At 67.5% G+C, this 53555-nt stretch carries 59 protein-coding genes and 1 tRNA gene (1 of these 60 running past the window's edge); 26 read left to right on the top strand and 34 right to left on the bottom strand.

What is annotated here, in order from left to right; genetic code table 11:
• The 3 genes in view from M9978_RS14350 to M9978_RS14340 are tightly spaced (at most 24 nt apart) and all read left to right on the top strand, a layout consistent with a single transcriptional unit that may run on beyond the window.
• Nucleotides 1-202, top strand: partial view of a uroporphyrinogen-III synthase gene (locus M9978_RS14350; protein WP_254294334.1) — the 3' end only. Its footprint begins 473 nt before the window's first position; only the last 202 of its 675 coding nucleotides appear in the window; the start codon falls outside the window, past its left edge; the stop codon is at nucleotides 200-202.
• Between the two features lie 24 nt (nucleotides 203-226).
• Entirely contained in the window at nucleotides 227-1078 is an 852-nt protein-coding gene (locus M9978_RS14345) for a hypothetical protein (RefSeq protein WP_254294333.1), read from the top strand.
• Between the two features lie 14 nt (nucleotides 1079-1092).
• Nucleotides 1093-2277, top strand: a complete 1185-nt coding sequence (locus tag M9978_RS14340) for an acyl-CoA dehydrogenase (RefSeq protein WP_254294332.1) — start codon at nucleotides 1093-1095, stop codon at nucleotides 2275-2277.
• Here M9978_RS14340 and M9978_RS14335 read toward each other — a convergent pair.
• The 5 genes from M9978_RS14335 to M9978_RS14315 form a co-directional block, all read right to left on the bottom strand.
• On the bottom strand, nucleotides 2274-3407 hold the full coding sequence (locus tag M9978_RS14335; protein WP_254294331.1) for an acyltransferase family protein: 1134 nt from the start codon (nucleotides 3405-3407) through the stop codon (nucleotides 2274-2276). The genes M9978_RS14340 and M9978_RS14335 overlap by 4 nt on opposite strands.
• 2 nt (nucleotides 3408-3409) lie before the next feature.
• A complete protein-coding gene (locus M9978_RS14330) occupies nucleotides 3410-4210 on the bottom strand; it encodes a DUF72 domain-containing protein (RefSeq protein WP_254294330.1) in 801 nt (266 codons plus the stop codon).
• A 34-nt stretch (nucleotides 4211-4244) separates the two neighbouring features.
• The gene (locus tag M9978_RS14325) at nucleotides 4245-4697 is read right to left on the bottom strand and encodes a DUF2147 domain-containing protein (protein WP_254294329.1); all 453 of its coding nucleotides are present in this window, start codon (nucleotides 4695-4697) and stop codon (nucleotides 4245-4247) included.
• A 188-nt stretch (nucleotides 4698-4885) separates the two neighbouring features.
• Nucleotides 4886-5125 carry a hypothetical protein gene (locus M9978_RS14320; protein WP_254294328.1) on the bottom strand — a complete coding sequence of 80 codons (240 nt, stop codon included), beginning with the start codon at nucleotides 5123-5125 and terminating at the stop codon, nucleotides 4886-4888.
• Nucleotides 5126-5314: 189 nt separating this feature from the next.
• Nucleotides 5315-5389, bottom strand: a tRNA-Gly gene (locus M9978_RS14315).
• Nucleotides 5390-5574: 185 nt separating this feature from the next.
• Between M9978_RS14315 and M9978_RS14310 the strand changes: the two genes are divergently transcribed.
• Both M9978_RS14310 and M9978_RS14305 read left to right on the top strand, forming a co-directional pair.
• Entirely contained in the window at nucleotides 5575-6462 is an 888-nt protein-coding gene (locus tag M9978_RS14310) for a tetratricopeptide repeat protein (protein WP_254294467.1), read from the top strand.
• Nucleotides 6459-7079, top strand: coding sequence for an LON peptidase substrate-binding domain-containing protein (locus M9978_RS14305; protein ID WP_254294327.1), 621 nt, complete (start codon nucleotides 6459-6461; stop codon nucleotides 7077-7079). The genes M9978_RS14310 and M9978_RS14305 overlap by 4 nt, the downstream gene beginning before the upstream one ends.
• 3 nt (nucleotides 7080-7082) lie before the next feature.
• On the opposite strand, the gene M9978_RS14300 is transcribed toward M9978_RS14305, so the two are convergent.
• Nucleotides 7083-8300 (bottom strand): FAD-dependent monooxygenase, encoded by a 1218-nt coding sequence (locus M9978_RS14300; RefSeq protein WP_254294326.1) that lies wholly within the window; start codon nucleotides 8298-8300, stop codon nucleotides 7083-7085.
• A gap of 90 nt (nucleotides 8301-8390) precedes the next feature.
• Between M9978_RS14300 and M9978_RS14295 the strand changes: the two genes are divergently transcribed.
• Complete coding sequence (locus M9978_RS14295; protein ID WP_254294325.1) at nucleotides 8391-10691, top strand: FtsK/SpoIIIE family DNA translocase; 2301 nt, start codon at nucleotides 8391-8393, stop codon at nucleotides 10689-10691.
• A gap of 4 nt (nucleotides 10692-10695) precedes the next feature.
• Here the strand turns inward: M9978_RS14295 and M9978_RS14290 are convergent, their stop codons facing one another.
• Entirely contained in the window at nucleotides 10696-11583 is an 888-nt protein-coding gene (locus M9978_RS14290) for a LysR substrate-binding domain-containing protein (RefSeq protein WP_254294324.1), read from the bottom strand.
• A gap of 324 nt (nucleotides 11584-11907) precedes the next feature.
• Between M9978_RS14290 and M9978_RS14285 the strand changes: the two genes are divergently transcribed.
• Nucleotides 11908-14205, top strand: a complete 2298-nt coding sequence (locus M9978_RS14285; protein ID WP_254294323.1) for a CDC48 family AAA ATPase — start codon at nucleotides 11908-11910, stop codon at nucleotides 14203-14205.
• Here M9978_RS14285 and M9978_RS14280 read toward each other — a convergent pair.
• Both M9978_RS14280 and M9978_RS14275 read right to left on the bottom strand, forming a co-directional pair.
• Nucleotides 14156-15472, bottom strand: a complete 1317-nt coding sequence (locus M9978_RS14280; protein WP_254294322.1) for an MFS transporter — start codon at nucleotides 15470-15472, stop codon at nucleotides 14156-14158. The two genes, M9978_RS14285 and M9978_RS14280, sit on opposite strands and share 50 nt — an antisense overlap.
• Nucleotides 15469-15795, bottom strand: coding sequence for an antibiotic biosynthesis monooxygenase family protein (locus tag M9978_RS14275; RefSeq protein ID WP_254294321.1), 327 nt, complete (start codon nucleotides 15793-15795; stop codon nucleotides 15469-15471). The genes M9978_RS14280 and M9978_RS14275 overlap by 4 nt, the downstream gene beginning before the upstream one ends.
• A 130-nt stretch (nucleotides 15796-15925) precedes the next feature.
• Here M9978_RS14275 and M9978_RS14270 point away from each other — a divergent pair, with 130 nt between their 5' ends.
• The 3 genes from M9978_RS14270 to M9978_RS14260 all read left to right on the top strand — a co-directional run bounded on the left by M9978_RS14270 (nucleotide 15926) and on the right by M9978_RS14260 (nucleotide 19176).
• Entirely contained in the window at nucleotides 15926-16549 is a 624-nt protein-coding gene (locus M9978_RS14270) for a class I SAM-dependent methyltransferase (protein ID WP_254294320.1), read from the top strand.
• Between the two features lie 31 nt (nucleotides 16550-16580).
• Nucleotides 16581-16982, top strand: coding sequence for a peptide-methionine (R)-S-oxide reductase MsrB (gene msrB, locus M9978_RS14265; protein ID WP_254294319.1), 402 nt, complete (start codon nucleotides 16581-16583; stop codon nucleotides 16980-16982).
• 61 nt (nucleotides 16983-17043) lie between these two features.
• Entirely contained in the window at nucleotides 17044-19176 is a 2133-nt protein-coding gene (locus M9978_RS14260) for a transglycosylase domain-containing protein (RefSeq protein ID WP_254294318.1), read from the top strand.
• On the opposite strand, the gene M9978_RS14255 is transcribed toward M9978_RS14260, so the two are convergent.
• Genes M9978_RS14255 through M9978_RS14245 form a run of 3 tightly spaced genes read right to left on the bottom strand, consistent with a single transcriptional unit; the run spans nucleotide 19152 to nucleotide 20832 of the window.
• On the bottom strand, nucleotides 19152-19781 hold the full coding sequence (locus M9978_RS14255; protein WP_254294317.1) for a M48 family metallopeptidase: 630 nt from the start codon (nucleotides 19779-19781) through the stop codon (nucleotides 19152-19154). The two genes, M9978_RS14260 and M9978_RS14255, sit on opposite strands and share 25 nt — an antisense overlap.
• A gap of 38 nt (nucleotides 19782-19819) precedes the next feature.
• Nucleotides 19820-20248, bottom strand: coding sequence for a YcgN family cysteine cluster protein (locus tag M9978_RS14250; RefSeq protein ID WP_254294315.1), 429 nt, complete (start codon nucleotides 20246-20248; stop codon nucleotides 19820-19822).
• Complete coding sequence (locus tag M9978_RS14245; RefSeq protein ID WP_254294313.1) at nucleotides 20245-20832, bottom strand: SCO family protein; 588 nt, start codon at nucleotides 20830-20832, stop codon at nucleotides 20245-20247. Before M9978_RS14245 ends, M9978_RS14250 begins: the two co-directional genes overlap by 4 nt.
• A gap of 72 nt (nucleotides 20833-20904) precedes the next feature.
• On the opposite strand from M9978_RS14245, the gene M9978_RS14240 reads away from it, so the two are divergent.
• Nucleotides 20905-21519 carry an ankyrin repeat domain-containing protein gene (locus tag M9978_RS14240; protein WP_254294311.1) on the top strand — a complete coding sequence of 205 codons (615 nt, stop codon included), beginning with the start codon at nucleotides 20905-20907 and terminating at the stop codon, nucleotides 21517-21519.
• Between the two features lie 104 nt (nucleotides 21520-21623).
• Here M9978_RS14240 and M9978_RS14235 read toward each other — a convergent pair whose 3' ends face one another.
• The 11 genes from M9978_RS14235 to M9978_RS14185 form a co-directional block, all read right to left on the bottom strand.
• The gene (locus M9978_RS14235; protein ID WP_254294310.1) at nucleotides 21624-22124 is read right to left on the bottom strand and encodes an MmcB family DNA repair protein; all 501 of its coding nucleotides are present in this window, start codon (nucleotides 22122-22124) and stop codon (nucleotides 21624-21626) included.
• Nucleotides 22125-22173: 49 nt separating this feature from the next.
• Entirely contained in the window at nucleotides 22174-22725 is a 552-nt protein-coding gene (locus M9978_RS14230) for a cell wall hydrolase (protein WP_254294308.1), read from the bottom strand.
• Between the two features lie 244 nt (nucleotides 22726-22969).
• Nucleotides 22970-23308, bottom strand: a complete 339-nt coding sequence (locus M9978_RS14225) for a DUF1491 family protein (RefSeq protein WP_254294306.1) — start codon at nucleotides 23306-23308, stop codon at nucleotides 22970-22972.
• A complete protein-coding gene (locus M9978_RS14220; RefSeq protein WP_254294304.1) occupies nucleotides 23305-23778 on the bottom strand; it encodes a PaaI family thioesterase in 474 nt (157 codons plus the stop codon). Before M9978_RS14220 ends, M9978_RS14225 begins: the two co-directional genes overlap by 4 nt.
• Nucleotides 23765-24232, bottom strand: a complete 468-nt coding sequence (locus M9978_RS14215) for a PTS sugar transporter subunit IIA (RefSeq protein WP_254294303.1) — start codon at nucleotides 24230-24232, stop codon at nucleotides 23765-23767. Before M9978_RS14215 ends, M9978_RS14220 begins: the two co-directional genes overlap by 14 nt.
• Before the next feature lie 11 nt (nucleotides 24233-24243).
• A complete protein-coding gene (hpf, locus tag M9978_RS14210; RefSeq protein WP_254294302.1) occupies nucleotides 24244-24825 on the bottom strand; it encodes a ribosome hibernation-promoting factor, HPF/YfiA family in 582 nt (193 codons plus the stop codon).
• Between the two features lie 49 nt (nucleotides 24826-24874).
• On the bottom strand, nucleotides 24875-25567 hold the full coding sequence (dnaQ, locus tag M9978_RS14205; protein ID WP_254294301.1) for a DNA polymerase III subunit epsilon: 693 nt from the start codon (nucleotides 25565-25567) through the stop codon (nucleotides 24875-24877).
• A 7-nt stretch (nucleotides 25568-25574) separates the two neighbouring features.
• Nucleotides 25575-26168: a dephospho-CoA kinase gene (gene coaE / locus M9978_RS14200; protein WP_254294300.1), complete on the bottom strand. Its 594-nt coding sequence runs from the start codon at nucleotides 26166-26168 to the stop codon at nucleotides 25575-25577.
• A 13-nt stretch (nucleotides 26169-26181) separates the two neighbouring features.
• Entirely contained in the window at nucleotides 26182-26991 is an 810-nt protein-coding gene (locus M9978_RS14195; protein WP_254294299.1) for a shikimate dehydrogenase family protein, read from the bottom strand.
• Entirely contained in the window at nucleotides 26988-27575 is a 588-nt protein-coding gene (locus M9978_RS14190) for a Maf family protein (RefSeq protein ID WP_254294297.1), read from the bottom strand. The genes M9978_RS14195 and M9978_RS14190 overlap by 4 nt, the downstream gene beginning before the upstream one ends.
• Entirely contained in the window at nucleotides 27572-28393 is an 822-nt protein-coding gene (locus M9978_RS14185) for a pyruvate, water dikinase regulatory protein (RefSeq protein ID WP_254294295.1), read from the bottom strand. Before M9978_RS14185 ends, M9978_RS14190 begins: the two co-directional genes overlap by 4 nt.
• A 333-nt stretch (nucleotides 28394-28726) precedes the next feature.
• On the opposite strand from M9978_RS14185, the gene hemE reads away from it, so the two are divergent.
• The 4 genes from hemE (at nucleotide 28727) to M9978_RS14165 (ending at nucleotide 32638) form a co-directional block, all read left to right on the top strand.
• A complete protein-coding gene (gene hemE, locus M9978_RS14180) occupies nucleotides 28727-29779 on the top strand; it encodes a uroporphyrinogen decarboxylase (protein WP_254294293.1) in 1053 nt (350 codons plus the stop codon).
• A 13-nt stretch (nucleotides 29780-29792) separates the two neighbouring features.
• Nucleotides 29793-30248 carry a CopD family protein gene (locus tag M9978_RS14175; protein ID WP_254294291.1) on the top strand — a complete coding sequence of 152 codons (456 nt, stop codon included), beginning with the start codon at nucleotides 29793-29795 and terminating at the stop codon, nucleotides 30246-30248.
• Nucleotides 30249-30677: 429 nt separating this feature from the next.
• On the top strand, nucleotides 30678-31934 hold the full coding sequence (rho, locus tag M9978_RS14170) for a transcription termination factor Rho (RefSeq protein ID WP_254294289.1): 1257 nt from the start codon (nucleotides 30678-30680) through the stop codon (nucleotides 31932-31934).
• A 23-nt stretch (nucleotides 31935-31957) separates the two neighbouring features.
• Nucleotides 31958-32638 (top strand): TerC family protein, encoded by a 681-nt coding sequence (locus M9978_RS14165; protein ID WP_254294287.1) that lies wholly within the window; start codon nucleotides 31958-31960, stop codon nucleotides 32636-32638.
• A 56-nt stretch (nucleotides 32639-32694) separates the two neighbouring features.
• On the opposite strand, the gene M9978_RS14160 is transcribed toward M9978_RS14165, so the two are convergent.
• Together M9978_RS14160 and M9978_RS14155 are read right to left on the bottom strand one after the other, a co-directional pair.
• Entirely contained in the window at nucleotides 32695-33390 is a 696-nt protein-coding gene (locus tag M9978_RS14160; protein ID WP_254294284.1) for a dienelactone hydrolase family protein, read from the bottom strand.
• Nucleotides 33387-33860, bottom strand: a complete 474-nt coding sequence (locus tag M9978_RS14155; protein ID WP_254294282.1) for a methylated-DNA--[protein]-cysteine S-methyltransferase — start codon at nucleotides 33858-33860, stop codon at nucleotides 33387-33389. The genes M9978_RS14160 and M9978_RS14155 overlap by 4 nt, the downstream gene beginning before the upstream one ends.
• Nucleotides 33861-33923: 63 nt before the next feature.
• Between M9978_RS14155 and M9978_RS14150 the strand changes: the two genes are divergently transcribed.
• Genes M9978_RS14150 through M9978_RS14125 form a run of 6 tightly spaced genes read left to right on the top strand, consistent with a single transcriptional unit; the run spans nucleotide 33924 to nucleotide 39652 of the window.
• Nucleotides 33924-34163: a DUF6489 family protein gene (locus M9978_RS14150; RefSeq protein WP_254294281.1), complete on the top strand. Its 240-nt coding sequence runs from the start codon at nucleotides 33924-33926 to the stop codon at nucleotides 34161-34163.
• Nucleotides 34160-35455, top strand: a complete 1296-nt coding sequence (mnmE, locus tag M9978_RS14145) for a tRNA uridine-5-carboxymethylaminomethyl(34) synthesis GTPase MnmE (RefSeq protein WP_254294279.1) — start codon at nucleotides 34160-34162, stop codon at nucleotides 35453-35455. Before M9978_RS14150 ends, mnmE begins: the two co-directional genes overlap by 4 nt.
• 57 nt (nucleotides 35456-35512) lie before the next feature.
• On the top strand, nucleotides 35513-37348 hold the full coding sequence (gene mnmG, locus M9978_RS14140; RefSeq protein ID WP_254294278.1) for a tRNA uridine-5-carboxymethylaminomethyl(34) synthesis enzyme MnmG: 1836 nt from the start codon (nucleotides 35513-35515) through the stop codon (nucleotides 37346-37348).
• On the top strand, nucleotides 37345-37953 hold the full coding sequence (rsmG, locus tag M9978_RS14135; RefSeq protein ID WP_254294277.1) for a 16S rRNA (guanine(527)-N(7))-methyltransferase RsmG: 609 nt from the start codon (nucleotides 37345-37347) through the stop codon (nucleotides 37951-37953). The genes mnmG and rsmG overlap by 4 nt, the downstream gene beginning before the upstream one ends.
• The gene (locus M9978_RS14130) at nucleotides 37950-38729 is read left to right on the top strand and encodes a ParA family protein (protein WP_254294276.1); all 780 of its coding nucleotides are present in this window, start codon (nucleotides 37950-37952) and stop codon (nucleotides 38727-38729) included. Before rsmG ends, M9978_RS14130 begins: the two co-directional genes overlap by 4 nt.
• Nucleotides 38726-39652 carry a ParB/RepB/Spo0J family partition protein gene (locus tag M9978_RS14125; RefSeq protein WP_254294275.1) on the top strand — a complete coding sequence of 309 codons (927 nt, stop codon included), beginning with the start codon at nucleotides 38726-38728 and terminating at the stop codon, nucleotides 39650-39652. The genes M9978_RS14130 and M9978_RS14125 overlap by 4 nt, the downstream gene beginning before the upstream one ends.
• Before the next feature lie 13 nt (nucleotides 39653-39665).
• Here M9978_RS14125 and holA read toward each other — a convergent pair whose 3' ends face one another.
• The 4 genes from holA to M9978_RS14105 are packed head-to-tail and all read right to left on the bottom strand — an operon-like array spanning nucleotide 39666 to nucleotide 44187.
• Nucleotides 39666-40688, bottom strand: a complete 1023-nt coding sequence (gene holA, locus M9978_RS14120; protein WP_254294274.1) for a DNA polymerase III subunit delta — start codon at nucleotides 40686-40688, stop codon at nucleotides 39666-39668.
• Nucleotides 40685-41191, bottom strand: coding sequence for an LPS assembly lipoprotein LptE (gene lptE, locus M9978_RS14115; RefSeq protein WP_254294273.1), 507 nt, complete (start codon nucleotides 41189-41191; stop codon nucleotides 40685-40687). Before lptE ends, holA begins: the two co-directional genes overlap by 4 nt.
• Nucleotides 41188-43695: a leucine--tRNA ligase gene (leuS, locus tag M9978_RS14110; RefSeq protein WP_254294271.1), complete on the bottom strand. Its 2508-nt coding sequence runs from the start codon at nucleotides 43693-43695 to the stop codon at nucleotides 41188-41190. Before leuS ends, lptE begins: the two co-directional genes overlap by 4 nt.
• 42 nt (nucleotides 43696-43737) lie before the next feature.
• On the bottom strand, nucleotides 43738-44187 hold the full coding sequence (locus M9978_RS14105) for a DUF3576 domain-containing protein (protein ID WP_254294269.1): 450 nt from the start codon (nucleotides 44185-44187) through the stop codon (nucleotides 43738-43740).
• A gap of 215 nt (nucleotides 44188-44402) precedes the next feature.
• Between M9978_RS14105 and M9978_RS14100 the strand changes: the two genes are divergently transcribed.
• On the top strand, nucleotides 44403-45125 hold the full coding sequence (locus M9978_RS14100; RefSeq protein ID WP_254294267.1) for a hypothetical protein: 723 nt from the start codon (nucleotides 44403-44405) through the stop codon (nucleotides 45123-45125).
• Nucleotides 45126-45244: 119 nt separating this feature from the next.
• Here M9978_RS14100 and M9978_RS14095 read toward each other — a convergent pair whose 3' ends face one another.
• Nucleotides 45245-45790: a thiamine phosphate synthase gene (locus M9978_RS14095; RefSeq protein ID WP_254294265.1), complete on the bottom strand. Its 546-nt coding sequence runs from the start codon at nucleotides 45788-45790 to the stop codon at nucleotides 45245-45247.
• Nucleotides 45791-45812: 22 nt separating this feature from the next.
• On the opposite strand from M9978_RS14095, the gene M9978_RS14090 reads away from it, so the two are divergent.
• Nucleotides 45813-46481, top strand: a complete 669-nt coding sequence (locus M9978_RS14090) for a YggS family pyridoxal phosphate-dependent enzyme (protein ID WP_254294263.1) — start codon at nucleotides 45813-45815, stop codon at nucleotides 46479-46481.
• Entirely contained in the window at nucleotides 46478-47149 is a 672-nt protein-coding gene (locus M9978_RS14085) for an HAD family hydrolase (RefSeq protein WP_254294261.1), read from the top strand. Before M9978_RS14090 ends, M9978_RS14085 begins: the two co-directional genes overlap by 4 nt.
• 27 nt (nucleotides 47150-47176) lie before the next feature.
• Here the strand turns inward: M9978_RS14085 and pdeM are convergent, their stop codons facing one another.
• Genes pdeM through M9978_RS14070 form a run of 3 tightly spaced genes read right to left on the bottom strand, consistent with a single transcriptional unit; the run spans nucleotide 47177 to nucleotide 51292 of the window.
• The gene (gene pdeM / locus M9978_RS14080) at nucleotides 47177-47839 is read right to left on the bottom strand and encodes a ligase-associated DNA damage response endonuclease PdeM (protein WP_254294259.1); all 663 of its coding nucleotides are present in this window, start codon (nucleotides 47837-47839) and stop codon (nucleotides 47177-47179) included.
• 31 nt (nucleotides 47840-47870) lie between these two features.
• Nucleotides 47871-48842 (bottom strand): retroviral-like aspartic protease family protein, encoded by a 972-nt coding sequence (locus M9978_RS14075; RefSeq protein WP_254294258.1) that lies wholly within the window; start codon nucleotides 48840-48842, stop codon nucleotides 47871-47873.
• A 41-nt stretch (nucleotides 48843-48883) separates the two neighbouring features.
• A complete protein-coding gene (locus tag M9978_RS14070) occupies nucleotides 48884-51292 on the bottom strand; it encodes a ligase-associated DNA damage response DEXH box helicase (protein ID WP_254294257.1) in 2409 nt (802 codons plus the stop codon).
• A gap of 41 nt (nucleotides 51293-51333) precedes the next feature.
• On the opposite strand from M9978_RS14070, the gene M9978_RS14065 reads away from it, so the two are divergent.
• Both M9978_RS14065 and M9978_RS14060 read left to right on the top strand, forming a co-directional pair.
• A complete protein-coding gene (locus tag M9978_RS14065; protein ID WP_254294256.1) occupies nucleotides 51334-52332 on the top strand; it encodes a ligase-associated DNA damage response exonuclease in 999 nt (332 codons plus the stop codon).
• Nucleotides 52333-52391: 59 nt separating this feature from the next.
• Nucleotides 52392-53090 carry an NAD-dependent deacylase gene (locus M9978_RS14060; protein WP_254294255.1) on the top strand — a complete coding sequence of 233 codons (699 nt, stop codon included), beginning with the start codon at nucleotides 52392-52394 and terminating at the stop codon, nucleotides 53088-53090.
• Here the strand turns inward: M9978_RS14060 and M9978_RS14055 are convergent.
• Nucleotides 53087-53353, bottom strand: a complete 267-nt coding sequence (locus M9978_RS14055) for a hypothetical protein (RefSeq protein WP_254294254.1) — start codon at nucleotides 53351-53353, stop codon at nucleotides 53087-53089. The genes M9978_RS14060 and M9978_RS14055 overlap by 4 nt on opposite strands.
• Nucleotides 53354-53555: the final 202 nt, after the last annotated feature.

Raw genomic sequence — 53555 nt, 5'->3', positions numbered from 1 at the left:
GCTCCATTCCGCGCGCGCCGCCAGCCGCCTCGCCGATGAGCTTGACCGCCGCGGCATCCCGCGCATGCAGGTTCGCGTCGCCGCGCTGAGCGCGAAGGTGGCGCAGGCCGCCGGTCCCGGCTGGGCGGCCCTCGCCGTCGCGGCCGCACCCCACGACGACGCACTGATCGCCGCGGCCCGACCGCTCGCGATTGACCCCTGACCGCATCGGGAGAATAACAGGCCGATGACCTCCGAAGCGCCGTCCTCCACCCCGCCTCGCGCCAACACGCTCACGGTCGCGCTGGTCGCGGGGCTGATCGCCTTCATGCTCGGCCTGGTGGTGATGGCCGCGATCTTCCGCTTCGGCGACTGGTGGAAACCGGCCCCGCCCCCCGTCCAGCCGCAGGCCGCCGCCGCGGACCCCCGGCCGGCGCTGCCGCCCGGCACCGATATCGCGACGCTGGCCGCGCGCGAACAGGCGCTGGCCGCACGGCTCGACGCGCTCGACATGCGAATCCGCACCAGCGACACCGATGCGCGCACCGCCGGCAGCGCCGCGGGCCGTGCCGAAGCGATGCTTTTGGTGTCCTCGGCCCGCCGCGCGATCGAGCGCGGGCAGGAACTCGGCTCGGTCGAAGGCGAGTTGCGCGCCCGCTTCACGCCGGTCGAGCCGCAGGCCGTCGCCACCATCGTCCGCGCGGCGAGCGAACCGGTGACGCTGGAGGATTTGCGCTTCGCGCTCGAACAGATCGCCCCGCGCCTGTCGACCGCCGCGCCCGGCGCGGGCTGGTGGGACGCGATGCGGCGCGAGATCGGCAGCCTCGTCATCGTCCGTAAGGAAAGCTCGCCCAGCTCGCACCCGCGCGAGCGGCTCACCCGCGCACGCCGTCTGCTCGCGCAGGGCCATGTCGAGGCGTCGCTCGCCGAGATCAACCGCCTGCCCGGCGCACAGGGAGCGGAAAGCTGGATGGCGGCGGCGAGCCGCTATATCGCGGCGCGGCGCGCACTCGACACGCTCGAAGCGGCCGCGGTCGCCGGCCGCGTGCAGCCCCCAACTGGCGCACCACCGCCCGCAGCGCAGGACGCCGCTGAATAATCAGGAGAATGACGATGGCGACGCCGGCCCGGTTCGACTGGCAGGATCCGTTCGCGCTCGACGCGCAGCTGACGGACGAGGAGCGCATGGTGCGCGACACCGCGCGCGACTATGCGCAGGCCAGGCTGCTCCCGCGTGTCACCCGCGCCTTTCTCGATGAGGATTTCGACCGCGCCATCATGACCGAGATGGGTGCGCTCGGACTGCTCGGCGCGACCATTCCCGAAAGCTATGGCGGCGCCGGACTTGGCTATGTCGCTTATGGCTTGGTCGCGCGCGAGGTCGAGGCGGTCGATTCGGGCTATCGCTCGGCGATGAGCGTGCAGAGCTCGCTCGTGATGCACCCGATCTACGCCTACGGCACCGAAGAACAGCGGCAGAAATACCTCCCCAAACTCGCCAGCGGCGAATGGGTTGGCTGTTTCGGCCTGACTGAGCCGGACGCCGGATCGGACCCGGGCGGGATGCGCACGCGCGCCGCGAAGATCGATGGCGGCTACAAGCTGACCGGCAGCAAGATGTGGATCACCAATTCGCCGATCGCCGATGTGATGGTGGTGTGGGCCAAGAGCGAGGCGCATGGCGGTGGGATCAAGGGCTTCGTGCTCGAACGCGGCATGAAGGGGCTGTCGACGCCCAAGATCGAGGGCAAGCTGTCGCTGCGCGCGAGCATCACCGGCGAGATCGTGATGGACGGGGTGGAGGTCGGCGAGGACGCGCTGCTGCCCGAGGTGCAGGGGCTGAAAGGCCCGTTCGGCTGCCTCAACCGCGCGCGCTACGGCATTGCCTGGGGCGCGATGGGCGCGGCGGAAGCGTGCTTCACCGCAGCGCGGCAATACACGCTCGACCGCGCGCAGTTCGGCCGCCCGCTCGCCGCAACCCAGCTCGTCCAACTGAAGCTCGCCAACATGCAGACCGAGATCGCGCTCGGGCTGCAGGCGGCGTTGCGCGCGGGGCGGATGTTCGACGAGGGCAGCCTGTCGCCCGAGGCGATCAGCATCATCAAGCGCAACAATTGCGGCAAGGCGCTCGATATCGCCCGCGTCGCGCGCGACATGCATGGCGGCAACGGCATCTCGGCCGAATTCCACGTGATGCGCCACGCGATCAACCTCGAAACGGTCAACACCTATGAAGGCACGCACGACGTACACGGCCTGATCCTCGGTCGCGCCATCACCGGCATCGCGGCGTTCTAGTCGGCCGCTGGCGCCACCCTCACCCCGGCAAACCGGTCGTGGAGCGACCGCCGCAGCGCGCCAGTACGCGCTTCGGTCAAGGCGGCGAACGCCCAGCCCGCACCGGCCACGGCCAGCAGGATGGCGATGGCGACCGTCAGCGCGCGGGCATCGGGCGCGAAGCGCTGCCCGCCAACGGCCAGCCCGGCGAGAAACGCCATCACCGGAAAGTGAATCGCATAGAGCGAGAAGCTCGCCCGCGCGCCATAGGCGGCGAATGGCCGCAGCAACCGCCAGCGCCGTGGCGCGCCGCGCAGCAGCGTGAACAGGAACAGCGCGAAGCACGCCGCCTCGAGCGGATCCTCGGCGCTGAAATTGCCCGTCCGTCCCCACACCAGCGCCGCGAGACACAGCAATCCGGCGAGCGGCGCGGCCCAGCGCGGCACGCGCGACCCGGCGTCGCGCGCGCGCTGCTCGGCGAAATACAGCAGCGCCCCGCACAGCCAGCTCAGAAAGCCGAACGCGAGCTCAGGATTGGCCAGCGCGATCAGCAACACCGGCAACGCCAGCGACAGCCGCCGCCGCGTCAGGCTGAGCCACAGCGCCGGGAACCACAGATAATACCAGAATTCGAATGCCAGGCTCCACAGCGGCCCGTTGCTGCCGAACGGCGGCACCAGAAGATGCTGCAGGAACAACAGATTGCCCGCCAATGCAGTCCAGGTCAGGCTGCGCGACAGGTCCTGCGTCAGCACCCACGCATGGGTCAGATCGTGGTGCGTCGGCAGCGCCAGACCATAATAGCCGATCCAGTCGAGCACGCCGCCCAGCGCCAGCGCGGGAACCAGCACGATGCAGAGTCGCGCCAGCCGGTCGATCAGATAGCCGCGCCACGACCAGCCCCGCGCCGCGCGCGCGGTGACGCTGCGCGCGATCCAGTAGCCGCTCAGCACGAAGAACAGGATCACCGCCGAATGCGCGAAGCCGGCGGCGAAATAGGCCGCGCGCACCAGCAGCGATCCATCCCCGCGATAATCCTCGATCAGCAGCCCCCAGAGATGGCCGAACGCCACCACCAGCGCGAGCACCGCGCGCATCGCGTCCATCTGATACCAGGCCGGCGCGGCGTCCGGCTCGGGCGCGGCGGCCATGCTCAGCCGCGCGTCCGCTCGATCAGCGCCTGCGCCGCCGCCGGCGCGCGCACCTTGCCGCCATGGATGAAGAAAACGAACGTGTCGCGCGGTTGCTCGGGCGGCGTCCTGGCCTCGACATAGGGCAGCCCGGCGGGGACGCCACCCGCCGCCCACAACTTCGCCGCATCCGCCCAGCGATCGATGTCGGGCTCGGGATAGCAGAGCGGGTTGGCGTCCTCGCCCTTCTCCAGCCGGGCATAGACGAAGTCCGCGGTGACATCGGCGATCGCCGGATATTCGGGCGAATCGGCGAACACGATGGCCGCGCCCGCGTCGCGGCACATCGCGATGAATTCGGGCACGGCGAAACTCTCATGCCGCACCTGGATCGCGTGGCGCAGCTTCACGCCCTCATGCGCAGCCGGCAGCAGCTTGAGGAACGCGCCGAAATCCTGCGCGTCGAACTTCTTGGTCGCCATGAACTGCCACAGGATCGGCCCGAGCTTCTCCCCCAGCTCGACGATGCCCTGGCCGACGAACCTCGCCACCGATTCGCCCGCCTCAGCCAACACCTTGCGATTGGTGCAGAAGCGCGACGCCTTGACCGTGAACATGAAATCATCGGGCACCGTCGAGGCCCAGCCCGCGAAGGTCGCCGGCTTGAACCCCGAATAATAGGTGCCGTTGATCTCGATCGCGGTCAGCTGGCGGCTGGCGAATTCGAGTTCCTTCTTCTGGCTCAGACCCTCCGGATAGAAGGTCCCGCGCCAGGGCTCGAAGGTCCAGCCGCCAATCCCGATTCGAATCGATCCGTCGCTCATGCCGCGTGTCTAGCCCGCGGCACCGCGCCGAACATCACGAAATGCGCTTCCAAACCTGCTGCTTGCAGATCAGGCCGGCCAGCACACAGCCCTTGCCGGTCATCGCATCGCCCTCGACCTTCATCTGCCCGGCAAAGGTGCGGTTGAGGTCGGGCACGAACACGCGGCCCTTATATTCGCCGGGCGCGACGCGCCGGAAATCGCGGAACAGGTTCGATCCGACCAGCTTTTCGGTGCCGCCGCGGCGCGCATCGGCCTTGGCCTTGTCGCTCGCCCAGATGACGGTGCCGCACATCCGGTCGCCGCCGCATGGCCGCAGGCGGATATGGACGGTGTTGCCCGGATTGCGCCAGTCGCTCGCCGCCGGCATCGCCACATCGCCGCCGGCGCTCGCACCCGGCGTCATCGCGACGATCAGCGCGCCGGCGAGCGCAGCGGTCCAGCGGCGCGGGCCGGTCGCCCGCCGTTTCGTTGCGCTGATCTGCATGAAATACCTCTTCGCTTACGCTTCACTCGCCCGATCCGACACGATCGGCACCGCCTTGTGCACAGACAAATGGGTACGCGACCCGGCACGAAAAGGGCCGGAAAGGGGCAATTTCCGAAACACAGCGTGCAGAAATAGAAATGGCGGCCGAAGCCGCCATTTCCGCGAAAGACCTGGTCCGGCAGCCGTCAGGGGCTGTCGGGATGGCTGTCGCCGCTGGTTGCGGCGAGGATGCCGAGGATGATCGCGATGACCGCAATTGCAGGGATGATGAAGCCGCCCCGCAATTCGTTGCTCTCGTCGGCCGCGGTCGCCGCACGCGCCGGGCTTCCCGACAGGCTCAGCGACTGGGCCGAATTGGCCTGCGCCGCGCCGATGCCCGCAAGCATCAGCGCCGCGCTCGCCGCGGCAATAATGGTCTTCTTCATGGAACAGTCCCCTTTCAAGCGCTGATAATCTGCGCTGGCGCTAAACGCAGTGATGCTAAAGTGGTTGCCTGATCATCGTCATCCCCGCGCGGGGCGAATGGCGGCCAAGGATCTCGCGCGCAGGCCATAAGGACTCGAGGGTTCGGCGATACCGGCTGCAACTGCCGAGACGCCCGCCAAAACGGCGACTGGAGCGGGCGAAGGGATTCGAACCCTCGACCCCAACCTTGGCAAGGTTGTGCTCTACCCCTGAGCTACGCCCGCTCTCTGGCGCCTTGTGCCCGCTCGGAAAACCGAGGGGGCGGGGCAAGGTGGCGGCCTCTAGCAGCGAGGTGGGGGGTCCGCAAGCCCCGAATCGCACGATGCAAAAGGGGTTGGCCGCTGCGGCACGAACGCCCACATAAGGCGCCTGTTCTGACCAATAGGGAATCGCCGTGGCCACGCTGGGACTGTCCGCCGCCGACAAGGATGCCGTCGAGGCATTTCGCAAGGATATCGTCGAACCGTCGATGACGAAGCTCGTCATCCTCGACTTCTGGGCGGAATGGTGCGGACCCTGCAAGGCGCTGGCGCCGCTGCTGGAAAAGGTCGCGGCGGACTATGCCGACAAGGGCGTGATCCTCGCCAAGATCGACGTCGATGCCAACCAGTTCATCGCCGCACAGTTTCAGGTGCGCTCGATCCCCACGGTCTATGCGATGTTCCAGGGCCAGCTCGTCGCGGACCTCACCAACGCGCGCACCGAAGCGCAGCTTCGCGCCAATCTCGACCAGATCCTCAAGCAGATTCCGGTCGAGAGCGAAGCGGCACAGCAGGAAGCCGAACTCGAGCCGCTGCTGGCGATGGCCGAGGAGGTGCTGGCGGGCGGCGACAATGAGCGCGCACTGTCGATCCTCGACCAGATCGGCGAGATGGCGCCCGGCCATCCGCTGGTAGCGGCGGGCCGCGCCCGCGCGCTGACCGCGCTCGGCCGGCTGGACGAGGCGGCCGCCGCACTCGACGCGCTGCCCGAAGACGTCGGCAAGGCGCCCGAGGTCGAACGCGCGCGCGCGGCGCTGACGCTGGCGCAGGAAGCGCCCGCCGACGACGAGCTCGGCGACATCCGCGCGCGCGCCGCGACCGGCGACATGGCGGCCCGCTACGAGCTGGCCGGCGCGCTGATGGCGAGCGACCGCGAGGGCGCCGCCGACACGCTGCTCGCGATGATCGCCGAGGACCGCGAGTGGAATGAGAGCGCCGCGCGCGCGCGCCTGCTCAAGCTGTTCGAGGCGGTCGGGCTGGAAGACCCGTGGGTTTCGGCGCAGCGCCGCAAGCTTTCCGCCATCCTGTTCGGATGAGCACCCGGCTCTCCGTGTTTCCGCTGGCGGGCGCATTGCTGTTCCCGCGGATGCACCTGCCGCTGCACATTTTCGAGCCGCGCTACCGCGCGCTGGTGACCGACAGCCTCGCGCGCGACCGGCGCATCGGCATGATCCAGCCCCGTCCGGGCTTCATCGAGCGGCATGGCGAACCGCCGCCGCTGTTCGAGATCGGCTGCGTCGGCCGCATCGCCGAGGTCGAGGCGCTCGACGATGGCCGCTTCGACATCGTGCTGGAGGGCCTGTCGCGCTTCCGCATCACCCGCGAGCTCGACGTCACGACGCCGTTCCGCCAGGTCGAGGCCGAGCTGATCGCCGATCCCGAAGACGAAGTGCTGGCGATGGGCGACCGCGCATCGCTCGAACTCGAATCGCGCCGCTTCGCCGACGCGCAGGGCTATGCGGTCGACTGGGAAGCGGTCACGCGGCTCGACGACGAGAACCTCGTCAACGGCATCGCCCAGATCGCCCCGTTCGACCCCGCCGCGAAACAGGCGCTGCTCGAAGCGAACACCCTGCGGGATCGGGCCGAGCTGACCGTGCAGCTGATGCAATTCTTCGGCCGCCACGAGGGCGACGAAGGAACGCTGCAGTAAGCGCTATGCCAGCTCGCCGTGCAGCAATCGCGGCGTCGCGCCAGACTCACCCCGCGCCTCGGCCATGAACCAGTTCTTGAGCGCCGGCACCTTGTCCACCGCGGACAGGCCGAAGCGGCGCGCGGCGTGGGCGGTCTTGCCGGGAATGCCGAACAGATGCGTCAGCGCGTCGGTGGCGACCGACACCATGAAGGTGTCGAGGCTGCGCCAGCGCTGATAGCGCGCGAGCAATTGCGCGTCGCCCATGTCGAGCCCGAGCCGCTTGCCTTCGACCAGCACCTCGACCAGCGCGGCGACGTCGCGGAAGCCGACATTGACCCCCTGTCCCGCGATCGGGTGGATGCCGTGCGCAGCGTCGCCGACCAGCGCCAGCCGCTGCGCCGTGATCGTCGCGGCATGATGGAAGCCGAGCGGATGGCTGAAGCGCGGCCCCAGCGGACCGAGCTTGCCGAGGAAGCCGCCCATCTTCTTTTCCGCCTCGGCGAGGAAGCCGCGTTCGGACAGCTTCATCATCCCCGCTTCCTCGTGCCGCTTGACCGACCATACGATCGCCGAACGATGCCCGGCCGCGTCGTCGACCAGCGGCAGGATCGCGAACGGCCCCTGCGGATAGAAGATCTCGAACGCGACATTCTCGTGGCTGTGCTCGTGATGGAGCGAGGTCACGATCGCCGAATGATCGTAGGTCCAGCGCGCGACGTTGAGATGCGCCGCGTCGCGCGTCGGCGAGTTGCGCCCCTCCGCCCCGATCAGCAACCGCGCGCTCACCGTCTCCCCGCTGCTCAGCAGCGCGGTCACGCCATGCTCGCCGCGCTCGACCGACACCGCTCGCGTCTTCATCCGCACATCGGCGAGCGGCGCGTCGTTCGCCGCCGCCATCAGCGCCGCGCGCAGATGGCGGTTCTCGAACATCGTGCCAAGCGCGCCCTCGCCGTCGAGCGGATCGAAGTCGAGCTTGCCCGGCTCCAGCCCATCGCTCACCCGGATGCTCTGTATCGGACAGCCCTTGCCCGCCAGCCGTTCGGCGACGCCGATCGCTTCGAGCATCCGCATCGGCGCGGCGGCAATGGCCGAGGCGCGGCCGTCATGCGCCGCCGCCAGGATCACCTCGGGGTCGGCGAAATCGACGACGATGCTGGAAATGCCATGCTTGTCGAGGGCAATGGCAAGCGCACTCCCCACGAGCCCACCGCCAAGGATGAGAAGGTCCGCCTGAGTCATATGCGGCGAGTAACGCAGCGGCTGCCTTGACGCCAGAGTCCGCACGGTAGAGAATCCGCGAACGTAATTCGAACATCCTTGGGGCGGGACATGGCGAGCCGGGTGCAGCCGATGCTGTGGCGTGACACGATGAAGGCGGGGGCGAAACGCAGCGGCGCACTGATCGGTGCGATCGCGTTGTTCGTGCTGACCGTGGCCGCGGTGCTCGCGGTGGGGACCTATAGCGGCGGCGATCCGTCGTTCAACACTGCCTCGGGCGGTCCCGCGCAGAACCTGCTCGGCACGCCGGGCGCCTATCTCGCCGACCTGCTGCTCGCGCTCGCTGGGCTTCCGGTCGTACTGCTCGCGCCGGTCGGGCTGATCGTCGGCCTGCGCTTGTGGCGCGGCGAGCCGGTAGGCCGCTGGAGCCGGATGCTGCGCGGCGCGGCGCTCGGCATTGCGCTGATGGGCGCGGCGCTCGCCTTCGTGTCGAGCCGTTCGGTGCTCGAACTGCCCGGCGGCTGGGGCGGGATCGTCGGGCTGTCGCTGGCCAATCTGGTGCGCTGGCTGCTCGGCCTCACCGGCGCGCCCGCCGCCGTGCTGTGGGGCGGACGCGTCATCGGCCTGATCTGCGGCATCGGCGGCGTGGTCATCTGGGCGCGCAGCGTCCAGATCGATGTCAGCCGCCACCTCCAGCTGCCGCGCCGCGAACGCGCCGCCGCCGGAGCGGACGAAGAATTCGACGACGACAGCGCCGACCTGTTCACCCCCGCCGCGCCCAAGCCGCGCAAGATCGCGCTGCCCGAGACCCGCCCCGGGCCGGTGATCGCCGAGCGCACCGCGCCGCCCGCCCCGCCCAAGGCCGCCAAGCCCGTCCAGGCGAGCCTCGACTTCAAGGAGAATTACCAGCTCCCCTCGCACGAATTGCTCAAGCAAGGCCCCAAGAGCGGCAGCACCGCGATCGACAAGGCGGCGCTCGAACGCAATGCGCGCCTGCTCGAATCCGTGCTCGACGACTTCCATGTGAAGGGCCAGATCGTCGAGGTCCGGCCCGGCCCGGTGGTGACCATGTACGAGCTCGAACCCGCCAGCGGGATCAAGGCGAGCCGCGTGGTCCAGCTCGCCGACGACATCGCGCGCAACATGTCCGCGGTCTCCGCCCGCGTCGCCACGATTCCCGGCCGCAGCGTGATCGGCATCGAACTGCCCAACGCCAAGCGCGAAGCGGTCAATCTGCGCGAGCTGATCGACAGCGACACCTTCATCGACATGGGCGCGCAGCTGCCTTTGGTGCTGGGCAAGAACATCGCCGGCGATCCGGTCATCGCCGATCTCGCGCCGATGCCGCATCTGCTGGTCGCCGGCACCACCGGCTCGGGCAAGTCGGTGGGCCTCAACTGCATGATCCTCTCGCTGCTCTACCGGCTCACCCCGGACCAGTGCCGCATGATCATGATCGACCCAAAGATGCTCGAACTGAGCATGTACAAGGGCATCCCGCATTTGCTCGCCGACGTCGTCACCGATCCGCCCAAGGCGGTGCGCGCGCTCAAATGGGCGGTCGAGCAGATGGAGGAGCGCTATCGCATGATGGCCTCGGTCAATGTGCGCAGCCTCGGCAGCTTCAACGACAAGGTCCGCCAGGCGCTCGCCAAGGGCCAGAAGCTCGGCCGCAAGGTACAGGTCGGTTACGATCCCGACACGCGTCAGCCCATCTATGAAGAGGAAACGCTCGACCTCACCCCGCTGCCGCAGATCGTGATCGTGGTCGACGAACTCGCCGACCTGATGATGACGGCGGGCAAGGAAGTCGAATTCCTGATCCAGCGGCTCGCGCAAAAGGCGCGTGCCGCCGGCATCCACCTGATCATGGCGACTCAGCGCCCCTCGGTCGACGTCATCACCGGCGTGATCAAGGCCAATTTGCCGACTCGGATCAGCTTCCACGTCACCTCGAAGATCGATTCGCGCACGATCCTGGGCGAGCAGGGCGCCGAGCAGCTGCTGGGCAAGGGCGACATGCTCTACATGCCCGGCGGCAAGCAGATCGCTCGCGTCCACGGCCCGTTCGTCAGCGACGAGGAGGTCATGGCGGTCGCCGATCACTGGCGCTCACAGGGCGCCCCCGATTACATCCAGGCTGTCACAGAGGAGCCCGAGGGCGAGGAATTCGCACTAGACGGCGCCCCGACCGGCGAGGACAGCGCCGAAGACCAGCTCTACCGCCGCGCCGCGCAGCTCGTCGCGGAGAGCCAGAAGGCCTCGACCTCCTGGCTCCAGCGCCAGCTGCGCGTCGGCTATAACAGCGCCGCGCGGCTGATCGAGCGGATGGAAAAGGACGGCCTCGTCTCGCGTCCCGACCATGTCGGGCGCCGCGAAGTGCTGATGGATCAGGACGGCCGGCCGCTCTGATTTCCTACTCGATATCCATCAAGTTGATCAGCCAGTCGTGGAACAGCTTGACCGGCCGCTGCTCCAGCGCGCGCGGGCGGCACACGAACCAGTAGCTGTACGGGCTCTTCACGGTCGGGTCGCCGAACAGCGCCGCGATGCGCGGGTCGTTCGGGTCGATCGTGTGCGAGCTGAGCATGAACGCCACGCCGACGCCCTGCGCCGCCGCCTCCAGCATCAGCGTGCCCGAATCGAACAGGTCGATCGCCACCGGCTCGAGGTCGGGCAGGCCGATCGCCGCGCGCCAGATCTCGAAGCTGTCGGCCATGTCGCGATGCGCCAGCACGCTGTAGCCGGCGAGCTGCGCCGGATCGGTGATCGCGTCCGGCCCTTCGGCCAGCGCGCGCGCCGCGATCGGGCGGATGCGGTTGCGGTCGAGCCGCCGCGCGTACAGCGTCGGCTCGATGTCGCGCGCCAGCACGATCGCCGCGTCGAGACCGTCACCCAATCGCGACATGCCATGCCCGCCGGTGTCGATGTCGAGGTGAAGCTGCGGATGCGCCGTGCGCAACTCGTGCAGGTAGGGCAGCAGCCGCTGGGTCGCGAACAGCGACGGCGTGCCGAGCCGCAGCCGCAGCAGCTCGGCGCCGCTGGTCATGCTCTCGATCGCGTCGCTCATCGTGTCGAGCGCCGGCGCGATCAGTCCGAGCAGCCGCTCACCTTCGGCGTTCAGCTTCATCGACTGGTGCCGCCGCTCGAACAATTGCTTGCCGATAAACCGCTCCAGCGCCTGCACGCGGCGGCTCAGCGCGGGCGACGACAGCGCCAGTTCCTCCGACGCGGCCTTGACCGAACCCAGCCGCGCGACTTGCACGAACGCCTCGATGGCGGTGAGGGGAGGGAGCCTGCGCATGATTGTTTTGTGTGGTGCAGCGTTTCCATTTGCAACCCATTACGGTTGCGAGCGGGAGTGAAGTGGCCTTTATGGGCAGCTTACAACGGAATTGTGACAGATTGCAGAAATTGCAATCGCGATGATTCCTTTCGCACTTGCACAAAACTACGCTGCACTGCACATAGAGCAGGCCTTTCAGGCATCCTCTCCTAAACCTTTCAAAGGGTCGGTCTTCGGACCGGCCCCTTTTTTTGCCCGAATCGCGGGCGAAACGGTTTCGCCCTAGCCGATGCGGAACCGCATGCCTATCTGCGCGTCCACCCTTGCAGGGAAGGAGAGCCGATGGCCGACACCGAAACACCCGCGCGCAAATATCAGGTCGCCAATGCGCGCCCGGAGGACAGCGGCCGCGGGCTTGCGCATCTGCCGCGCACGCTGATGACCGAACTCGGCGTCCAGCAAGGCGACGTCATCGAAATCGTCGGCAAGCGCAGTACCCCGGCACGCGCGGTCTTCCCCTATGCCGAGGACGAGGGGCTCGAGATCGTCCGCATCGACGGGCTCCAGCGCGCCAATGCCGGGGTCGGCTCGGGCGATTTCGTCGAGATCCGCCGCGCCGAATCGCGTCCCGCCACCCGCGTCGTGTTCGCCCCGGCGCGCAAGGACCTGCGGCTCGAGGGCTCGTCCAACGCGCTCAAGCGCACCTTTATCGGCCGCCCGCTATGCCAGGGCGACACCGTCTCCACGGTCGGGCAGCAGCGCGTCCAGAACACGCCGGCCGACGTCATGCAGCATCTGCGCGGCGCGCCCGCTTATGCGCTTCAGGAAATCCGCCTACTGGTCGTCTCCGCGACGCCGCGCGGCATCGTCCATATCGACGAGAATACCGAGATCGAGCTGCGCGCCGATTTCGAGGAGGCCAAGGAATTGCGCCGCGCCGACGTTACCTATGACGATGTCGGCGGCATGGCCGCGACGATCGACCAGCTGCGCGAGATGGTCGAGCTGCCGCTGCGCTATCCCGAACTGTTTCAGCGGCTCGGCGTCGATCCGCCCAAGGGGGTGCTGCTGCATGGCCCGCCCGGCACCGGCAAGACGCGCCTCGCCCGTGCCGTCGCCAACGAATCCGATGCGCAATTCTTCCTGATCAACGGGCCGGAGATCATGGGCTCGGCCTATGGCGAGTCGGAGAAGAAGCTGCGCGAGGTGTTCGAGGAAGCGGCGAGCAATGCGCCCTCGATCGTGTTCATCGACGAGATCGATTCGATCGCGCCCAAGCGCGGACAGGTCTCGGGCGAGGCCGAAAAGCGCCTCGTCGCGCAGCTGCTGACGCTGATGGACGGGCTGGAGGCGCGCGCCAACATCGTCGTCATCGCTGCGACCAACCGGCCCGAGGCGATCGACGAGGCGCTGCGCCGACCCGGCCGCTTCGACCGCGAGATCGTGGTCGGCGTGCCCGACGAGCGCGGCCGGCGCGAGATCCTCGGCATCCACGCCCGCGGCATGCCGCTCGGCGAAGGCGTCGATCTCGCCGAACTGGCGCGCACCACCTTCGGCTTTGTCGGCGCCGATCTGGCGGCGCTGGCGCGTGAGGCGGCGATCGAGGCGGTGCGGCGAATCATGCCGCGGCTCAACCTCGAGGACAAAACCGTCCCGGCCGACGTGCTCGAGACCCTCGCCGTCACGCGCGAGGATTTCGTCGAGGCGCTGAAGCGCGTCCAGCCGAGCGCGATGCGCGAAGTCATGGTGCAGAAGCCCAACGTCCATTGGGAGGATGTCGGCGGCCTCGACGACGCGCAGATGCGTCTCAAGGAAGGCGTCGAGCTGCCGATGAAGGACCCCGACGCGTTCCGCCGCCTCGGCATCCGCCCGGCCAAGGGCTTCCTGCTCTATGGCCCGCCCGGCACCGGCAAGACCTTGCTGGCCAAGGCGGTGGCGCGCGAGGCGGAGGCGAACTTCATCGCCACCAAGTCGAGCGACCTGCTGTCCAAATGGTATGGCGAGTCCGAGCAGCAGATCGCGCGGCTGTTCGCCCGCGCGCGGCAGGTCGCGCCGTGCGTGATATTCATCGACGAGCTCGACAGCCTCGTGCCCGCGCGCGGCAGCGGCATGGGCGAACCGCAGGTGACCGAGCGCGTGGTCAACACGATCCTCGCCGAAATGGACGGGCTCGAAGAGCTGCAATCGGTCGTGGTGATCGGCGCGACCAACCGCCCGAACCTGATCGATCCCGCACTGATGCGGCCGGGCCGGCTCGACGAGCTGATCTATGTCGGCGTGCCCGACAAGGCCGGGCGCGAGCGCATCCTGCGCATCCAGACTGCCAAGATGCCGCTCGCCAAGGATGTCGATCTGGCCGAGGTCGCGGCGCGCACCGAGCGTTTCACCGGTGCCGATCTGGAGGATGTGACGCGTCGCGCTGGCCTTGCCGCGCTGCGCGAATCGCTCGCCAACCGGGAAGTGACGATGGCGCATTTCGAGGCGGCGCTGGCCGATTCGCGCGCCACCGTCACGCCCGAGATGGAGGCCGAATATGCTCAGATCGTCGCCAGGATGAAGCAGGATGCGGTGGCGCTGAACCCGATCGGGTTCATCGCGCCGGGGATGCTCCAGGGCCGCGGGACGAAGGTCGAAGACTGAACCAGCCGTAAAGGACAAGCAGGACGAGCAGGGCGGCCGCGGACAGATAGGGCAGCGGCCGCCACAGCCCGTACAGCAGCACGCCGATCGACGGTCCAAAAATATAGGCCGCGCCATTGATCGAGGTGACCTTGCCCGCCACCGACCCCTGCGCGCCCTGCCCGACCGCCAGCGACGAACCGGCGGTGAAGCCGGGCCGCGAGAAGCCGAAGCCAAGCGTCGCCAGCGCATAGCCTGTCGCAATGCCGTAGAGCGTCGTCGCGCTGCCGGTCGCGATGCAGCCCAGCGCGCTCAGCGCCAGCCCGCTCAACATCAGCGCGCGCGGGGACAGGTTGAGCAGCGGGATGACCCCCCATTGCGCGAGCAGCGCGGCGCCCGCGCCCATCATCAGCACGAGGCCGGTCGCCTCGATCGCCTCGATCGGCGGCACGCCCAGCCGGTCGATGATCAGGAAGCCGATCACCTGCCCCGCCGCCGCCTGGGCATGGCCAAGCACGAGGCCGCAGATCATCCAGGCGCGCACGCGCGGATCGAAAAAGCCGACCGGCTCGGTCTTTAGCGCCGTTGCGGCGGTGACGCTGGCGCCGCTCGCCTGCCCGCCGATCGAGGGATAGCTCGACACCGCGCCCTGGCTCACCGCCGCATCGACGTCGCGCGGCAGCAGGCGGGCGACGACGAACAGCATTGCCAGCGCCGCGACGCTGCAGATCAGCGCAGGTCCGGCCAGCCCGATTGCCGGCCCGCCGCGCCACAGATGGCCCAGCACCAGATAGGGCGAAATCGCCGGGCCGAGGATCGTGCCGAGGCCGAAGGCCGAACCCAGCAGCGTCAGTGCGCGCGTCCGCTCCTCGCGGCTGGTGCGCGCGGCGACGATCGCCTGCACCGCCGGCGGCGCGGCGGATCCAAACGCGCCATAGATCATCCGCGCGACGACGAAGCAGGCAAAGGCCGTGGCCGGCGCGATCCAGCCATTGATCCCGGCGGCCAGGAAAATACCGCACAGGAACAGCGACGCGGCGAGTCCGACCTGCCCGATCAGCACCATTCGCCGCCGCCCGGTCCGGTCGGAGCGGTTGGCCCAGAAGGGTGCGACCACCGTCCACAGGATCGCCGAGACCGAAAACGCCGCCGCCACCGCGCTGTCGGGTACGCCGAGCGAGCGGCCGAGCGCGGGCAGCACCGACTGCATCGCGGTATTGCCCGCGGCGATCGTTAACATCACCAGGAACAGGATGGTGAAGGTGCGGTCGAACCGGATCGGCGTCATTCGCGCCGCCAGCCATAGCCGCGCTCGACCCGCGTCACCTGCAACTCGTACCAGTCGTACCAGCGCACACGGCCGAGCTCGCGGATGCGCGCATGTTCGGGATGATCGCGCCACGCCCGCGCCGCCGCGTCATCGTGCCAAAAGCTGATCGTGATCCCCAGCCCGTCGCCGCCGCGAACGCTCTCGAGACCGGCATAGCCGGGCTGCTGCAGCGCGAGCGCGGCCATCGCCGCCGCGGCTGCTTCATAGCCTGCATCATCCTGGGACGTCCGCTGCGACGTGAAAATGACGGCGACCTGCCCCGTGCGTGCGTGGCTCTGCATAGTCCGAGGCTTAGGCATTTGGGCTTCGGACGCAACCGCCACGGCGCAAAGGACGTTTGAGAGCCAAGTGCCTGATGACAGATGCATTGCAACTGTCCTACAGCGTCGCGACACCGACAAAGGGAAGTTGATGAACGGTTCGACCACGATCGCGCGGCGCAAGCGCAAGGCCGCGCGCCCGCTCTCCCCCCAGGCGCTGTTTCTTCAGGGTTTCTTCAAGCATCCGGTGATGGTCGGCTCGATCATCCCGTCGTCGAACAAGCTCATCCGCAAGATGCTGGCTAGGGTCGACTGGGACAATACCAAGGTCTTCGTGGAATATGGCCCCGGCGTCGGCACCTTCTGCCGCGCGATCCTCGACCGGCTCGGGCCGGACGCCAAATATATCGCGATCGACACCAATCCCGATTTCGTCGCCTATCTGCGGCACACGATCGTCGATCCGCGCTTCTCTGCCATTCACGGCTCGGCGGCCGACGTGAACGCGATCGTCGCCGATCATGGCGCCGATCATGCCGATTTCGTGCTTTCGGGCCTGCCCTTCTCGACGCTGCCGGCCGGGGTCGGTGAGGTCATCGCCGAAGCGACGCATCGCGTGATCCGGCCCGGCGGCGCGTTTCTCGTCTATCAGTTCAACCCCAATGTCCGCAATTTCCTGACTCCGCACTTCCCGCGCATCGATGCCGACATGGAATGGTGGAACGTGCCGCCCGCCCAGCTCTGGTGGGCGTGGAAGGATGAAGCGGCGGATTGACCTGAGGCGCCGGGAAGCACACATCCGGCGCATGGATCAGCTCAATCTTTCCGAATCGGAGTGGCGCCAGCGGCTCACCCCGGCGCAATATCACGTGCTGCGCGAGGCCGGGACCGAGCGCGCCTTTTCGGGCCATTACGACAGCAACAAGGCCGACGGCGTGTATCGCTGCGCCGGTTGCCAGCTCGACCTGTTCGACAGCGACGACAAATATGATTCGGGATCGGGCTGGCCGAGCTTCACCCGGCCGGTCGCGGACGGCCGCATCACCGAACATGGCGACACCGCGCACGGCATGGTCCGCACCGAAGTCCGCTGCGCGCGCTGCGACGGACATCAGGGCCATGTCTTCCCCGACGGCCCGCCGCCGACGGGCCTGCGTTACTGCATCAATTCGGTCGCGCTCGATTTCCGCCCCCGCAGCGAAGATTGACCTACAACAACGCCCGCTTGTGACAGCCGCGGTTCACGCGTAATCACGCACAGACCCGCCCATGGCCAAGCGATCCCCCCGACAGCCTTCGAAGTTCCGCCGCATCATCAAATGGGTGTTCGGCATCGGCATCGCGCTGGGTATTGCCGGGCTCGTTGCGCTGGTGATCGCGGTCTATACCGCGCGCGCCTCGCTGCCGAGCTACGAGGAGCTCAAATCCTCGCCCAACGGCCAGATGATCCGCGTCCACGCCGCCGACGGCACGGTGATCGTCTCGCTCGGCCCCAGCTATGGCGAGTGGATCGAATATTCGAAGATCCCCGCGCCGATGCGCGACGCGATGGTCGCGATCGAGGATCGCCGCTTCCGCTCGCACTGGGGCGTCGATCCGGTCGCGCTCGCCCGCATCACCAAATTCGCGATCGACAATCGCGGCACCGACCGCCGCCTGCAGGGCGCCTCGACCATCACCCAGCAGGTCGCGCGCACGATCTTCCTGTCGAACAAATACGATATCGGCCGCAAGCTGCGCGAGATGATCCTTGCGCTCGCGCTCGAGCGCAAGTTCACCAAGGATCAGATCCTCGAACTCTATCTCAACAAGGTCTATTTTGGCGGCGGCGCCTATGGCATCGACGCCGCGTCGCGCACTTTTTTCGGCCATCCCGCGACCAATCTGACCCTCTCCGAATCCGCGGTCGTCGCGGGGCTGGTGAAGGCGCCGTCGCGCTATTCGCCGACCGCCGACGCGCAGGCCGCGATCGACCGCGCCAGCGTCGTGCTCGACGTGATGGTCGAGACCGGCGCGCTCACCCGCGTGCAAGCCGACGCCGCACGTCCGGCCGAGGTCAAGCTCGCCGCCGCGCCCAAGCAGAACAGCGTGCGCTATTTCACCGACTGGGCGCTGCCGCAGCTCGAAGTGCTAATCGACGAGACCGTCGCCCCGCTCGACGTGTGGACGACGATCGACCTCAAGATGCAGAACGCGGCGACGCAGGCGATCCAGTCGAACACCCCGGCAGGCGCCCAGGGCGCGCTGGTCAGCCTCGACCGCGACGGCGCGGTGCGCGCGATGGTCGGCGGGCGCGATTACGTCTCGTCGATCTACAACCGCGCGACGCAGGCGACACGCCAGCCGGGATCGGCATTCAAGCTGTTCGTCTACCTCGCCGCGCTCGAAGCCGGCCACAAGGTCGACGACCGCATCGTCGACGAACAGGTGACGATCAACGGCTGGAGCCCGCGCAACAATAGCGGGCGCTTCTCGGGCGAGATGACGCTGCGTTCGGCCTTCGCCTATTCGATCAACACCGTCGCGGCGAAGCTGGGGCAGGAAGTCGGCTTCGGCACGGTCGCCGACATGGCGCGCCGCTTCGGCATCACCACCCCGATCAACACCCAGCCGGCGATGGTGCTCGGCACCAGCAACGTCCGCCTGATCGACATGACCCGCGCCTTCGCCTCGGTCGGGCAGAAGGGTGTGGCGGTGACGCCCTATGCGATCACCCGTGTCACCGCGAACGGCGCCGTGATCTACCAGCATGAGGTCGATACCTCGCGCGTGCTGGTCGCGCCCTATGTCGCGGCGCAGATGACCGACCTCTTGCAAACCGCGGTCAATGCCGGGTCCGGCCGCGCCGCGCAGATCGGGCGCCCGGTCGCGGGCAAGACCGGCACGACCAGCTCGAACAAGGATGGCTGGTTCCTCGGCTTCTCCTCGGGCCTCACCACCGGCGTGTGGATGGGCCGCGACGACGCCAAGCGCGTCGGCGGGCTGCAGGGCGGCACCGCCCCGGCGCGCGCCTTCGCCGCCTTCATGAAGCCCGCCACCGCCGGCCGCGCCGTCGAACAGTTCGACACCGAGGTGACGCTGCCCGAATGGCAGATCGAACCCGACGAAGAAGCCTATGGCGCGCCCGACAACGCCATCTATGTCGATGAGGACGGCAATCCGGTCCCGCGCGAGGAGGTCAATCCCGACGCGGTGCAGGGCCGCGAGGACGCGCCTGCGCCCGGCGAGGAAGAGACGCTCGACGACGACTGGCTCGACCGCATGACCGGCCGCAATGCGCCGCCGCGTGACGCGCCCCCCTTGCGCCAGGACCCGTCACGCCAGCCAGCGGAACGTGTGCCCCCGCGCGATGGCCCGCGCGAGCTGCCCCGTCCGCTTCAGGAAGCGCGCCCGAACGAGTGAAGCCGCATCGCGTTGGCGCGCAGCCAGGCGCGCTCGCGTGACGGTTCGCGGCCATAAAGCTCGCGCACCACGGCATGGAACGCGGCGCTGTGGTTCATGTGCACGCGATGCGCCACCTCATGCGCAACGGTCGCGCGCCGCACCTCGGGCGGGGCGAGGATCAGCCGCCAGCTATAGCGGATCACGCCCGACGCCGCGCAGCTGCCCCAGCGCCCCTTGGGATCGCCGACCGCCACGCGCGTCACCGTGACATCCGCCCTGGCGGCATATTCGGCGGTCTCGGCGCTCATCACCGCCAGCGCCTGGCGGCGCAGCCAGCGCTCGACCCGGCGCTCATAGCCTTCCCGCGGCCCGCCTGCGATCAGCTGCCCGTCGTCGAGCAACGGCGTGCGCGGGAAGCCGCTGTCCCAGCCGAGCCCGACCTCCTCGCCCAGATAGAGGATCGCCGCGCCCGGCTCGAACGGCACCGGCGCGGTGCGGCGGGCGAGCGCTCGCGCGATCCAGTCATGCTGGCCCTCGGCCCAGCGCAGCGCCTCGCCCACCGGCGCGCGCGGCGGCAGCGTCAGCCGCACCTGCCCGGTGGCGTTGTCGACCGACAATTTCATTCGTCGCGCGCGCGGGTGGCGGACGACCTCGATCCCGCTCACAGGATGCGATCGACCATATGGTGTTCGAGGTCCCCGGCGATATCCTCCGACACCGTCCAGCCGCGTGTCGATTCGCCGGCCTCGTGCACGCTCTCGCGGCTGCCGCTCACCAGATAATGCCAGTTCGGCAACGGCTCATCCGCGGCGCGCAGCCGGTAGGCGCAGGTCTGCGGCAGCCAGGCGATGTCCTCGACATTGTTGGCGTTCAGCCGCACGCATTCGGCGACATAGGCATGGCGGTGCTTGTAATCGCTGCACATGCCCTGATCGCGGTCGAGCAGCCGGCACGCGACGTTGGTGGCATAGATTTCGCCGGTGTCGGCATCCTCGACCTTGTGCAGGCAGCATTTGCCGCAGCCGTCGCACAGGGCCTCCCATTGCGCGCGGTCGAGGGTCGAGAGCGGCTGCTCCCAAAAGGGCTTCACCCGATCCAGCGCTCGATCTCCGCGACGATCGCCTGCGGGGTCTGGTCCTGCGGCAGCAGCGCGATCGGCTCGCCCTTCGGCCCCATCAGATAGGCCTGCCGCCCATGATCCATCAGATAGCCGCTCGGCGTCTCGCGCTTCTGATAGGGCACGCGATAGGCCTTGGCCGCCGCATCGACCTGCGCTGGCGTGCCGGTCAGCCCGACCATGCGCGGATAAAAGGCGCTGGTGAATTGCTTGACCACCTTGGGCGTGTCGCGTGCCGGATCGATGGTGACGAACACCGGCACGATCTGCGCGGCGAGCTTGGGGTTGCGCTTGTCCAGTTCCTTCATCGCGCCGCCGATATTCTGCACGTCGACCGGGCAGACATCGGGGCAGAAGGTGTAGCCGAAATACATGATGCGGTATTTGCCGGCGAAATCGCTGTCCTTCACCGTCTTGCCGTCGCCGTCGGTCAGCGTGAACGGCCCGCCGATCGAGGCCCCGGCGAGCGGCGCGTCGGCCAGCGACTTCTTGGGCGCCTCGACCGCACCGCAGGCGGCAAGGCAAAGCGCGGACAAAATGGCGATAAACCTGTTCATGGCGCCGCCAGCCATGATCTGATAGGGCGCGGCTTGCAAGGTCGCGTTCAACTATTGGGGCTTGTTTCAATCATGGCTTTCCGTTCGTCCCGGCCCGTCCTCGCCGCGGCGCTTATCGCACTGACGCTTCCGATGTCGCTGCCCGCCGCCGCGCAGCAGCGGTCCGACAGCTACACCTTCCTCGAAGCGGTGCGGAAGCAGGATGGCAACAAGGTCACCGAGATGCTCAACGAGCCCGGCCAGACCATCGTCAACGTCAAGGACGACCGCGGCGACGCGGCGATCCACATCGTCATCAAGCGCCGCGACAGCCTCTATCTGCGCTTCATCCTGGGGCGCGGCGGCAACATCAATCTCGAGGACGCGAGCGGCAACAGCCCGCTGATGCTGGCGGTCGAAGCGGCCTGGCCCGAAGGCGTCGCGCTGCTGATTCAACTGCGCGCCAACGTCAACCAGGCCAATCGCGGCGGCGAGACTCCGCTGATGCGCGCGGTGCAGCGCCGCGACGTCGATCTGGTCCGCACCCTGCTCGCCGCCAATGCCGATCCCGACCAGACCGACCGGCTCGCCGGCATGACCGCCCGCGATTACGCCGCGCGCGACACGCGCTCGCCGGTGATCGGGAAATTGCTCAAGGACGCGCCCAAGGTGCAGCGCAAGGGCACGTCGGCCGGGCCGAAACTCTAGACTTTAGGGCAAGCGGCACCAGCCCGCTCCCCCACCCGGCCACCCAGCAGCAGCGTAATCTATGGGTGGCCGGGTGGGGGAGCGGGCTGGTGCGGCAACCCAATTTAAGCACTCCAGCCCAACCCCTCGGCATCGGGGTCGGTCAACGTAATCACCCGCCGCGCGGCGCGGCGCGCGAAGGCCAGCGTGCATTTGCGCCGCGTCGCGCTGGCCAGCGGCTCGGTCCGCGCCTCGCGCACGATTGCGGCGTCATAGCGGTCGGCGACGATCACGCCGGCACGCTCGGGCAGAAAGCCCGGTGTTTCGAACGGCGACAGGTCGAACCCGGCCGGCACTGCCCAGAAAAAGCGGTCGCAATGCGCGAGATAGTTGGTCCATTTACCGTCGCCGAGCAGATCGGCGCGCGACACCTTGACCTCGACGATCACGATATTGCCGCGCGAATCGAGCGCCATCAGGTCGGCGCGGCGGCCATCGCCCAGCGGCACCTCGGCCATCGCCACGATATCGTGGCGCAGCAGCATGCGGCACACGCCGCGCGTAACCTCCGCGGTGAGCTGCGGAATGGTCAGTGAATCGAATGCGGGGGACAGCTGGCTGGCCATCCCCCGCATTTAGAACATTACACGAACGGGCGCTAGGCCCGTCCGGCGATTACCGATAGAAGATATGGTTGCCGACGCTGCCGACGCGCGCGCGGCGCCAGCCCGGCGACACGTAACGCGCATGGAAATAGAGCGCGTTCGAGACCTTGCTGTCCCATTTGTCGGCGCGCGCCACCTTGGCCACCGCGAGCGCGGTCTTCCACGCCTTGGCGCTCGCCGGCGGCTGCGGGATCGACCCGCCGCGCACGAACGAGAACTGGCCGCGCTGCTTGAGCACGCCGCACACGCTGCGCGGGAAGCGGCCCGAGCTGGTGCGGTTGAGAATCACTTCGGCGACGGCGAGCTGGCCTTCGAGCGGCTCGCCCTTCGATTCGTAATAGACACCGGCGGCGAGGCAGTTGAGCTCCTCGTCATCGACCGCCAGCGGCTGCGCGGCAACGGCAGCGGCGAGCGTCGCATAATCGGCGGGGTCGGTGAGGGCGGTTTCGGTGTCGGCGGGCGCATCAGCCTCGAGATCGGCGAGCGCTTCGGCCATGGTCGGAACCTGAGTCAGGTTCGGATCGTTAATGCCGGCCGTCGCGGGATCCGTCTCCTGGGCCATACCCGGGGCGGTCGCGCCGATGCCGGCGGCAATACAAATAGTCGCAGCCGCGATCATCGCGGCCCGTACAGAAAAGGTCATTAAACTTCGACAAATTGCGGTTGGCGCGCGATCCAGCCTGTCCCCTGATCAAATCCAGAAGGCTGGTCGGGCTTTTCCCCCCGACTGCGTAACCGGCGGCTTCACACCCCGACGGCACAACGCTCTTAAACTGCGCGCGCCTTGGCGGGATGGTTACGGTAAGTCAACCATCGGTCATGGTTTCAGCGGCGAACCGTTCCGCATCAGCGATATCCAGTTCAATCACCCACAGGTCGGGATCGCGGCTGCGGCGGCGCTGCCAATAGGCGAGGACGTCGTCATCCGCCTTGTCCGCGGGGCCGCTCTCGACCAGCGCGGATCGACCATCCGGACCGATTCGGCGTTCGAAAAACCGCGGATTTCTGCCGCGTTCGAGCGTCAGCACCAGGATCGCGCCGGCCTGCGCGTCGCCCTTCGCCAACACCATCGCACTGCCGCCTTCGGCGTTGACCCGGCGCACCAGCGCGTTGACGATCAGCCCGGCGGCGAGCCGCGGGCTCATCCCGCCCGGTAGCCGGGCAACCCGGCGAGCGGAATCCGTGATTTCATGAAGGTGCCGGTGCCGCGCGCAGCTTCCTCGCCGGTCTCGTCGATCAGCCGCGCTTCCGCGACGAACACGCGCCGTTGCCCGCTGACCCAGCGCCCCTCGGCGATCACCGGGCCGGGGCCGAGCGGCCGCGTGAACAGCAGGTTGAACGCGGTGGTCAGCAAAAACCGGTCGGTGACCAGGCTGTTGCAGGCATAAAAGGCGGCATCGTCGAGCATCTTGAAATAGCTCGTGCCATGCGCCGCGCCGCCGGCATGGAAATGGCGCTCGTCGATCGTGAAATGGATTCGCGCCTGCCCGCTCGCCGGAATCTCCAGCCGCGAATCGAAGAAGCGGTTGATCGGCGCGGCCGCATAGAGCGATTCGAGCGCACGGTAATGCGCCGCCGCCCCGACCGAATCAGGCCCGGACTCAGGCGGCGTCACGCGCCTCGACCCCGGTCAACAGCGCGAAGAGCGCGTCGGTCGAAGCCGCCCCGCGCAGCTTGGCGGTGAACGCCCGGTCGCGCAGCCGCCGCGACACTTTCGCCAGCGATTTGAGATGCTCCGCCCCGGCTTCGGGCGGCGAGAGCAGCACGAACACCAGATCGACCGGCAGATCGTCGACCGCGGCGAAGTCGATCGGCTTGTCGAGCCGCGCGAACAGCCCGGTCACCCCGGCCAGACCGGCGATCTTGCCGTGCGGAATGGCGATGCCGCCGCCGAACCCGGTCGAGCCCAGTTTCTCGCGCTCGGCGAGCCGCGCGGCGACCTCGCCAGCATCGAGTCCATAGGCGCGCGCCGCCGCCTCGCCGAGCAGCGCGAAGAGTTTCTTCTTGCTGCCCGCCGGGGTCCCCGAAAGCACCGCTTCGGGGATCAGGAGATCGCTGAGGTCGGTCATTCGCGTGGTCGTCAGGCAGCCCGGTTGGGTTCGACCCACCCGATCGTCCCGTCGGCGCGCCGATACACCATGTTGTAGTTGCCCGTCCCGCTATTCTTGAACAGCAGCGCATTGGTATTGCGCAGGTCGAGCATCATCACCGCGTCGGACACGCTGGCGTCGGGCACATCGACCCGCGTCTCGGCGATCACCGGCGGCGCGTCATGCACCTCTTCCTCTTCATCGGCGAGCTGGAACACGGTGTAGCCCGCATCATAGGCGGCATCGAGCGCCGCCTGGGCATGGCCATTGTTGCGGTCCTTGAGCCGGCGGACATAGCGGCGCAGCTGCTTCTCGATCTTGTCGGCGGCGCCGTCGAAGGCGAGATGCGCTTCCTGTTGCGCGGCGTGCGAGCCCTTGAGCACCAGCCCTTGCGTCACATGCGCGACGATGTCGCAGGTGAAGCCATAATCATGCGGCCCCTTGCCGAAGGTCACATGGGCGGAAATGGCGCGGGAGAAATATTTGTCGGCGATACCCTGGAGCCGGTCGGTAACGTGCTGCCGAATGGCCTTGCCCGTATCGACCTGATGACCCGAGACCCGGATATCCATGTTCTTTCTCCTTCTTGCCAGGATCAGCTAGGAACGCAGCTTTCCGGCGTCAACTCGACGCCGCAAGGCCCCATAACGGCTCCTCGAACCCGCCCATAAACGCGCGGTGGCGGGCCAGTTCCTCGTCACTCGGCGCAAAAACCCGCGCCGGACGCACATTATTCTTCGCGGCGACCCATTCGGGCCGGTCGCTGGCGGCGGCATGCTCGACCGCAAGGCCCAGCGCGATCTGCCGCCCGCCGGTCAGCTCGATGAACACTTGTGCCAGCAATTGCGCGTCGAGCAGCGCGCCGTGCAGCTCGCGCGCCGACAGGTCGATGCCGTACCGCACGCACAGCGCGTCGAGCGTGTGCTTGGCGCCGGGATGCCGGGAGCGCGCCATCTGCAGCGTGCACACGATCCGCTCGACGCTCAGCAGCGGCCGCCCGCACTGGCCGAGCTCGCCATTGATGAACCCATAATCGAACATCGCATTGTGCGCGATCAGCGGACAGTCGCCGAGAAACTCGATCAGATCGCCGCACACTTCAGGGAAGCGCGGCTTGTCCTTGAGGAACGCTTCGGACAGCCCATGCACGGCGAACGCCTCGGCCGGCATGTCGCGGTCGGGGTTGAGATAGGCGTGGAAGTGGCGCCCCGTGGGCACGCGATTGATCAGCTCGACACAGCCGATCTCCACCAGCCGGTGCCCGCCGTTGAAGCTGAGCCCGGTCGTTTCGGTATCGAACACGATTTCCCGCATGAGTCGGTTATCGGCCTTCCGCACGCGTGAGGCAAGCGATCACCGCACGCACCGAGTCACGCGTCTCCTCAAGCGAACCGCCCGTCGGAATCACGAAATCCGCACGCGCGCGCTTGTCCGGGTCGGGCAGCTGCTTCGCCAGGATCGACTCGAAGCGTTCGACCGTCATCCCCGGCCGCGCCAGCACCCGCGCGCGCTGCACTTCGGCGGGGGCCGACACCACGGCGATCTTGTCGACCTGCCGCCAGCCGCCGGCCTCGAACAGCAGCGGCACGTCGAGCACGACCAGCGGCGAGCCGCGATTCGACTCGAGAAAAACGCTGCGCTCATGCGCGACCGCGGGATGGACGATCGCCTCCAGCCGCTTGAACGCCGCCGGATTGCCGAACACCGCCTCGCCCAGCAGCGTGCGGTTCACCCCCAATTCGCTCGTCGTGTCGGGAAACGCCGCCTCGATCTCCGCCACCAGCCGCCCGCCCGCGCCTTGCAGCTTGTGGACCTCCGCATCGGCATCGAACACCGGCGCGCCTTCGCCGGCGAACATCGCCGCGACGGTCGATTTGCCCATCCCGATGGAACCGGTGAGGCCCAAGATGATCATTGGCTTATGATGGTCATGACGTCAGGAGCGCTCGCAACTCGCCATCGCGCTCGCGCGGCGGCGCGGCCCCGAAGAACAGCTCGAACGCCAGCGCCGCCTGACCGATCAGCATCTCCAGCCCATCGACCGTCTCCAGCTCGCGCGCCCGCGCCGCGGCGAGCAGTCCGGTCTCGAGCGGCGCATAGACCGCGTCATAGACGACCGCATCGTCGGGCAGGTTGGACAGGTCGAGATCAAGCGGCGGCTGTCCGGCCATACCCAGCGAGCTGGCGTTGACCAGCAGCGCCACCGGCGGGATCGGCGCGTCGAGCGGCACCGCATCGCCCTTCAACCCGAAGGTCGAGAGCAGCCCCATCGCCTTCAACGGCGAGCGGTTGAGGATCGTCACCCGGCTGACCCCGGCGCGCGCCAGCGCGAACAGCACCGCGCGCGCCGCGCCGCCCGCACCGACCACCGCGACCGGCGCGCCTTCGAGGTCGAACTCGGCGAGCGGCGCGTAGAATCCCGCGGCATCGGTATTGGTGCCGATCAGCGCGCCATCCTCGCCGCGAAACACCGTGTTGATCGCACCGATGGTCATCCGCACCCCGCCCGGATCGGGCACGTGATCGAGCGCCGCCACCTTGTGCGGCACGGTGATATTGCACCCGCGCCAGTCGGGATCGTCGCGGCGCGCGGCGAAGTACGCGGCCAGTCCGTCCGCCGTCACCAACGTCTTGCGATATTCGGCGTTCAATCCGAGCGCCTCGAGCCAGAAGCCATGGATCATCGGCGACTTGGAATGCGCGATCGGATCGCCGATCACCTCGGCAAACATGGTCATGACGTCAGCACCCCCCTGGTGCGCAGATAATCGAGGATGTTGAGCAACGGCATGCCGAGGATGGTATAGTGGCTGCCCTCCATCCGGCTGAACAGCTGCACCCCCGGCCCCTCGACTCGATAGCAGCCGACACAGCCCGAGATCGCCGGCCATTCCATGTCGAGATAGTCGCCAATGAATTTCTCCGACAGCGGCCGCACCCACAGCCTCGCGCGATCGACATGCCGCCACACCGCGCGGCCCTGCTCGGCGATCACCGCCGCGCTGTAGAGATCGTGGCGCTTGCCCGACAACAGCCGCAGGTGCCGCTCCGCATCCTCGCGGCTCACCGGCTTGTCGAGCAGCGTCCCGTCCTCGATCGCCACCACCGAATCGCACCCCAGCACCAGCGTCCCCGGCACACGCTGGCTGATCTTGAGCGCCTTCAGCTCGGCGAGCGCATCGGCGAGGTCGCGTGGGCCGACGTCGCCCATCCCCGCCTTGACCGCGTCCTCGTCGACATGCGCCGGCAGCGCCTCATGCGCCACGCCCGCCGCGGTCAGCATCGCGCGACGCGACGCGCTGGTCGAAGCCAGCACGATCATGTCGCGCGCGCCTGCGCCGAACGCTCGTTGCACAGATTGATGATCGCCGCCGCGGTCTCCTCGATCGAGCGCCGCGTCACGTCGATCACCGGCCAGCCATTGTCGGCGAACATCCGCCGCGCGAACGCCACTTCGCGCTGCACCGCATCGGCCTCGACATAGGCGGTCTCGGTCGCCTCGTTGAGCGCGAGCAGCCGGTTGCGCCGCACCTGGATCAGCCGCTCGGGGCTGGTGGTCAGACCCACCACCATCGGATGCTTGAGCTTGTAGAGCAGGGCCGGCGGCGGCGATTCGGGCACGACTGGAATGTTGGCGGTCTTGAACCCGCGATTGGCGAGATAGATCGAGGTCGGCGTCTTCGACGTGCGCGACACGCCGGCGAGCACGATGTCGGCCTCCTCCCAATTCTCCCAATTGACGCCGTCGTCATGCGCGATGGTGAACTGGATCGCATCGACGCGCGCGAAATAAGCCGCGTCGAGCGTGTGCTGCCGCCCCGGCCGCGCCTTCATCTCCTGCCCGAGCAGGCTGGAGAGCGCATGGTTGACCGGATCGAGCGGCGCCACCGCCGGCAACCCCATCGACCGGCACCGCGCCTCCAGCGTGCGGCGAATCTCGGGATTGACCAATGTGAAGATCACCAGCCCCGGATTTTGCGAGATCTCGGCGAGAATGCGTTCGAGATGCGTCTCGCTGCGCACCATTGGCCAGAAATGACGCAGCACCTCGACATCGTCGAACTGTGCCAGCGCCGCCTTGGCGATATTCTCCAGCGTCTCGCCGGTGGAGTCGGAGAGAAGGTGAAGATGCAGCTTCACTTGTTCCCCTTCCGCAAGCGGGAGGGGAGGGAAAGACCGCCATTGGATGGATCTGTGGACAACATGGGCAAATCGCTAGCGCAACCCGCCGGGCACGCCAAGCGGGCCGATCGCTCCACGCTCCGGCCGTGTCGTCCACAGCGCGCTCCACATGCGCCCGGTTCCCCACACAGCCTGTGGGTCCTGTGGACAAATCCCGCGACTCCGTGCGGAATCGCGGGAGTCGGCGCGGTCAATCTGTTGGCAGAATGGGCATGAACGCTTAAGCCCCGCGATCCACGCGCCAACTAACACTACATCCTCTTTGAATCTCTTCTTCTATTGAAAGATGGAATGACCAGTCCCTCGAATTCGAAGCCGTTGCTCGCCAAGCCGTTGCTGGATGTGCTTTCAGGAAAGCGCGTCGATACGCCCCCGATATGGCTCATGCGTCAGGCAGGCCGCTATCTGCCCGAATATCGCGAGCTGCGTGCCGAGAAGGGCGGCTTCCTCGAGCTGGTCAACGACAGCGACGCCGCGGCCGAGGTCACGCTCCAGCCGATCCGCCGCTTCGGCTTCGACGGCGCGATCCTGTTCTCCGACATCCTCGTCGTCCCCCATGCACTGGGGCAGGACCTGTGGTTCGAAACCGGCGAGGGACCGCGGCTGGCCCCCCGGCTGGTCGATCATGCGCTGGAAAGCCTCACAGCGGCCCCACAGCGGCTCGAACCGGTCTATGGCACCGTGCGCCGCGTCGCCGCCGCCTTGCCGCCTGAAGTGACCTTTCTGGGCTTTGCCGGCAGTCCATGGACCAACGCGACGTACATGGTCGCGGGGCAGGGGAGCCGAGATCAGGCCGACACGCGCCGCCTCGCCTATCGCGATCCCGCTGCGTTTCAGGCGATCATCGATGCGATCGTCGCGATGTCGATCGACTATCTGGCGAAGCAGATCGAGGCGGGCGTCGAGGCGGTGCAACTGTTCGACAGCTGGGCCGGCTCGCTCTCGCCCGCGCAGTTCGAACGCTGGGTGATCGCGCCCAACGCCGCGATCGTCGCCGGCTTGCGCGCACGCTGCCCGCAGGCGAAGATCATTGGATTCCCCAAAGGCGCGGGCGGCAAGCTCGCCGCCTATGCGCGCGAGACCGGCGTCGATGCGATCGGGCTCGACGAGACGGTCGACCCCGCCTGGGCGCATCGCGAGCTGCCCGCGGGCATGCCGGTGCAGGGCAATCTCGACCCGCTCGCGCTGATCGCCGGCGGCGGCGAGCTCGAGCAGGCGGCCCGCCGCGTGCTTGATGCGCTGTCCGAACGCCCCCATATCTTCAATCTCGGGCACGGCATCCTTCCGGACACGCCGATCGCCCATGTCGAACAGCTGATCGGCATCGTGCGGGGGCCAAGATGACCAGAGAAGGCGTATGAGCGGATTTCTTGGCGCAGCTTATTTGTGGGTCAAAGCCGCGCACATCATCTTCGTCATCTTCTGGATGGCGGGGCTGTTCATCCTCCCGCGCTATCTCGTGCATCATCAGGAAGCGCTGGGCGATCCGGTGCAGGCGAGGGCCTGGGCCGAGCGCGAGGCCAAGCTGCGCCGCGTCATCCTCACCCCGTCGATCGGCGTGGTGTGGGTGCTCGGCCTCGCGCTGGCGGTCAATCTCGGCCTGTTCGACGGCCAGTCGGGGCTAGGCTGGCTCCACGCCAAGCTGCTGCTGGTCTTCTTGCTCTCGGGCTATCATGGCTGGGCGGTCGGCTATTCGAAAAAGCTGACGGCGGGGCAGGGGACGCTCGATGCGCGACGCCTGCGGATGATCAACGAAATTCCGGCGATCTTCGTCGCGCTGATCGTCATTCTCGCGGTGGTCCGGCCGTTCTGAGCCGTTGCAATGTAGGAATTGGCCTGCTTGAGTCGGATCATCGATTTCGCATCGACGCTCTTTGATCCTGTCGGACTAAATCTGTCGCGCCGGTGGCGCGTTACCGATGCGCGCTGTTCATTCAGCGGCGCGTGCGTGTCGCTTCGGTGTCGCACCGCCGTCGTCCAAGTGTCGCTTCGTTGTCGCCTCAGCCCGGCCGTCCCCTCCAACGCCGGCCTGACAACCCCGTATTTGTGTCAACTTCGTCAACTTCGTCATTCTGGCACGTCGGCATCGCTCGCCGCTTGACTTGAATTGGCCTCAAACCTAATCGCGATGTCGTCGTGTTGCCTTCCGGTGGCGTCGGCATCCCTCCTTTTTCCTCAAGCCATCGCAGCGTCTCAACGCCCGGAAACCCTTCCCAAGCGATCGCCACACGGACTCCCCCAAATGCATCTCAAAGATCTCAAAAAGACCCCCCCCGCCGAGCTGGTGACGATGGCCGAGGAACTCGGCGTCGAAAGCGCTTCGACGCTGCGCAAGCAGGACCTGATGTTCGCGATCCTCAAGGCCCAGGCCGAGAATGGCGAGCTGATCATGGGCGAGGGCACGATCGAAGTGCTGCAGGACGGCTTCGGCTTCCTGCGCTCACCCCAGGCCAACTATCTCGCCGGCCCCGACGACATCTATGTCTCGCCCAACCAGGTCCGCAAATTCGGCCTGCGCACCGGCGATACGGTCGAAGGCGAAATCCGCGCACCCAAGGATGGCGAGCGCTATTTCGCCCTAACCAAGCTGGTCAGTGTCAATTTCGACGATCCGGATGCGGTTCGCCACCGCGTCAATTTCGACAACCTCACCCCGCTCTATCCCGACAGCAAGCTGACGCTCGATCCCGCCGACCCGACCGTCAAGGACAAGTCGGCGCGCGTCATCGACATCGTCTCGCCGCAGGGCAAGGGCCAGCGCACGCTGATCGTCGCGCCGCCGCGCGTCGGCAAGACGGTGATGCTGCAGAACATCGCCAAGGCGATCACCGACAACCATCCCGAGGTGTTCCTGCTCGTCCTGCTGATCGACGAGCGGCCCGAGGAAGTCACCGACATGCAGCGCAGCGTGAAGGGCGAGGTCGTCTCCTCGACCTTCGACGAGCCCGCCACCCGCCACGTCGCGGTCGCCGAAATGGTGATCGAGAAGGCCAAACGGCTGGTCGAGCACAAAAAGGATGTCGTCATCCTGCTCGATTCGATCACCCGCCTCGGCCGCGCCTACAACACCGTCGTTCCTTCATCGGGCAAGGTGCTGACCGGCGGCGTCGACGCCAATGCGTTGCAGCGTCCCAAGCGCTTCTTCGGCGCCGCGCGTAATATCGAGGAGGGCGGCTCGCTCTCGATCATCGCCACGGCGCTGATCGACACCGGCAGCCGCATGGACGAAGTCATCTTCGAAGAGTTCAAGGGCACCGGTAACTCGGAAATCGTGCTGGACCGCAAGGTCGCCGACAAGCGTATCTTCCCGGCGCTCGACGTCGGCAAGTCGGGCACGCGCAAGGAAGAGCTGCTGGTCGACAAGGGCACGCTCAGCAAGATGTGGGTGCTGCGCCGCATCCTCATGCAGATGGGCACGATCGACGCGATGGAATTCCTGCTCGACAAGATGAAGGACTCGAAGACCAACGAGGACTTCTTCGATTCGATGAACCAGTAATCGTTTCAGGGATTTAGCGACGCATGACCGAGATTTGGGGCCATATCGTCAACGACTTCGCCGGGCTGTTTTCAGGCAGTGCTTCTGCGTGGCTCGCCTTCGGTCAGGTGATCCTGATCGACATCGTGCTGGCCGGCGACAACGCCATCGTCATCGGCGCACTCGCCGCGGGCCTGCCCGCCGACCAGCGCAAGAAGGTCATCCTGATCGGCATCATCGCGGCGCTGGTGCTGCGGATCGGCTTCGCGCTGGTCGTAACCCAGCTGCTCCAGGTCATCGGCCTCGTCTTTGCCGGCGGCGTGCTGCTGCTGTGGGTGGCGTGGAAGATGTACCGCGAGATCGTTCAGGGCGGTCATGCCGAGGGCGGCTCGCCCGAGGTCGATGGCGACGAGCATTCGGGCGTTCGCCCCGCCAAGAGCTTCGCCGCTGCCGCCTGGGCGGTCGCGATTGCCGACGTTTCGATGAGCCTCGACAACGTCCTCGCCGTCGCCGGCGCGGCACGCGACCATCCCGGTATCCTGATGGTCGGCCTCGTCATCGCGGTCGCGCTGATGGGCATCGCGGCGAACATCATCGCCAAATATATCGAGCGCTATCGCTGGATCGCGTGGATCGGCCTGCTGGTGATCCTCTATGTCGCCGGATCGATGATCTACAGCGGCATCATCGATCATGATGTCGGGCTGCTGCGATTGTTCAGCTAAGATGCTGAGTTAAAAGAAAAAGGGCGGCGTCCGACCGGGACGCCGCCCGTTTCGCCTCAGCCGATATGCTCGGCGAAGAACGCCTCGGTCCGGCTGTCCGCCAGCTGAGCCGCAGCGCCCGACCGGCGCTTGCCCATCTCGGCCGCAAAGCCGTGATCCTCGCCCGGATAGTCGTGCAGCGTCACCCGCGGATGGTCGTCCAGCCCCTCATGCATCGCTGCCTGCACGTCTTTCGGGACGAAGCCGTCGTCACCGGCAATGTGCAACATCAGCGGGCGGGCAATGCCATGCTTCTCGCCGAGCAACCCGTCGACGCCGACCGCATAATAGCCCACGCTCGCATCGCTATCGGTGCGCGCCGCGGTCATGTAAGCGAGCCGGCCACCGAGGCAGTAGCCGACCACCCCGACCTTCCCCTCGCTCGCGCTGCGCGCCGCCCGGATCGTCGCCTCGATATCCTCGATCCCCTTGGTCTGGTCGAACTGGCCGAACAGCTCGAGACCGCGCTGCAGCTGATCGGGAATATCGGGATCGAGCTCGATGCCCGGTTCGATCCGCCAAAACAGGTCGGGCGCGAGCGCGACATAGCCTTTCGACGCCCAATGATCGCACTTGCGGCGAATGCCGGGATTCACGCCGAATACTTCCTGGATCACGACGATTGCGCCGCGCGGTTCGCCCGTGGGATCGGCGCGATATGCCGCGAAGCTGCCGCTTCCGTCGAGGCTCTGGATCGTGGTGCCGGCCATCATGGCTCTCCCTTGTGTCGCCGCTCATGATCGAGCAGCCATTGCTTGGTCACAGGCCCATCGCCCGCCGAATAGCTTCCCAATGCCCCGCCTGCGCCCAGCACGCGATGACAAGGCACGATGATCGGGAAGGGATTGCGCGCGCAGAGCTGGCCGATTGCGCGCGGCCCCGACTCGAGCCGCCGCGCCAGTTCGCCATAGCTCAGCGTTTCGCCATAGCCGACCGCGATCAGGCCGCTACGTAAAGCATTGCCGCGTGGCGACTTTAACTTGGGTAGATCGACATCGAACGCGTTGAGATCGCCGGAAAAATATGCCGCCAGCTGATCTGCTGCAGCGCGAACGGCCTTGGCCGACCCGCGCGTCCCGTTCCCGCCAGCGCCCAGCAACACTCGAGTCAGCTGTTCGTCATCGCCTTCGATCCGGATGGTGCCGATGGGCGTTGCGATGAGGGCATGGTCGCGCGCATACATAGGTTGAGCGTAGGGCAGGGGATAGCTCCGGCTCAAGAGCCATTGGGCAAGGGAGACGCGCGGATGAAGATCAATGTCGAAGTCGATTGCACGCCGGAAGAGGCGCGCCGCGCAATGGGGCTGCCGGATCTCACGCCAGTGCATGATCATTATATCCAGCTGATGCTCAGCTCCATGGACAAGGGGATGGTCAATCCCGAGATGATCGAATCGATGATGAAGAGCTGGACGCCGATGGGCGAGGCGGGGATGAATTTCTGGCGCGGCATGTTCGATATGGGCAAACGCAGCGGCAGCGAGTGAGCGACCCGGGTTTCGCCGACACGATCTTTGCACTGTCGAGCGGTCAGCCTCCGGCGGCGATAGCGATTGTTCGTATTTCCGGCCCGGCGGCGTTCGGCGCTGTCGAGCGGCTCGCCGGTAAATTGCCTGCCCCGCGCCGGGCGAGCCTGCGCGCGCTGCGGCAGGATGGCGAAACGCTCGATCATGCGCTGGTCGTGATCTTTCCCGGACCGGCGACCGCGACGGGCGAGGATCTGGCCGAACTGCATCTGCACGGTGGCCGCGCGGTGGTGCGTGCGGTCGAGGCGGCGTTGAGCGCGATGGCGGGGCTGCGGCCGGCCGAGCCGGGCGAATTCACGCGCCGCGCGCTGGCGCATGGCCGGATCGGTTTGACCGAGGCGGAGGGGCTCGCCGATTTTCTTGCAGCCGAGACCGAAGGCCAGCGCCGCGCGGCGGTTCGTGCCGCGGAAGGCGGAATTCGCCGTCTGGTCGAGGGATGGGCAGCGAGGGCGCTTCAGCTTTCCGCGGCGGTCGAGGCGATGCTCGATCATGCTGACGAGGATGATGTCGAAGGGCAGGGCGACGCGATCGGGCACATTGCCGCGCAAGCGGGGGCGCTGGCGCAGGCAATTGTGGCGATCGTTGCCCAGCCGGGCGTCGAGCGGTTGCGCGACGGATTGCGCGTCGTGCTGGCGGGGCCGCCCAATGCGGGCAAGTCGACCTTGCTCAACGCGCTGGCGGGACGCGATGCGGCGATCGTCTCGCCGCTGGCCGGGACGACGCGCGACCGGATCGAGGTGCCGGTGATGCGCGACGGTGTCGCGTATCTGCTGATCGATACCGCTGGACTGCATGAACGACCGGCGGATGTGGTCGAGCAGTTGGGGATCGATCGCGCGCGTGAGTCGCTGACCAGCGCCGACCTCGTGCTTTGGCTGGACGATCTGCCGCCGCCGGATGCAGCTTCGATCTGGCTCAATCCGCGCGCTGATCTTCCGGGGCGCAGCGATGTGCCGGACCGGCTGAGCGTCTCCGCGTTGACCGGGCTGGGAATCGATCGCGTGTGGCAGGTGATCGCGGAGCGCGCGTCGGCGTTGCTGCCACCGCTCGACTCCACGCCATTGAATGCGCGCCAGCGGCAGCTCGCCGCCGTCGCAGCAGATGCTCTGGATCAAGCGGCCGGTGAAACCGATATCCTGCTACTGGCCGAGCAGTTGCGCCGGGCGTTGCGCGCCTTCCATCAGATTACGGGCGCGGCGGATGTCGAAGCGATGCTCGACAGCCTGTTTGGGCGGTTCTGCATCGGCAAATAGTGGCGTTCCACGTGGAACAGTTTTGACGCTGCAAGCGGGCGCCGCTAATGCGCGTCCATGCACGAGTTCGACGTCATCGTCATCGGCGGCGGCCATGCCGGTACCGAAGCGGCTGCGGCCGCTGCGCGATGCGGCGCGCGTGCGGCGCTGGTGACATTCGACGCCGCGATGATCGGCGCGATGTCGTGCAATCCGGCGATCGGTGGTTTGGGCAAGGGGCATCTCGTTCGCGAAGTCGATGCGCTCGACGGGCTGATCGCGCGCGCCGCCGACCGCGCGGCGATCCATTATCGCCTGCTCAACAGATCCAAGGGACCGGCGGTCCAGGGGCCGCGCGTACAGGCGGACCGGGTGCGGTATGCGCAGGCGATCCAGTCGATGCTTGCCGGGCAGGACGGATTGACCGTGGTCGAAGGCGAAGCGGTCGAGCTGGTGCTAAGCGCAGGCAAGATCGCTGGCCTGCTTCTGGCCGACGGCACGACACTTCGTGCAGCCGCGGTGGTGCTGGCGAGCGGTACCTTTCTCGGCGGCCGTATCTTCCGTGGCGAAGAGCGCGAGGCCGGTGGCCGTGTCGGCGAGCGCGCCGCGACTGCGCTGGGCGTCCAGCTGCGCGAGCTCGGCTTGCCGGTCGCGCGGCTCAAGACCGGGACACCGCCGCGGCTCGATGGGCGGCGGATCGACTGGGCGCGGCTCGACGAACAGCCGAGCGATGCCGATGACTGGCGCATGTCGCCGCTGTCCGACGGCGCGCGGCTGCCGCAGTTGAGCTGCGCGATCACGCGGACCACGCTCGAAGCCCATTCGGTGATCCGCGCAAACCTCGATCGCTCGCCGCTGTTCAGCGGCGCGATCGAAGCGGGCGGCCCGCGCTATTGCCCCTCGATCGAGGACAAGATCTTCCGCTTCGGCGACCGCGACGGGCACCAGATCTTCCTCGAACCCGAAGGGCTGGCGACGCACCTCGTCTATCCCAATGGCCTTTCGACCTCATTGCCGGCGGATGTGCAGCAGGCGATGATCGCGTCGATCCCCGGGCTGGAGCGCACGCCGATCGTCGTGCCGGGCTATGCCGTGGAATATGACCATGTCGATCCGCGCTGCCTGACCGCAGCGCTGGCGGTCCGCGACGTGCCCGGCCTCTATTGTGCGGGGCAGATCAACGGCACCACCGGCTATGAAGAGGCAGCGGCGCAGGGGCTGGTCGCGGGGGTGAACGCCGCAGCGGCAGCGCTGGGGCGTCCGGCGATGATCCTGCCGCGCGAGCAATCCTATATCGGTGTGATGATCGATGACCTGACCTTGCAAGGGATCACCGAACCCTATCGTATGCTCACAGCGCGCGCCGAATTCCGGCTGCGTCTGCGCGCCGACAATGCGCCGGCGCGTCTGCATGACATCGGGCGCGAGGCTGGGTGTATCGGTCCGCTGCGCCACGAGCGCGAGCTTGACCGGCGGGCAAGGCGCGAGCGGCTGCATGCCAGCTTGTCGGTCGAAAGGACCGCGCATGCGCTGGGGCAGCGCGGTGCGCCGGTGTCGCAGGATGGTGCGCGACGGACCGCTTATGACTGGTTGCGCTTTACCGGGGTGACGCTCGACCATCTCGACCTGGACCTGCCGGACGATGCCGATGACGTGCTGGACGAACTCGTTCAGGACGCGCGTTACGCACCGTATCTCGAACGGCAGGCGAGCGAGGTCGCTGCGATGGCAAGCGCCGACGCGGCAGCCATTCCAGCGCAACTCGACTATGCCTCGATCCCCGGGCTTTCCAACGAAATGGTCGAGCGGCTCGCCGCCGCGCGCCCGGCAACGATCGGCGACGCGGCGCGCGTCCGCGGGATCATGCCGTCGGCGTTGACGGCGATCCTGCTGCATATCCGCCGCGCCGCATGACCGAGGACGATGCACGAGGCTGGATCGTCGAGCGCTATGGCGTTTCACGTGAAACAAAGCTCGCGGCGTTCGTTGACCATCTGCGCAGCGAGGCCGCCGCGCAGAATCTGATCGCACCATCAACAATCGAGTCGATCTGGGTTCGTCACATCGTCGATTCGGCGCAGCTGCTTGCGCATGCACCGCCGGATGGGCCGTGGCTCGATATCGGCGCCGGGGCCGGCCTGCCGGGACTGGTCATCGCAATCCTCCGCGATGCGCCGGTTGAACTAATCGAGCCCAGACGACTTCGGACCCGCTTTCTCGAGATCGCCGCGGCTCGGCTCGAATTGCGCAATGTCACGGTCGTGACGGCGAAGGTCGAACGAACGAGCGGGGCGGCCAGTGTAATTTCTGCGCGGGCGGTGGCGAATCTGGATCAGCTGTTCCGAATCGCTGCCCACCGCGCCGATCCGTCCACAATCTGGATTCTCCCCAAGGGCCGAAACGCACAATCGGAGGTGGAAGCGGCGCGCCGCTCATGGCAAGGTTCGTTCCACGTGGAACCGAGCATTACGGCTCCCGACTCGCTCACTGTCGTCGCCCAGGGGATTCGACCGAGATGATCTGCATCACGATCGCCAATCAGAAGGGTGGGGTGGGCAAGACCACATCGGCAATCAATGTCGGCACCGCGCTGGCCGCTACCGGGCAGCGTGTGCTGCTGCTCGACCTCGACCCGCAGGGCAATTGTTCGACGGGGCTGGGCATCGGCCGTGCCGACCGTGAGCGCTCCACCTATGATCTTCTGCTCGGCGAGGTGAATCTCGAAGAGGTGGTGATTCCGACCAAGGTGCCGGGGCTGGATATCGTCCCGGCGACGGTCGATCTGTCGGGCGCCGAGATCGAGCTGGTCGAGTTCGAGGCGCGCACGCATCGGCTCGCGGCCGCGATCGACCGCAGCGAGCAACGCTGGGATGTCGTGCTGATGGATTGCCCGCCGTCGCTCGGGCTGTTGACGATCAATGCGATGGTGGCGTCGGATGCGCTGCTGGTGCCGCTGCAATGCGAGTTCTTTGCGCTGGAGGGGTTGAGCCAGCTGCTCAACACGGTCGAGCGCATTCGCACGCGCTTCAATCCCGGTCTGTCGATCCTGGGGGTGGTGCTGACGATGTACGACCGCCGCAACCGGCTGACCGACCAGGTCGCCGACGATGTCCGCGCAGTGTTGGGCAAGGTCGTGTTCGACACGGTGATCCCGCGCAATGTGCGGCTGTCCGAGGCGCCGAGCCACGGCATGCCGGCGCTGATCTATGATTATCGCTGTGCCGGGTCGGAAGCCTATATCGCGCTCGCCCGCGAAGTGATCGACCGCCTGCCCAAGCTCAGGAAAGCCGCATGACCGACGAGACGCCGCCGCCGCCCGTTGCTTCGCTGGTGCCGCCGCCGCGCAAGCCGCGCCCCGGACTTGGCCGCGGCCTCAGCGCGCTGCTCGGCGATGCCGAGCGGGAGGAGCCGACTCGGCCCGGCAGCGAGCCGTCGAGCGGCGTGCGCATGCTGCCGGTCAGCTCGCTTGCGCCGCATCCCGAGCAGCCGCGCCGCCATTTCGACGAAGACGCGCTGGAGGAACTCGCCAAGTCGATCGCCGCGCGCGGGCTGATCCAGCCGATCGTCGTCCGGCCGCACGGCAAGGATTATCAGATCGTCGCCGGCGAGCGCCGCTGGCGCGCGGCGCAACGCGCGCGGCTGCACGAGGTGCCGGTGATCGTCCGCGACCTGGACGAGGCCGAGACGCTCGAAATCGCGATCGTCGAAAATATCCAGCGCGAGGACCTCAACGCGATTGAGGAAGCCGAGGCTTATTCAAAGCTGATCGGGCAGTTCGGCCATACCCAAGATCAGCTGGCGCGGATCGTCCATAAATCCCGCAGCCACATCGCCAACCTGTTGCGATTGCTCGATCTTCCGGCGTCGGTGCGCCAGCGCGTGGTTGAAGGTGCGCTGACCATGGGCCATGCGCGCGCGCTGATCGGCGCGCCCGATCCGGAGAGGCTGGCGCGCATCGTGGTCGAGCGCGACCTGTCGGTGCGCGACACCGAACGCCTTGCGCGCGAAGCCAAGCCGCGCGCGGCGGGGAAGGGCGGCGAGAAGTTCACTGGGGTGGTCGATGCCGATATCGCCGCGCTCGAGCGTCAGCTCGGCGACGTGCTCGGTCTCAACGTGCGCATTACCTTTGGCGACAAGGGCGGCGCGCTCACGCTGACCTATTCGACGCTCGACCAGCTCGATATGGTGTGCCAGCGACTGACCGGCGAGAAAATCTAGCCTTTATCACGTTTTAGCGGGAGCGAGCCGCCGCCCGCGCGAGGGTCGTCAGCGTCTCCTCGGCCAGCACTGGCCCGGCATTGCCGCCGCCGCGCGTGATCGCGCGTTCGGCCTCGCGCACGCGCTCGACGGCGCGTGCCAGCATCGGGCTCGACCAGCGCCGCAGCGCCGCCTTGGTGCCCATCTCTTCCTTGAAGAAGACGCGGTATTTCTTGACCACCTCGTCGGACGAGGCGCCGCGGTCCATCTCGCCGCGCATTTCGGCCAGGCTCATCAGCTTGCGCACCAGCTGGCGCAGCAGCGGGATGGCCGACACGCCGGCATTGTCGAGCCGGGCGAGCTCGACGCCGATCTCAGCCGTGCGGCCCTCGACCACCGCTTCGATCGCGCCGAACATCTCAGCCTCGCCCAGATCGGCGCCGATCGCGTCGAGCGCGGCGATCCCGGCCTCACGCGGCCGGTCGGGCGCGGCGTCCATGTAGAGCGACAATTTCTCGATCTCGCGCGCCAGCACCGCGCGGTCGCCGCCCGACATCGCCGCCAGCCGCTCGGCGACGCCGCCGACCAGCCTGAGGCCATTTTCACGCGCGATTCCCGCGGCGAGCTGGCTCGCATTGCGCGCGTCGGGGACATAGCAGGCGTGCGCCATCGCGGCGGGGTTCGCCAGCGCGAGCTTGAGCAGCCGCCCGGTGCCTTTGAGCGCGCCGCCCACCGCCACCACCGGATTGCCGGCGACCTCGGCCTCGAGCAGCAGCCGCACCGCTTCGGTGCCGTCGTCGTCGATGCCGGTCACGCGGACATAGCGGGCGCCGCCGAACAGCGAGAGCGAGGCGGCTTCCTCGGCCAGCCGCCCGGGCGTGCCCTTGAGCTGCGATCCTTCGAGGTCGATGCGCTCGGCCTCGCCACCCATCGCCCGGCCGAGGCGCGCGGCCAGCTCCATCGCGCCGGCCTCGTCGGGGCCGTAGAGGAGGAACAGCCGTACATCCGGACCCGGCTTGTCGAGCCGGGCGCGGATCTGCGCTTCGCTGGCCTTCACTTGCCCTCGGTCGACTGCGCGTAACGGGCGAGCCGCGCGACGATCTGGTCGGCGACGATGCCTGACAGCCGTTCGAGCGCACTCTTCTCGGCGGCGATCGTCGCATATTCGGAGCCGGCGACGTCGATGCCCGCATCCGATCCGGCGGTGGCGTCGAGTACGGTCTGGCCGGTGGCGAGTTCGACCAGCTGATAGCGCGCGCGCAGGGTGCGCCGCTCGCGGGTCACGACGTCGTCGCGGCGGACGCCGAGCCCGGTGATCTGGTCGTCGAGCTTGATTTCGAGCCGGTAGCGCCGCTCGCCGCTGCGCGTCGCCTCGATCCGGTCGCGCACGGCATTGCTGACCAGCCAGCCGGCCTCGCCCTCGATCGGCGCGACTTCGACGCCCGACAGCATTGTCTGCACCAGCCCGGCCTCGCCGCCGCCATAGAGCGGGCGGAGGCCGCAACCGGCCAGAGCGGGCGAGAGCACGACGAGGGCGAGAAGGGCCGCTGCGGCCTTCATGCGACGATGTTCACCAGACGGTCGGGCACGACGATTACCTTTTTGGGCGCAGCGCCTTCCAGAATGCGCTGCACGTTGGGATTTGCCAAGGCCATCGCTTCGAGCGCGTCCTTCGCTTCGCCCTTCGCGGCTTTCACCGTGTCGCGCAGCTTGCCGTTGACTTGGATCGCGATCGTCACCTCGTCCTCGACCAGCAAGGCCGGATCGACGTCGGGCCATTCGGCATCGGCGATCAGGCCGTCTTGACCCATCGCGGCCCAGGCTTCCTCGGCGAGATGCGGCGTCATCGGTGCGGCAAGCAGGATGATCGTGCGGATCGCGGTGGCGCGTGAGGCGCTGGGTGCGGCCTTCTCGATCGCGTTGACGAGGCTATAGAGCTTCGCGACCGCCTTGTTGAACTGCAGTCCCTCGATATCCGCGGCGACGCCGGCGATGGTCTGGTGCACCGCGCGGTCGAGCGGCTTGTCCTCGCCCTGCCACTCGCCGAGCTGGTCGAACAGCCGCCACAGCCGCTGGACGAAGCGCCACGCGCCCTCGATGCCGTTCTCGGTCCACTCCAGATCGCGTTCGGGCGGCGAGTCCGACAGCACGAACCAGCGCACCGCGTCCGCGCCATATTGGTCGACGATCGGCTCGGGATCGACGGTGTTCTTCTTCGACTTGGACATCTTCTCGATGCGGCCCGTCGTCACCGGTGCGCCACCCGAAGCCTCGACCCAGAGTTCGCCCTTGCGCACCACCTCGCCCGGCGACAGCCATCGGCCATCGGCAGCCTTGTAGGTTTCGTGCGTCACCATGCCCTGGGTGAACAGCCCGGCGAAGGGCTCGGCCACATCGAGCTTGCCGATGCGCTTGAGCGCGCGCGTCCAGAAGCGGGCGTAGAGCAGGTGCAGGATCGCATGCTCGACCCCGCCGATATATTGATTCACCGGCAGCCATTGTTCGGCGACCGCGCGGTCGAACGGCTTGTCGCCGGGCTGGCTGGCGAAGCGGATGAAATACCAGGACGAATCGACGAAGGTGTCGAGCGTGTCGGTCTCGCGCCGCGCCGCCGCGCCGCAGTTCGGGCAGTCGACCTTGTTCCATGTCGGATGGCGGTCGAGCGGGTTGCCGGGAATGTCGAACGATACGTCCTCGGGCAGCACGATCGGCAGCGACGCGCGCGGCGCCGGCTGTACGCCGCAGGCCCCGCAATGGATGACCGGGATCGGCGTGCCCCAGTAACGCTGGCGCGACACGCCCCAGTCCCGCAGCCGCCACACGGTAGTGCCGGTGCCCCAGCCGCCGGCCTCGGCGCGCTGAATCACCTCACGCTTGGCGTCGGCAACGTCCATGCCGTCGAGGAAGTGCGAATTGACCAGCGTCCCCGGCCCCGAATATGCCTCGGCATCGGTGAAGTCGGGCGCGGTCTTGTCGCCATCCGACACCACGCGGCGGATCGGCAGACCATATTTGCTGGCGAACTCGAAATCGCGCTGGTCGTGCGCGGGCACGCCGAACACCGCGCCGGTGCCATAGTCCATCAGCACGAAATTGGCGATGTAAACGGGCAGCTGCCACTCGGGATCGAACGGATGCGTGACCGTGAGCCCGGTATTGAAGCCGAGCTTTTCCTGCGTTTCCAGTTCGGCAGCAGTCGTGCCGCCTTGCTTACACCGTTCGATAAAGGCGGCGGCTTCGAGATTCCCCTCCGCTTCGGCTTGAGCGAGCGGATGGTCCGCCGCAACTGCGACGAAGCTTGCGCCGAAAATCGTGTCAGGACGGGTGGTGAATACCTCTAGCTCGCCGGCTTCGTTGGAAAGCTTCCAACGGAACTGCAGCCCTTCCGACTTGCCGATCCAGTTTTCCTGCATCAGCCTGACCTTGTCCGGCCATTTGTCGAGCGTGCCGAGCCCTTCCAGCAGTTCGTCGGCAAAGTCGGTGATCTTCAAAAACCACTGGCTCAGCTTCTTTTTCTCGACCAGCGCGCCCGAGCGCCAGCCGCGCCCGTCGATCACCTGCTCGTTGGCGAGCACGGTCATGTCGACCGGGTCCCAGTTGACCGTCGATTCCTTGCGATAGACCAGCCCATGCTCGAACAGGTCGAGGAACAGCGCCTGTTCGTGGCCGTAATAATCAGGCTCGCACGTCGCCAGCTCGCGGCTCCAGTCGAGCGCCAGACCGAGGCGCTTCAACTGCGCACGCATCGTCGCGATATTCTCGCGCGTCCAGCTCCCGGGATGGACCTTCTTCTCCATCGCGGCATTTTCCGCCGGCATGCCGAACGCGTCCCAACCCATCGGATGCAGCACTTCCATGCCGCGCATCCGGCGATAGCGCGTCAGCACGTCGCCCATCGTGTAGTTGCGGACATGCCCCATATGGATGCGCCCCGAGGGATAGGGGAACATCTCGAGGACGTAGGATTTGGGCTTGGGCGAGTTATCGTCGGCGGCGAAGGTCTGGCGTTCGTCCCATACCTTCTGCCACGCGGAATCGGCTTTCAGCGCGTTGAACCGCGACACGGGGCTTCCTTATTCAGCAATAGCGGGACCGGCCCGCTTCAATTAATCCGTCGCAATCGCCGCGCGGCGCAGGTCGCGGGCGCGGGTCAGGATGATGTCTTCCAGCTTCTGCACCGTCGCGGCCTCGACCGGCGATGCGACCCACTGGCCGCCGCGGTTGACTTCGCGCAGCGCCGCGACGCGCAGCGCATCGGCGCGCAGATCCTGGTCGAGGATGGTGATGGTGACCTTCATCCGCTCGGTCGGGATGTTGGGGTTCACATACCAGTCGGTGACGATCACGCCGCCATTCGAGTCGGTCTGCACCAGCGGCATGAACGAAATCGTGTCGAGCGCCGCGCGCCACAGATAGGCGTTGACGCCGATCGTCGTGACCTTCGACGCGGCAAGATCCGCCTTCGGCCGCTCGCCGCCCTTGCTGCAGGCGGACAGGCCGGCTGCGGCGCTCACGGCGAGGCTGCCCAGGATCGCGGTGCGCAACAGGCGGTTCATCGGCATCTTCCTATGGGAAATCATCATCGGCACGCATCTATAGATGCTCGCGCGTTTGCCGCAAGCGGGAGCCTGCGGGGCACCGCCCGCCCGCAGCAAAAACCGAATCCAACCAAAGCTATGGCTCTAAAGTCACACTTATCACGAAAACAGATTCATGCGGTGGAACATCATGGCCGAATCATGGTAGGCCCCATGACAGGATCGGGGATGACATGAGCGTTCGGCGTTACATGGCTGGATTGGGGCTAGGGGCGGTTACCGCCGCCGGTCTCGTCGCCGCGCCTGCGCTGCTCGCCCAGACCGCGCAGCAGCAGCGGCTCGCCGCGCCCAAGCGCGCGCCGTCGATTTCCAGCATCGGCAGCTTCACCCCCGCCGCCGCCGACCCGCGACTCGCCGCGGCGCTCGCTCGCAGCGGCCTATCGGGCAGCGGCTTCCGCTTCACGCCGGCCGATTCGGCGCGTTCGACCAGCCGCAGCGTCACCGTCGCGGTGCGCGCACGCAACACGCGTCCTGCCACGACGCTGGCCGATCGCGGCGCAGCGGCACCGGCCGCCGTCACGCTCCAGCCGATCGCCTACAATCTCGGCGTTTCGGTGGGCTGGAAGCGCTTCGCCATCTCGGGCGATCTCGCCAAGCTCGACCTCGCCGGCGCCCCGGGCAGCCGCGAATCGGCTGAAGTGGGCCTCACCTACACCGGCAAGCGTGCTTCGGGCCGGATCAAGGCCGGGGCCGAACGGCCGCTGGCCGGCGCACCGCGCCTGATCAGCGACGATCCCAATTACTCGATCGATGTCGGCGGGTCCTATTCGATCACCCGCAATCTCGATCTGACCGCGGGCGTTCGCTACAAGTCCGAAGAGAACCGCCTGCCGCAGCTGACCGACAACCGCCGCGACAGCCAAGCGGTTTATGTCGGCACCGCGATCCGCTTCTAAGACCGCACACCGGCCCAGCCGTAAGCTCGTCATCCTGAACTTGTTTCAGGATTCGCTTCTCCCCAAGCGGCTAAGTCGCTTGTTGCGCGGTGGATGCTGAAACAAGTTCAGCATGACGGTTATGTGGGAGGCTGCCGCATCCACGCATCGATTCCCGCCCAGCCCTGAACGCCGAGCGGCCTGAGCGCGCGCCAGCGCCGCTCGTCCATGCCGCCGAGCGCTATCACCGGGACGCCTAGCCCGCGAATCATCAGCCCGAGTCGCACTGGGCCGAGTGCGCGCGCGCCGGGGTGTGAGCGAGTGGCGTGAACGGGTGATGCGAACAGCAGCGTCGCGCCTGCCCGGATCGCCGCAATTGCCTCGCGTCGTGAATGGGCCGGTGCGGTCAGCGCGCCGCGATGGCGGCCATGGCTTCCGGCCGCCGGTCCAAAGCGCGCCGATCCGGCAGTCACCAATAGCAGCCGCCGCGCGCGTGCGATGCGCGCGACCTTGCCCAGCAACGCCTTTCGTTCGGCCAGCGGCAGCGAATAATGGCGAAACACCACGCCCGATCCCCTGGGCAGCCGTGCCAGCGCGTCCCACAGCGCCTCGCCCATCCGCTCGTCGGTCATCAGCCAGCGCCGGGGCAATTCGGCTTGCAGCGTGGAGGGGTGGCGGCGGCGCATTGCGCCACCTATAGCCGCGCGCATGCCGTCCGACACCGCCGACTCGCGCCTTTCCGACATTCATGACCGCATCGCCCGTGCGGCCACGCTCGCGCAGCGCGATCCCGCCGATGTGCAGCTGATCGCGATTTCCAAGACGCATGACGCGAGCGCGATCCGCCCGCTGATCGAGGCCGGCCAGCGCGTGTTCGGCGAGAATCGCGTGCAGGAAGCCGCCGCCAAATGGCCTGAGTTGCGCGAGACGACTTCGGGGGTGGAACTGCACCTTGTCGGCCAGCTCCAGTCGAACAAGGCCGAGGATGCGGTCGCGCTGTTCGACGCGATCCATTCGGTGGACCGTCCCTCGCTCGTCACCGCGCTGGCCAACGCGATGGACAAGGCGGATCGCCGCCCGCCTTGCTTCATCCAGGTCAATATCGGCGACGAGCCGCAAAAGGGTGGCTGCGCGGTCGCCGATCTCCCGGCCTTGCTCGCGCAAGCGCGTGCTGCCGGGCTGCCCGTCGCCGGCCTGATGGCGGTGCCGCCGTTCGAGCTCGACTCGGCCCCCTATTTCGCGCTGCTGGCGAAGCTCGCCCGCGATCAGGGCCTGACCGGCCTCAGCATGGGCATGTCCGACGATTTCGAGACCGCAGTGACGATCGGCGCGACGCATGTTCGCGTCGGCACGGCCTTGTTCGGATCGCGCGCATGATCGTGACGCGGTTCGACGCGATCCTGTTCGATTTCGACGGCGTACTGCTCGAAAGCGAGTTTGAGGGTAACCGCCAGATCGCCGACTATCTCACCGAAATCGGCCATCCGACGAGTCCGCAGGACTCGATGGACAAGTTCATGGGGCTCGCCGGCGCCGAATTCATCGAAGCGATCGAGCGCTGGATCGGGCGCGAGCTGCCGCCGGAATTTCATGAGGTGCGCGAGGCTGAGAACCAGCGCGTGCTGGCCGAAGGCATCGCCGCGGTGGGCGGCGCGATCGCTTTTGTGCGGTCGTTGCCCGATTCGCTGCCTCGCGCGATTGCTTCGTCGAGCTCGACCGCGTGGATCACCGCGCATCTCGACCATCTCGGGCTGCGCGACGCGTTCGAGGGCCGCATCTTTTCCGGCCGCGAGCATGTCAGCCGCGGCAAGCCTGCGCCGGACATCTATCTTCACGCCGCCGCGGCGCTCGGTGTGGACATCGCGCGCTGCGTGATCCTCGAGGATTCGCCGGTCGGCGCGACCGGCGCGGTTGCCTCCGGCGCGCATGTTGTCGGGCTGTGCGCGGGCAGCCATTGCGGCGCCAGTCATGACCAGCGGCTGCGCGCGATCGGCGTCCATGACATCGCGCATGATTTCGCCGAGGTGGCGAAGCTGATCGGTTGAGTTTGACGCGCCGTGAGGCGCGCAAACCTACGCCGCGATCGGGAAGCGCAGCAGGCGGTCGCTCAGCGGCACCAGCGCCTCCGCGCCGCGCCCGACCGCACGCACGATCTCGGGATGCGCCGCGTCGAGGCCGCCGGTCAGCGCGCCGAATGCCGGCAGGATCAGCTTGGTCGAAGTCGCCACGAAGCAGCGCCGCGACACCGGCCGCCCGCGCAGCTTGACGCGTAGCTTGGGGTGGAAATGGCCGGACAGTTCGGGGCGCGGCTCGCCCGGCTCGGCCTCGTGGCGCAGCAGCAGCCCGTCGACCTCGGCCTCCTCGACGATTTCCCCGCCACAATGGTCGGTCAGTGCCGCGTCGTGATTGCCGGTGATCCAAACCCAGCGCACCGCGCCGGTCAGCGTGGTGAGCGCCGCGCGCGCATCGGGCTGCAAGCGCTCGCACCCCGCCGAATCGTGGAAGCTGTCGCCCAGGCACCACAGCTCGCGCGCCGCCGTGCGCTCGACCAGCGCCGCGACCGCCGCCAGCGTGTCGAGCGTGTCGTAAGGCGGCAGCATCTGACCGCCTTTGGCGAACCAGCTGGCTTTTTCGAAATGCAGGTCGGCAACGATCAGCGCGCGCCGCGCCGGCCAGTAGAGCGCGCCTTCGGGCAACGCGCACAGTTCATGACCGGCGAACGAAAAGGGAACCATGCCGCCGCTATCGCCGCGCGCCGGACTCGCGTCAAGTCAGCCGCGTCGCCCGGTCGGGCCGGCGCCGCGGCACCCGCGGACCGCTCGGCACCAGCAGGCGGATCTTGCGCTCGGGGAAATCGATCTCGACTCGGCGGAACCCGCGCATCGCGTCCATCCCCAGCATCAGCGCGGGGCGCTTGGCGAGGCCGAAGCGCCCGAACGGGGGGATGTCGGCGAACGCCACCGGCACCCCGGACAGCTCGACATTGCCGAGCTTCATCCGCTCCGCGACGTGATAGTTCACCGTGAGCTTCTCGCCGGTGACGCTGGTCATCTCGATCGGCCCCTTGAGCGGGATGCGCCGCAGCCGCCGTTGCAGCGCCAGATTGCCCATGCTGATCTGCGATCCGGTGTCGATCACCACGGTGACCTTGTGGCCCTCGAACTCGGCCTCGGTGACGATCAGCTGCCCCAAGCGGTTGCGCGCAGTGACGATGATCTCGTCGGTGGCGCGCGGCGTGGGGTCGGGGCGGCCGCCCTCGCGCCGCGACTTGCGCAGGCTGATCTTGCCGGCGTCGAAATCGATGGAGATCATGTGCTGACGCAGCTGCTCGATCCCGAGCAGGCCGTGCGCGCCCATGTGCCGCGCCTCCAGCGCCGGCGCGTGGAAGGCGCGCTCGTCACGCACCGGCCCGACGGTCAGCGACGGGATCACCACCGTCCCGACGCGCGTCTCGCCGGTCATCGTGGTCAGCCGTACATTGGGGCCGGCGGCGAGGCCGAGCTGGCCGGCGAACTGGCGCGAGATCACCGAGCGCTCGGCGCCAGTGTCGATCACGAAGGGCTGCGGCGCGCTGCCGTTGATCGAGACCGGCACGGTCATGCGGCTGGCGAGTTCGCCCAGCGCCATGTCGGTCGCCGGCTCCTCCGCCCCCTGCAATGGCGGCACCGCAATTTCCCGTGGCACGGCCGGAGCGGCGCAAAGGGCGATCAGCGCAGGCGCGAGAATACGCGGCAGCATCGGGCGATAATACGCCTCTGCGAGCCGTGCCGCAATCGCGATCAGTCGATCCGCATCGCCTCGACCGCCAATGCCTCGGCCTCGATCAGCAGCTCGTCCTCGACCGCGCCCGTCGCCACGCGCTCGCGCCCGATCATGATCAGCACCGGCACCGCCATCGGGCTGACGCGCGGCAGATCGACATGGACGATCTGCTCCGCCGCGGTATCGAGCAATCGCGCCAATCGCCCGACATCGGTCATCCGCGCCCGCGCATCGGCCCAGGCCGCGCGCAGCAGCAGGTGATCGGGCTCGTACTTGCGCAGCACGTCATAGATCAGGTCGGTCGAGAAGGTGACCTGACGCCCGGTCTTCTTCTTGCCCGGCTGCTGCCGCTCGACCAGCCCGCCGATGATCGCCACCTCACGAAACGCGCGCTTGAGCAGCGCCGAACCCTGCACCCAGTCGACGAACTCATGTTCGAGGATGTCGGGCGAGAACAATGCGGCGGGATCGGTGATCTTCTCCAGCCCATAGACCGCGAGCGCATAGTCGTTGGCGACGAAGCCGATCGGCTTCAGGCCTAAAGCCTCCATCCGCCGCGTCACCAGCATGCCGAGCGACTGGTGCGCGTTCCAGCCCTCGAAGCTGTAGGCGACCATATGGTGCCGCCCCTCGTGCGGGAAGGTCTCGACCAGCAATTGCCCGAGCTGGGGCAGCTGCGAGCGCCGTGCCTGCACCTCCAGCCATTCGCGGACATCCGCAGGAAAGCGCTGCCATTCCGCGGGGTTTGCGAAGAACCGTCGCACCCGGTCGGCCAGGGTGGAGGTGATCGCCAGCCGTGCGCCCATATAGGACACGAAGCGCGCCTGTTTCGACGTCGCGCGCACGATCACGTCGGTCAGCTCGATCCTTTCGACCTCCAGCGCCAGCCCGGCGAAGAAGAAGGTGTCGCCGGGTGACAGCGACGACCCGAACGCCTCCTCGACCTTGCCCAGCCGCCGCCCATTCTTGAAACGCACCTCGAGCATGGGCGCTTCGACGATGATTCCGGCATTGAGCCGGTGCTGCGCGACGAACGCCGGCTTGGTCACCCGCCAGAGGCCGTCCTTGTCCTGCGTCAGCCGCTTGAACCGGTCATAGGCGCGCAGCGAATAGCCGCCGTCGGCGATGAAGTTGAGAACGTGGTCGAACACTTCGCGGGTCAGCGCCGAATAGGGCAGCGCGCCGCGCACTTCGTCGAGCAGCTCGGCCGCATCGAACGGGGCGGCGCATGCCACGCCCATCACATGCTGCGCCAGCACGTCGAGCGCGCCGGGGCGAAACACATCCGGATCGAGCTCGCCCGCCTCGACCGCGTCCAACGCCGCGCGCGCCTCGAGATATTCGAAGCGGTTGCCGGGGACGAGCACCGCCTCCGACGGCTCGTCCAGCCGGTGATTCGCCCGCCCGATCCGCTGCAACAGCCGCGAGCTGCCCTTCGGCGCGCCCATCTGGATGACGCAATCGACATCGCCCCAGTCGACGCCGAGGTCGAGGCTCGCCGTCGCCACCAGTGCGCGCAGCTTGCCATCGGCCATCGCCTGCTCGGCGCGGCGCCGTGCCTCGAGGCTGAGGCTGCCGTGGTGCACGCCGATCGGCAGCTTGAGCTCGTTCACCTTCCACAGATTCTGGAAGACCAGCTCGCACAGCCCGCGCGTGTTGCAGAAGACGATCGTCGTCTTGTGCGTCTCGATCTCCGCCATCACCTGCGGGATCGCATAGACGCCGCTATGTCCCGACCACGGCACGCGCCCCTCGGGTAGCAGGATCGCGACGTCCGGGTCCGCGCCCTTCTCGCCGATCACCAGCGCTACGCGATCGATATCGCCATCGGGCGCCAGCCAGGCGCGATAGCCGTCGGGATCGGCGACCGTCGCCGACAGCGCCACGCGCCGCATGTCCGGCGCCAGCCGCTGAAGCCGGGCAAGGGCGAGCGCGAGCAAATCGCCGCGCTTGCCGGTGGCAAAGGCATGGACCTCGTCGACCACCACCGTCCGGAGGCCAGCGAACATCGTGAAGCTGTCCTCATAGGACAGCAGCAGGCTCAGCGATTCGGGCGTGGTCAGCAGGATCTGTGGCGGCCGTGCGCGCTGGCGGACCTTGCGCTCGTGCGGCGTGTCGCCGGTGCGCGTCTCGACGCGAATCGGGACGCCCATTTCCTCGATCGGGGTCAGCAGATTGCGCTGCACATCGACCGCCAGTGCCTTCAATGGCGAGATGTAGAGCGTGTGCAGCCCTTCGGATGGCGTCTCGATCAGCTCGCTCAGCGTCGGCAGGAACCCCGCCAGCGTCTTGCCCGCCCCGGTCGCCGCGACCAGCAGCGCATGTTGGCCCGCTCGTCCGGCCGCGAGCATGTCGAGTTGGTGCCGCCGCGGCACCCAGCCGCGCGACGCGAACCAGTCGCCAAGGATTTCAGGAACTTCGCTCATCCAGGGTGGGAACAACGCCGCATCCCGCACATATAGGAGGGATGGCAAGGCTCGGCGACTGGCTCCAACCGCATCCGGAGGGAATCCACATCCCCGCCGCCGACGCGTGGGTCGATCCCTCGCAGCCCAAGGCCCGCGCGCTGGTGACGCACGGCCATGCCGATCACGCCCGCGGCGGGCATGGCGAGGTGTGGGCGACGCCCGAGACGCTGGCGATCATGGAGGCACGCTACGGCCCGCAGACTGGCCGTCCGGTCGCCTATGGCGAGACGGTGCGGCTCGGTGAGGTCGATGCGACCTTCGTCCCCGCCGGCCATGTCCTGGGTTCAGCGCAGATCGTGCTCGATTTTCGCGGCGAGCGAATCGTCGTCTCGGGCGATTACAAGCGCCGCCCTGATCCCACCTGCGCGCCGTTCGAGCCGGTGCCGTGCGACGTGTTCATCACCGAGGCGACCTTCGGCCTCCCCGTCTTCCGCCACCCCGAAACCACCGACGAGATCGACAAATTGCTCGCCGCCCTGCGCGCCGAGCCCGACCGGTGCGTTCTGGTCGGCGCCTATGCGCTCGGCAAGGCGCAGCGCGTGATCCGCGAGCTGCGCGGCATGGGCTTCGACGATCCGATCTACATCCATGGCGCGCTGCAGCGGCTGTGCGATCTCTATGTCGAGCATGGCGTCGATCTCGGCGAGCTGCGCCCCGCGACCGGAGTCGCCAAGAAGGAGCTTCAGGGCCGCATCATCCTGTGCCCGCCCGGCGCGCTCAACGACCGCTGGTCGCGGCGCCTGCCCGATCCGATCACCGCCATGGCGTCAGGCTGGATGACCGTCCGCCAGCGCGCGCGCCAGCGCAATGTCGAGCTGCCGCTGATCCTGTCCGATCATGCCGATTGGGACGAACTCACGCGCACGATCCGCGAGATCGCCCCGCGCGAGCTGTGGGTGACGCACGGCCGCGAGGATGCGCTGGTGCACTGGTGCCGCGAGCGCCAGATCAAGGCCCGGGCGCTCGAGCTGGCCGGTTATGACGATGAGGATGACTGATTCCCCACCCGCTTGCGGGAGGGGAGAATATCCGGCGATCTTCCGCTAAACCGCCGCGCATGAGCGAAATCCGCAACATCGTCATCCTCACCGGCGCGGGCATTTCGGCGGAAAGCGGCGTCGCCACCTTTCGCGGGCCGGGCGGGCTGTGGGAGGGGCATCGCGTCGAGGATGTGTGCACGCCCGAGGCGCTGGCGCATGATTCGGTGCTGGTGCACCGTTTCTACGACGAGCGCCGTGCGAAGCTCGCCAGCGTCGAGCCTAACGCCGCCCACGTTGCGCTCGCCCGGCTCGATGCCGAATGGCCGGGCGAGCTCCTACTAGTGACGCAGAATGTCGACGATCTGCACGAGCGCGCCGGGTCGAGGCGGCTGATCCACATGCATGGCGAATTGAAATCGGCGCTGTGTGCCGCGTGCGATGCGAGGGTGCCGTGGACCGAGTCGCTACCGCCGCGGAGCCGCTGCCCGGCGTGCGGGGCTGCGGAACTGCGCCCGGACGTCGTGTTCTTCGGCGAGATGCCCTATCAAATGGACGCGATCGACCACGCGCTGAGCGAGGCCGACCTGTTCGTCTCGATCGGCACGTCCGGCGCGGTCTATCCCGCCGCGGGGTTCGTCCGCACCGCGCGCTATCACGGCGCCGAAACGCTCGAACTCAATCTCGAGCGGTCGGAGGGCAGCGGCTGGTTCGCCGAAACGCGGCTCGGCCCGGCGGGAAACCTGGTCCCCGCCTGGGTCGAGTCGCTCCTGGGTTAGCGCTGGTTCTCGAGCCGCGCGTCGTCGGCATCGTCGATCGCGTCGGCCTTGTCCTCGCCGGCTTCGCGGACCTTGTCGGCCTGCTGTTCGAGCGAGTCCTCCATCGTCTCGTTGGTGGTGTTGTCGGCCGCCTCTTCGAGCGCGTCGGCCTGATTCTCGGCCGCCGCTTCGACATTGTCGGCCGCCTTGTCGTCGGCATTGCCGCCGCACGCGGCCAGCGCCAGCAGGCTGGCGCCCGCTACGGCTTTCACCAGAAACTTCATGGGGTTGTGCCTCCTGTTCATTGCAGGGGCACAATGACCGGCAGCCGCAACGGTTCCGCGCTTCGTCGGATTCGGCTTCGCCGAATGCGGCACCGGCCCGCTCCCCCACCCGGCCACCCACTTCAGCGTATCCTTGATGGGCGGCCGGGTGGGGGAGCGGGCCGGTGCCGTCACGGTTCAGCCTTGCTGAACACAAACTATG

This window comes from Sphingomonas tagetis, from assembly GCF_024211275.1.
In the GTDB taxonomy this organism is placed as follows: Bacteria; Pseudomonadota; Alphaproteobacteria; order Sphingomonadales; family Sphingomonadaceae; genus Sphingomonas; species Sphingomonas tagetis.
This window is presented reverse-complemented; position numbering and strand designations above follow the sequence as displayed.

What these genes read in the sequence shown, in the direction of transcription:
- M9978_RS14230 (WP_254294308.1), bottom strand. Translation starts at nt 22,725, where the DNA reads ATGGCCCAGGAGACGGATCCCGCGACGGCCGGCATTAACGATCCGAAC.
- msrB (WP_254294319.1), top strand. Translation starts at nt 16,581, where the DNA reads ATGGATCAGCTCAATCTTTCCGAATCGGAGTGGCGCCAGCGGCTCACC.
- M9978_RS14085 (WP_254294261.1), top strand. Translation starts at nt 46,478, where the DNA reads ATGATCGTGACGCGGTTCGACGCGATCCTGTTCGATTTCGACGGCGTA.
- M9978_RS14150 (WP_254294281.1), top strand. Translation starts at nt 33,924, where the DNA reads ATGAAGATCAATGTCGAAGTCGATTGCACGCCGGAAGAGGCGCGCCGC.
- M9978_RS14100 (WP_254294267.1), top strand. Translation starts at nt 44,403, where the DNA reads ATGAGCGTTCGGCGTTACATGGCTGGATTGGGGCTAGGGGCGGTTACC.
- M9978_RS14340 (WP_254294332.1), top strand. Translation starts at nt 1,093, where the DNA reads ATGGCGACGCCGGCCCGGTTCGACTGGCAGGATCCGTTCGCGCTCGAC.
- M9978_RS14335 (WP_254294331.1), bottom strand. Translation starts at nt 3,407, where the DNA reads ATGGCCGCCGCGCCCGAGCCGGACGCCGCGCCGGCCTGGTATCAGATG.
- M9978_RS14245 (WP_254294313.1), bottom strand. Translation starts at nt 20,832, where the DNA reads ATGAACAGGTTTATCGCCATTTTGTCCGCGCTTTGCCTTGCCGCCTGC.
- M9978_RS14095 (WP_254294265.1), bottom strand. Translation starts at nt 45,790, where the DNA reads ATGCGCCGCCGCCACCCCTCCACGCTGCAAGCCGAATTGCCCCGGCGC.
- M9978_RS14275 (WP_254294321.1), bottom strand. Translation starts at nt 15,795, where the DNA reads ATGCAGAGCCACGCACGCACGGGGCAGGTCGCCGTCATTTTCACGTCG.
- M9978_RS14165 (WP_254294287.1), top strand. Translation starts at nt 31,958, where the DNA reads ATGACCGAGATTTGGGGCCATATCGTCAACGACTTCGCCGGGCTGTTT.
- M9978_RS14280 (WP_254294322.1), bottom strand. Translation starts at nt 15,472, where the DNA reads ATGACGCCGATCCGGTTCGACCGCACCTTCACCATCCTGTTCCTGGTG.
- M9978_RS14320 (WP_254294328.1), bottom strand. Translation starts at nt 5,125, where the DNA reads ATGAAGAAGACCATTATTGCCGCGGCGAGCGCGGCGCTGATGCTTGCG.
- M9978_RS14225 (WP_254294306.1), bottom strand. Translation starts at nt 23,308, where the DNA reads ATGAGCCCGCGGCTCGCCGCCGGGCTGATCGTCAACGCGCTGGTGCGC.
- M9978_RS14295 (WP_254294325.1), top strand. Translation starts at nt 8,391, where the DNA reads ATGGCGAGCCGGGTGCAGCCGATGCTGTGGCGTGACACGATGAAGGCG.
- M9978_RS14070 (WP_254294257.1), bottom strand. Translation starts at nt 51,292, where the DNA reads ATGAGCGAAGTTCCTGAAATCCTTGGCGACTGGTTCGCGTCGCGCGGC.
- M9978_RS14190 (WP_254294297.1), bottom strand. Translation starts at nt 27,575, where the DNA reads ATGATCGTGCTGGCTTCGACCAGCGCGTCGCGTCGCGCGATGCTGACC.
- mnmG (WP_254294278.1), top strand. Translation starts at nt 35,513, where the DNA reads ATGCACGAGTTCGACGTCATCGTCATCGGCGGCGGCCATGCCGGTACC.
- dnaQ (WP_254294301.1), bottom strand. Translation starts at nt 25,567, where the DNA reads ATGCGGGAAATCGTGTTCGATACCGAAACGACCGGGCTCAGCTTCAAC.
- M9978_RS14235 (WP_254294310.1), bottom strand. Translation starts at nt 22,124, where the DNA reads ATGGCCAGCCAGCTGTCCCCCGCATTCGATTCACTGACCATTCCGCAG.
- M9978_RS14345 (WP_254294333.1), top strand. Translation starts at nt 227, where the DNA reads ATGACCTCCGAAGCGCCGTCCTCCACCCCGCCTCGCGCCAACACGCTC.
- hemE (WP_254294293.1), top strand. Translation starts at nt 28,727, where the DNA reads ATGACCAGTCCCTCGAATTCGAAGCCGTTGCTCGCCAAGCCGTTGCTG.
- M9978_RS14175 (WP_254294291.1), top strand. Translation starts at nt 29,793, where the DNA reads ATGAGCGGATTTCTTGGCGCAGCTTATTTGTGGGTCAAAGCCGCGCAC.
- M9978_RS14290 (WP_254294324.1), bottom strand. Translation starts at nt 11,583, where the DNA reads ATGCGCAGGCTCCCTCCCCTCACCGCCATCGAGGCGTTCGTGCAAGTC.
- rsmG (WP_254294277.1), top strand. Translation starts at nt 37,345, where the DNA reads ATGACCGAGGACGATGCACGAGGCTGGATCGTCGAGCGCTATGGCGTT.
- M9978_RS14075 (WP_254294258.1), bottom strand. Translation starts at nt 48,842, where the DNA reads ATGCTGCCGCGTATTCTCGCGCCTGCGCTGATCGCCCTTTGCGCCGCT.
- M9978_RS14160 (WP_254294284.1), bottom strand. Translation starts at nt 33,390, where the DNA reads ATGATGGCCGGCACCACGATCCAGAGCCTCGACGGAAGCGGCAGCTTC.
- M9978_RS14215 (WP_254294303.1), bottom strand. Translation starts at nt 24,232, where the DNA reads ATGACCGACCTCAGCGATCTCCTGATCCCCGAAGCGGTGCTTTCGGGG.
- M9978_RS14195 (WP_254294299.1), bottom strand. Translation starts at nt 26,991, where the DNA reads ATGACCATGTTTGCCGAGGTGATCGGCGATCCGATCGCGCATTCCAAG.
- M9978_RS14260 (WP_254294318.1), top strand. Translation starts at nt 17,044, where the DNA reads ATGGCCAAGCGATCCCCCCGACAGCCTTCGAAGTTCCGCCGCATCATC.
- M9978_RS14105 (WP_254294269.1), bottom strand. Translation starts at nt 44,187, where the DNA reads ATGAACCGCCTGTTGCGCACCGCGATCCTGGGCAGCCTCGCCGTGAGC.
- M9978_RS14325 (WP_254294329.1), bottom strand. Translation starts at nt 4,697, where the DNA reads ATGCAGATCAGCGCAACGAAACGGCGGGCGACCGGCCCGCGCCGCTGG.
- hpf (WP_254294302.1), bottom strand. Translation starts at nt 24,825, where the DNA reads ATGGATATCCGGGTCTCGGGTCATCAGGTCGATACGGGCAAGGCCATT.
- M9978_RS14300 (WP_254294326.1), bottom strand. Translation starts at nt 8,300, where the DNA reads ATGACTCAGGCGGACCTTCTCATCCTTGGCGGTGGGCTCGTGGGGAGT.
- M9978_RS14240 (WP_254294311.1), top strand. Translation starts at nt 20,905, where the DNA reads ATGGCTTTCCGTTCGTCCCGGCCCGTCCTCGCCGCGGCGCTTATCGCA.
- M9978_RS14125 (WP_254294275.1), top strand. Translation starts at nt 38,726, where the DNA reads ATGACCGACGAGACGCCGCCGCCGCCCGTTGCTTCGCTGGTGCCGCCG.
- M9978_RS14270 (WP_254294320.1), top strand. Translation starts at nt 15,926, where the DNA reads ATGAACGGTTCGACCACGATCGCGCGGCGCAAGCGCAAGGCCGCGCGC.
- M9978_RS14055 (WP_254294254.1), bottom strand. Translation starts at nt 53,353, where the DNA reads ATGAAGTTTCTGGTGAAAGCCGTAGCGGGCGCCAGCCTGCTGGCGCTG.
- pdeM (WP_254294259.1), bottom strand. Translation starts at nt 47,839, where the DNA reads ATGGTTCCCTTTTCGTTCGCCGGTCATGAACTGTGCGCGTTGCCCGAA.
- M9978_RS14090 (WP_254294263.1), top strand. Translation starts at nt 45,813, where the DNA reads ATGCCGTCCGACACCGCCGACTCGCGCCTTTCCGACATTCATGACCGC.
- M9978_RS14130 (WP_254294276.1), top strand. Translation starts at nt 37,950, where the DNA reads ATGATCTGCATCACGATCGCCAATCAGAAGGGTGGGGTGGGCAAGACC.
- coaE (WP_254294300.1), bottom strand. Translation starts at nt 26,168, where the DNA reads ATGATCATCTTGGGCCTCACCGGTTCCATCGGGATGGGCAAATCGACC.
- M9978_RS14065 (WP_254294256.1), top strand. Translation starts at nt 51,334, where the DNA reads ATGGCAAGGCTCGGCGACTGGCTCCAACCGCATCCGGAGGGAATCCAC.
- M9978_RS14060 (WP_254294255.1), top strand. Translation starts at nt 52,392, where the DNA reads ATGAGCGAAATCCGCAACATCGTCATCCTCACCGGCGCGGGCATTTCG.
- rho (WP_254294289.1), top strand. Translation starts at nt 30,678, where the DNA reads ATGCATCTCAAAGATCTCAAAAAGACCCCCCCCGCCGAGCTGGTGACG.
- M9978_RS14330 (WP_254294330.1), bottom strand. Translation starts at nt 4,210, where the DNA reads ATGAGCGACGGATCGATTCGAATCGGGATTGGCGGCTGGACCTTCGAG.
- M9978_RS14155 (WP_254294282.1), bottom strand. Translation starts at nt 33,860, where the DNA reads ATGTATGCGCGCGACCATGCCCTCATCGCAACGCCCATCGGCACCATC.
- lptE (WP_254294273.1), bottom strand. Translation starts at nt 41,191, where the DNA reads ATGAAGGCCGCAGCGGCCCTTCTCGCCCTCGTCGTGCTCTCGCCCGCT.
- M9978_RS14305 (WP_254294327.1), top strand. Translation starts at nt 6,459, where the DNA reads ATGAGCACCCGGCTCTCCGTGTTTCCGCTGGCGGGCGCATTGCTGTTC.
- M9978_RS14285 (WP_254294323.1), top strand. Translation starts at nt 11,908, where the DNA reads ATGGCCGACACCGAAACACCCGCGCGCAAATATCAGGTCGCCAATGCG.
- M9978_RS14255 (WP_254294317.1), bottom strand. Translation starts at nt 19,781, where the DNA reads ATGAAATTGTCGGTCGACAACGCCACCGGGCAGGTGCGGCTGACGCTG.